Origin of the sequence: Mesorhizobium sp. ES1-3, assembly GCF_020164795.1 — a bacterium.
Taxonomy (GTDB): Bacteria; Pseudomonadota; Alphaproteobacteria; order Rhizobiales; family Rhizobiaceae; genus Mesorhizobium.
Genome location: NZ_JAIUGW010000003.1, coordinates 113,845 through 167,843 on the forward strand (window position 1 = coordinate 113,845; position 53,999 = coordinate 167,843).

At 62.8% G+C, this 53,999-nt stretch carries 62 protein-coding genes and 2 tRNA genes (2 of these 64 only partly in view); 28 read left to right on the forward strand and 36 right to left on the reverse strand.

Going from position 1 to position 53,999, the window contains the following annotated elements; genetic code table 11:
• On the reverse strand, nucleotides 1-660 hold the 5' portion of the coding sequence (locus LB536_RS05755; RefSeq protein ID WP_224590438.1) for an MFS transporter. Its footprint begins 528 nt before the window's first position; only the first 660 of its 1,188 coding nucleotides appear in the window; its start codon is at nucleotides 658-660; the stop codon falls past the left edge of the window.
• Nucleotides 661-785: 125 nt separating this feature from the next.
• Here LB536_RS05755 and LB536_RS05760 point away from each other — a divergent pair, with 125 nt between their 5' ends.
• Complete coding sequence (locus tag LB536_RS05760) at nucleotides 786-1,412, forward strand: TetR family transcriptional regulator (RefSeq protein ID WP_140755681.1); 627 nt, start codon at nucleotides 786-788, stop codon at nucleotides 1,410-1,412.
• A 17-nt stretch (nucleotides 1,413-1,429) separates the two neighbouring features.
• On the opposite strand, the gene LB536_RS05765 is transcribed toward LB536_RS05760, so the two are convergent.
• Nucleotides 1,430-2,281 (reverse strand): hypothetical protein, encoded by an 852-nt coding sequence (locus LB536_RS05765; RefSeq protein ID WP_224590439.1) that lies wholly within the window; start codon nucleotides 2,279-2,281, stop codon nucleotides 1,430-1,432.
• Nucleotides 2,282-2,352: 71 nt separating this feature from the next.
• Here LB536_RS05765 and LB536_RS05770 point away from each other — a divergent pair, with 71 nt between their 5' ends.
• The 6 genes from LB536_RS05770 to LB536_RS05795 all read left to right on the forward strand — a co-directional run bounded on the left by LB536_RS05770 (nucleotide 2,353) and on the right by LB536_RS05795 (nucleotide 8,889).
• The gene (locus tag LB536_RS05770) at nucleotides 2,353-3,147 is read left to right on the forward strand and encodes a class I SAM-dependent methyltransferase (RefSeq protein ID WP_140755685.1); all 795 of its coding nucleotides are present in this window, start codon (nucleotides 2,353-2,355) and stop codon (nucleotides 3,145-3,147) included.
• A gap of 232 nt (nucleotides 3,148-3,379) precedes the next feature.
• Nucleotides 3,380-3,676, forward strand: a complete 297-nt coding sequence (gene groES / locus LB536_RS05775) for a co-chaperone GroES (RefSeq protein WP_006203049.1) — start codon at nucleotides 3,380-3,382, stop codon at nucleotides 3,674-3,676.
• Between the two features lie 65 nt (nucleotides 3,677-3,741).
• Nucleotides 3,742-5,397, forward strand: coding sequence for a chaperonin GroEL (gene groL / locus LB536_RS05780; RefSeq protein ID WP_224590440.1), 1,656 nt, complete (start codon nucleotides 3,742-3,744; stop codon nucleotides 5,395-5,397).
• 356 nt (nucleotides 5,398-5,753) lie between these two features.
• Nucleotides 5,754-7,829: a pilus assembly protein TadG-related protein gene (locus LB536_RS05785; protein ID WP_263488856.1), complete on the forward strand. Its 2,076-nt coding sequence runs from the start codon at nucleotides 5,754-5,756 to the stop codon at nucleotides 7,827-7,829.
• 26 nt (nucleotides 7,830-7,855) lie between these two features.
• Nucleotides 7,856-8,437 carry a TadE/TadG family type IV pilus assembly protein gene (locus LB536_RS05790; protein ID WP_224590442.1) on the forward strand — a complete coding sequence of 194 codons (582 nt, stop codon included), beginning with the start codon at nucleotides 7,856-7,858 and terminating at the stop codon, nucleotides 8,435-8,437.
• A gap of 11 nt (nucleotides 8,438-8,448) precedes the next feature.
• Complete coding sequence (locus LB536_RS05795; RefSeq protein WP_224590443.1) at nucleotides 8,449-8,889, forward strand: TadE/TadG family type IV pilus assembly protein; 441 nt, start codon at nucleotides 8,449-8,451, stop codon at nucleotides 8,887-8,889.
• 12 nt (nucleotides 8,890-8,901) lie between these two features.
• Here the strand turns inward: LB536_RS05795 and LB536_RS05800 are convergent, their stop codons facing one another.
• Entirely contained in the window at nucleotides 8,902-9,510 is a 609-nt protein-coding gene (locus tag LB536_RS05800) for a TetR/AcrR family transcriptional regulator (RefSeq protein ID WP_140808943.1), read from the reverse strand.
• A 141-nt stretch (nucleotides 9,511-9,651) separates the two neighbouring features.
• On the opposite strand from LB536_RS05800, the gene LB536_RS05805 reads away from it, so the two are divergent.
• Nucleotides 9,652-10,038 carry a nuclear transport factor 2 family protein gene (locus LB536_RS05805; RefSeq protein ID WP_224590444.1) on the forward strand — a complete coding sequence of 129 codons (387 nt, stop codon included), beginning with the start codon at nucleotides 9,652-9,654 and terminating at the stop codon, nucleotides 10,036-10,038.
• A 112-nt stretch (nucleotides 10,039-10,150) separates the two neighbouring features.
• Here LB536_RS05805 and LB536_RS05810 read toward each other — a convergent pair whose 3' ends face one another.
• The 7 genes from LB536_RS05810 to LB536_RS05840 form a co-directional block, all read right to left on the reverse strand.
• Nucleotides 10,151-10,762 (reverse strand): LysE family translocator, encoded by a 612-nt coding sequence (locus LB536_RS05810; protein ID WP_023766446.1) that lies wholly within the window; start codon nucleotides 10,760-10,762, stop codon nucleotides 10,151-10,153.
• Nucleotides 10,763-10,956: 194 nt separating this feature from the next.
• A complete protein-coding gene (locus LB536_RS05815; protein ID WP_224590626.1) occupies nucleotides 10,957-11,286 on the reverse strand; it encodes a YkgJ family cysteine cluster protein in 330 nt (109 codons plus the stop codon).
• A 52-nt stretch (nucleotides 11,287-11,338) separates the two neighbouring features.
• Entirely contained in the window at nucleotides 11,339-11,497 is a 159-nt protein-coding gene (locus tag LB536_RS05820; RefSeq protein WP_140755699.1) for a hypothetical protein, read from the reverse strand.
• A gap of 1 nt (nucleotide 11,498) precedes the next feature.
• Complete coding sequence (locus LB536_RS05825; protein WP_224590445.1) at nucleotides 11,499-11,906, reverse strand: hypothetical protein; 408 nt, start codon at nucleotides 11,904-11,906, stop codon at nucleotides 11,499-11,501.
• Nucleotides 11,906-12,133: a hypothetical protein gene (locus LB536_RS05830; RefSeq protein ID WP_140808934.1), complete on the reverse strand. Its 228-nt coding sequence runs from the start codon at nucleotides 12,131-12,133 to the stop codon at nucleotides 11,906-11,908. The genes LB536_RS05825 and LB536_RS05830 overlap by 1 nt, the downstream gene beginning before the upstream one ends.
• Before the next feature lie 342 nt (nucleotides 12,134-12,475).
• Entirely contained in the window at nucleotides 12,476-12,685 is a 210-nt protein-coding gene (locus tag LB536_RS05835) for a cold-shock protein (RefSeq protein WP_010915421.1), read from the reverse strand.
• A gap of 434 nt (nucleotides 12,686-13,119) precedes the next feature.
• Nucleotides 13,120-13,788 (reverse strand): glutathione S-transferase family protein, encoded by a 669-nt coding sequence (locus LB536_RS05840; protein ID WP_224590446.1) that lies wholly within the window; start codon nucleotides 13,786-13,788, stop codon nucleotides 13,120-13,122.
• 152 nt (nucleotides 13,789-13,940) lie between these two features.
• Here LB536_RS05840 and LB536_RS05845 point away from each other — a divergent pair, with 152 nt between their 5' ends.
• Nucleotides 13,941-14,129: a CsbD family protein gene (locus LB536_RS05845; RefSeq protein WP_224590447.1), complete on the forward strand. Its 189-nt coding sequence runs from the start codon at nucleotides 13,941-13,943 to the stop codon at nucleotides 14,127-14,129.
• Between the two features lie 34 nt (nucleotides 14,130-14,163).
• Here LB536_RS05845 and LB536_RS05850 read toward each other — a convergent pair whose 3' ends face one another.
• On the reverse strand, nucleotides 14,164-15,297 hold the full coding sequence (locus tag LB536_RS05850) for a metallophosphoesterase (RefSeq protein WP_224590448.1): 1,134 nt from the start codon (nucleotides 15,295-15,297) through the stop codon (nucleotides 14,164-14,166).
• 112 nt (nucleotides 15,298-15,409) lie between these two features.
• Between LB536_RS05850 and LB536_RS05855 the strand changes: the two genes are divergently transcribed.
• Entirely contained in the window at nucleotides 15,410-16,045 is a 636-nt protein-coding gene (locus LB536_RS05855) for a hypothetical protein (RefSeq protein ID WP_224590449.1), read from the forward strand.
• A 56-nt stretch (nucleotides 16,046-16,101) separates the two neighbouring features.
• On the opposite strand, the gene LB536_RS05860 is transcribed toward LB536_RS05855, so the two are convergent.
• Complete coding sequence (locus tag LB536_RS05860) at nucleotides 16,102-16,734, reverse strand: TetR/AcrR family transcriptional regulator (protein WP_224590627.1); 633 nt, start codon at nucleotides 16,732-16,734, stop codon at nucleotides 16,102-16,104.
• 148 nt (nucleotides 16,735-16,882) lie between these two features.
• Here LB536_RS05860 and LB536_RS05865 point away from each other — a divergent pair, with 148 nt between their 5' ends.
• Complete coding sequence (locus LB536_RS05865; RefSeq protein WP_224590450.1) at nucleotides 16,883-17,650, forward strand: NIPSNAP family protein; 768 nt, start codon at nucleotides 16,883-16,885, stop codon at nucleotides 17,648-17,650.
• On the opposite strand, the gene LB536_RS05870 is transcribed toward LB536_RS05865, so the two are convergent.
• The gene (locus LB536_RS05870; protein WP_263488863.1) at nucleotides 17,651-18,277 is read right to left on the reverse strand and encodes an alpha/beta fold hydrolase; all 627 of its coding nucleotides are present in this window, start codon (nucleotides 18,275-18,277) and stop codon (nucleotides 17,651-17,653) included. It abuts the gene before it with no gap.
• On the opposite strand from LB536_RS05870, the gene LB536_RS05875 reads away from it, so the two are divergent.
• The 4 genes from LB536_RS05875 (at nucleotide 18,276) to LB536_RS05890 (ending at nucleotide 21,285) form a co-directional block, all read left to right on the forward strand.
• Nucleotides 18,276-18,467 (forward strand): TetR family transcriptional regulator C-terminal domain-containing protein, encoded by a 192-nt coding sequence (locus LB536_RS05875; protein WP_224590452.1) that lies wholly within the window; start codon nucleotides 18,276-18,278, stop codon nucleotides 18,465-18,467. The genes LB536_RS05870 and LB536_RS05875 overlap by 2 nt on opposite strands.
• A gap of 246 nt (nucleotides 18,468-18,713) precedes the next feature.
• A complete protein-coding gene (fumC, locus tag LB536_RS05880; protein ID WP_224590453.1) occupies nucleotides 18,714-20,111 on the forward strand; it encodes a class II fumarate hydratase in 1,398 nt (465 codons plus the stop codon).
• A 221-nt stretch (nucleotides 20,112-20,332) separates the two neighbouring features.
• The gene (locus LB536_RS05885; RefSeq protein ID WP_127277320.1) at nucleotides 20,333-20,755 is read left to right on the forward strand and encodes a DoxX family protein; all 423 of its coding nucleotides are present in this window, start codon (nucleotides 20,333-20,335) and stop codon (nucleotides 20,753-20,755) included.
• 122 nt (nucleotides 20,756-20,877) lie between these two features.
• Nucleotides 20,878-21,285 (forward strand): DoxX family protein, encoded by a 408-nt coding sequence (locus LB536_RS05890; protein ID WP_140755715.1) that lies wholly within the window; start codon nucleotides 20,878-20,880, stop codon nucleotides 21,283-21,285.
• 10 nt (nucleotides 21,286-21,295) lie between these two features.
• Here the strand turns inward: LB536_RS05890 and LB536_RS05895 are convergent, their stop codons facing one another.
• From LB536_RS05895 to LB536_RS05905, 3 genes are read right to left on the reverse strand one after another with little or no spacing between them, the layout of a single operon-like run.
• A complete protein-coding gene (locus LB536_RS05895; protein ID WP_224590454.1) occupies nucleotides 21,296-21,913 on the reverse strand; it encodes a hypothetical protein in 618 nt (205 codons plus the stop codon).
• Between the two features lie 56 nt (nucleotides 21,914-21,969).
• On the reverse strand, nucleotides 21,970-23,505 hold the full coding sequence (ppx, locus tag LB536_RS05900; RefSeq protein ID WP_140808920.1) for an exopolyphosphatase: 1,536 nt from the start codon (nucleotides 23,503-23,505) through the stop codon (nucleotides 21,970-21,972).
• Entirely contained in the window at nucleotides 23,505-25,697 is a 2,193-nt protein-coding gene (locus LB536_RS05905) for an RNA degradosome polyphosphate kinase (RefSeq protein WP_224590455.1), read from the reverse strand. Before LB536_RS05905 ends, ppx begins: the two co-directional genes overlap by 1 nt.
• A gap of 167 nt (nucleotides 25,698-25,864) precedes the next feature.
• On the opposite strand from LB536_RS05905, the gene LB536_RS05910 reads away from it, so the two are divergent.
• Both LB536_RS05910 and LB536_RS05915 read left to right on the forward strand, forming a co-directional pair.
• Entirely contained in the window at nucleotides 25,865-26,110 is a 246-nt protein-coding gene (locus tag LB536_RS05910; protein WP_140755724.1) for a zinc-finger domain-containing protein, read from the forward strand.
• 10 nt (nucleotides 26,111-26,120) lie between these two features.
• Nucleotides 26,121-27,347: an FAD-dependent monooxygenase gene (locus tag LB536_RS05915; protein WP_224590456.1), complete on the forward strand. Its 1,227-nt coding sequence runs from the start codon at nucleotides 26,121-26,123 to the stop codon at nucleotides 27,345-27,347.
• A gap of 19 nt (nucleotides 27,348-27,366) precedes the next feature.
• On the opposite strand, the gene LB536_RS05920 is transcribed toward LB536_RS05915, so the two are convergent.
• From LB536_RS05920 to LB536_RS05940, 5 genes are all read right to left on the reverse strand, one after another.
• The gene (locus LB536_RS05920) at nucleotides 27,367-28,032 is read right to left on the reverse strand and encodes a TIGR02117 family protein (protein WP_140755728.1); all 666 of its coding nucleotides are present in this window, start codon (nucleotides 28,030-28,032) and stop codon (nucleotides 27,367-27,369) included.
• A gap of 116 nt (nucleotides 28,033-28,148) precedes the next feature.
• The gene (locus LB536_RS05925) at nucleotides 28,149-28,898 is read right to left on the reverse strand and encodes an amino acid ABC transporter ATP-binding protein (RefSeq protein ID WP_032919731.1); all 750 of its coding nucleotides are present in this window, start codon (nucleotides 28,896-28,898) and stop codon (nucleotides 28,149-28,151) included.
• Between the two features lie 79 nt (nucleotides 28,899-28,977).
• Complete coding sequence (locus LB536_RS05930; RefSeq protein WP_224590457.1) at nucleotides 28,978-30,135, reverse strand: amino acid ABC transporter permease; 1,158 nt, start codon at nucleotides 30,133-30,135, stop codon at nucleotides 28,978-28,980.
• 4 nt (nucleotides 30,136-30,139) lie between these two features.
• Nucleotides 30,140-31,327, reverse strand: coding sequence for an amino acid ABC transporter permease (locus tag LB536_RS05935; RefSeq protein ID WP_224590458.1), 1,188 nt, complete (start codon nucleotides 31,325-31,327; stop codon nucleotides 30,140-30,142).
• Nucleotides 31,328-31,389: 62 nt separating this feature from the next.
• A complete protein-coding gene (locus LB536_RS05940) occupies nucleotides 31,390-32,418 on the reverse strand; it encodes an amino acid ABC transporter substrate-binding protein (RefSeq protein WP_140755736.1) in 1,029 nt (342 codons plus the stop codon).
• Between the two features lie 525 nt (nucleotides 32,419-32,943).
• Here LB536_RS05940 and LB536_RS05945 point away from each other — a divergent pair.
• Nucleotides 32,944-34,131: a cystathionine beta-lyase gene (locus LB536_RS05945; protein ID WP_140808912.1), complete on the forward strand. Its 1,188-nt coding sequence runs from the start codon at nucleotides 32,944-32,946 to the stop codon at nucleotides 34,129-34,131.
• Nucleotides 34,132-34,337: 206 nt separating this feature from the next.
• Complete coding sequence (locus LB536_RS05950; RefSeq protein ID WP_224590459.1) at nucleotides 34,338-35,414, forward strand: HPP family protein; 1,077 nt, start codon at nucleotides 34,338-34,340, stop codon at nucleotides 35,412-35,414.
• Nucleotides 35,415-35,585: 171 nt separating this feature from the next.
• Here LB536_RS05950 and LB536_RS05955 read toward each other — a convergent pair whose 3' ends face one another.
• The 6 genes from LB536_RS05955 to LB536_RS05980 all read right to left on the reverse strand — a co-directional run bounded on the left by LB536_RS05955 (nucleotide 35,586) and on the right by LB536_RS05980 (nucleotide 40,075).
• A complete protein-coding gene (locus LB536_RS05955; protein ID WP_224590460.1) occupies nucleotides 35,586-36,812 on the reverse strand; it encodes an anion transporter in 1,227 nt (408 codons plus the stop codon).
• Nucleotides 36,813-36,954: 142 nt separating this feature from the next.
• Nucleotides 36,955-37,917, reverse strand: coding sequence for a glycosyltransferase family 4 protein (locus LB536_RS05960; RefSeq protein WP_224590461.1), 963 nt, complete (start codon nucleotides 37,915-37,917; stop codon nucleotides 36,955-36,957).
• A gap of 248 nt (nucleotides 37,918-38,165) precedes the next feature.
• The gene (locus LB536_RS05965) at nucleotides 38,166-38,954 is read right to left on the reverse strand and encodes a GGDEF domain-containing protein (RefSeq protein ID WP_224590462.1); all 789 of its coding nucleotides are present in this window, start codon (nucleotides 38,952-38,954) and stop codon (nucleotides 38,166-38,168) included.
• 198 nt (nucleotides 38,955-39,152) lie between these two features.
• Nucleotides 39,153-39,374, reverse strand: coding sequence for a hypothetical protein (locus tag LB536_RS05970; RefSeq protein ID WP_224590463.1), 222 nt, complete (start codon nucleotides 39,372-39,374; stop codon nucleotides 39,153-39,155).
• 271 nt (nucleotides 39,375-39,645) lie between these two features.
• Nucleotides 39,646-39,722: transfer RNA gene (locus tag LB536_RS05975), tRNA-Arg, on the reverse strand.
• 47 nt (nucleotides 39,723-39,769) lie between these two features.
• Complete coding sequence (locus LB536_RS05980; protein WP_015318428.1) at nucleotides 39,770-40,075, reverse strand: ETC complex I subunit; 306 nt, start codon at nucleotides 40,073-40,075, stop codon at nucleotides 39,770-39,772.
• A gap of 124 nt (nucleotides 40,076-40,199) precedes the next feature.
• Between LB536_RS05980 and LB536_RS05985 the strand changes: the two genes are divergently transcribed.
• Both LB536_RS05985 and LB536_RS05990 read left to right on the forward strand, forming a co-directional pair.
• Nucleotides 40,200-40,276 (forward strand) — tRNA-Pro (locus LB536_RS05985).
• Nucleotides 40,277-40,397: 121 nt separating this feature from the next.
• A complete protein-coding gene (locus tag LB536_RS05990) occupies nucleotides 40,398-40,679 on the forward strand; it encodes a hypothetical protein (RefSeq protein ID WP_140761893.1) in 282 nt (93 codons plus the stop codon).
• Nucleotides 40,680-40,912: 233 nt separating this feature from the next.
• Here the strand turns inward: LB536_RS05990 and hdaA are convergent, their stop codons facing one another.
• From hdaA to LB536_RS06005, 3 genes are all read right to left on the reverse strand, one after another.
• A complete protein-coding gene (gene hdaA / locus LB536_RS05995; RefSeq protein ID WP_224590628.1) occupies nucleotides 40,913-41,617 on the reverse strand; it encodes a DnaA regulatory inactivator HdaA in 705 nt (234 codons plus the stop codon).
• Between the two features lies 1 nt (nucleotide 41,618).
• Nucleotides 41,619-42,794, reverse strand: a complete 1,176-nt coding sequence (locus LB536_RS06000) for an AI-2E family transporter (RefSeq protein WP_224590629.1) — start codon at nucleotides 42,792-42,794, stop codon at nucleotides 41,619-41,621.
• Nucleotides 42,795-42,873: 79 nt separating this feature from the next.
• On the reverse strand, nucleotides 42,874-43,428 hold the full coding sequence (locus tag LB536_RS06005; protein WP_140761896.1) for a CDP-alcohol phosphatidyltransferase family protein: 555 nt from the start codon (nucleotides 43,426-43,428) through the stop codon (nucleotides 42,874-42,876).
• Nucleotides 43,429-43,637: 209 nt separating this feature from the next.
• On the opposite strand from LB536_RS06005, the gene purM reads away from it, so the two are divergent.
• The 5 genes from purM to LB536_RS06030 all read left to right on the forward strand — a co-directional run bounded on the left by purM (nucleotide 43,638) and on the right by LB536_RS06030 (nucleotide 46,939).
• On the forward strand, nucleotides 43,638-44,747 hold the full coding sequence (purM, locus tag LB536_RS06010; RefSeq protein WP_224590464.1) for a phosphoribosylformylglycinamidine cyclo-ligase: 1,110 nt from the start codon (nucleotides 43,638-43,640) through the stop codon (nucleotides 44,745-44,747).
• Nucleotides 44,744-45,457 (forward strand): phosphoribosylglycinamide formyltransferase, encoded by a 714-nt coding sequence (gene purN / locus LB536_RS06015; RefSeq protein WP_224590465.1) that lies wholly within the window; start codon nucleotides 44,744-44,746, stop codon nucleotides 45,455-45,457. The genes purM and purN overlap by 4 nt, the downstream gene beginning before the upstream one ends.
• 52 nt (nucleotides 45,458-45,509) lie before the next feature.
• Nucleotides 45,510-45,770 carry a type II toxin-antitoxin system ParD family antitoxin gene (locus LB536_RS06020; RefSeq protein WP_224590466.1) on the forward strand — a complete coding sequence of 87 codons (261 nt, stop codon included), beginning with the start codon at nucleotides 45,510-45,512 and terminating at the stop codon, nucleotides 45,768-45,770.
• 27 nt (nucleotides 45,771-45,797) lie between these two features.
• Complete coding sequence (locus tag LB536_RS06025) at nucleotides 45,798-46,082, forward strand: type II toxin-antitoxin system RelE/ParE family toxin (RefSeq protein WP_224590467.1); 285 nt, start codon at nucleotides 45,798-45,800, stop codon at nucleotides 46,080-46,082.
• A gap of 347 nt (nucleotides 46,083-46,429) precedes the next feature.
• Nucleotides 46,430-46,939: a SixA phosphatase family protein gene (locus LB536_RS06030; RefSeq protein WP_224590468.1), complete on the forward strand. Its 510-nt coding sequence runs from the start codon at nucleotides 46,430-46,432 to the stop codon at nucleotides 46,937-46,939.
• A gap of 152 nt (nucleotides 46,940-47,091) precedes the next feature.
• On the opposite strand, the gene LB536_RS06035 is transcribed toward LB536_RS06030, so the two are convergent.
• Nucleotides 47,092-47,334, reverse strand: coding sequence for a DUF680 domain-containing protein (locus LB536_RS06035; RefSeq protein ID WP_224590469.1), 243 nt, complete (start codon nucleotides 47,332-47,334; stop codon nucleotides 47,092-47,094).
• A gap of 216 nt (nucleotides 47,335-47,550) precedes the next feature.
• Complete coding sequence (locus LB536_RS06040; protein WP_140761921.1) at nucleotides 47,551-47,778, reverse strand: DUF680 domain-containing protein; 228 nt, start codon at nucleotides 47,776-47,778, stop codon at nucleotides 47,551-47,553.
• Between the two features lie 482 nt (nucleotides 47,779-48,260).
• On the opposite strand from LB536_RS06040, the gene LB536_RS06045 reads away from it, so the two are divergent.
• Together LB536_RS06045 and LB536_RS06050 are read left to right on the forward strand one after the other, a co-directional pair.
• A complete protein-coding gene (locus LB536_RS06045; RefSeq protein WP_140761924.1) occupies nucleotides 48,261-48,938 on the forward strand; it encodes a response regulator in 678 nt (225 codons plus the stop codon).
• Between the two features lie 12 nt (nucleotides 48,939-48,950).
• Complete coding sequence (locus LB536_RS06050; protein ID WP_224590470.1) at nucleotides 48,951-50,309, forward strand: sensor histidine kinase; 1,359 nt, start codon at nucleotides 48,951-48,953, stop codon at nucleotides 50,307-50,309.
• A 137-nt stretch (nucleotides 50,310-50,446) separates the two neighbouring features.
• Here the strand turns inward: LB536_RS06050 and LB536_RS06055 are convergent, their stop codons facing one another.
• From LB536_RS06055 to dapB, 4 genes are all read right to left on the reverse strand, one after another.
• On the reverse strand, nucleotides 50,447-51,325 hold the full coding sequence (locus tag LB536_RS06055; RefSeq protein WP_140761930.1) for an ABC transporter permease: 879 nt from the start codon (nucleotides 51,323-51,325) through the stop codon (nucleotides 50,447-50,449).
• A gap of 11 nt (nucleotides 51,326-51,336) precedes the next feature.
• Nucleotides 51,337-52,146, reverse strand: a complete 810-nt coding sequence (locus tag LB536_RS06060) for an ABC transporter ATP-binding protein (protein ID WP_140761933.1) — start codon at nucleotides 52,144-52,146, stop codon at nucleotides 51,337-51,339.
• A gap of 109 nt (nucleotides 52,147-52,255) precedes the next feature.
• On the reverse strand, nucleotides 52,256-53,281 hold the full coding sequence (locus LB536_RS06065; RefSeq protein ID WP_140761935.1) for an ABC transporter substrate-binding protein: 1,026 nt from the start codon (nucleotides 53,279-53,281) through the stop codon (nucleotides 52,256-52,258).
• Between the two features lie 160 nt (nucleotides 53,282-53,441).
• Nucleotides 53,442-53,999, reverse strand: the 3' portion of a protein-coding gene (gene dapB, locus LB536_RS06070) for a 4-hydroxy-tetrahydrodipicolinate reductase (RefSeq protein ID WP_224590471.1). It continues 225 nt past the right edge of the window; the window shows 558 of its 783 coding nt (coding positions 226-783); its start codon lies off the right edge, out of view — the gene reads right to left on this strand; the stop codon is at nucleotides 53,442-53,444.

Genomic DNA, 53,999 nt, shown 5'->3' on the forward strand with positions numbered 1-53,999 from the left:
CAACAGCGCGGTGATCGAAGGAACCGTCAGCACATTGGCGAGGTTTTCTTGCTTCGGCAGGTCGGCATAATCGGCGGGGACAGCGAAGGCGACCACCAGCGACACCACGCAGACGACGGCAAGAACGAGGAAGCCCCCCGCCGATCCGGCGGCGGGGATGACATAGAGCGCCAGCAGCAGCGCAAGGGCGCATTGCGCCAGCGTCTGCATGGTGACGAAATAGCCGCCGATGCGTTCGGCGCGCCGCGAGCGGGCGATCAGTTCGGTGGCGATCGCGACGAGGCCGCCTTCGGCAAGGCCGGCCAGCGCGCGCGCCGCCATCAGCGTGCTGGCGCCGGCGGCATAGGCGGTCCACACATTGGCCAGCGCCAGCAGCAGCAGGAGGACCGCGCTTTTCCAGCGCATCCTGTGGGCGGAGAGCAGCATCGCAACGATCGCCGAGCCGATCGCGATGGCGATCATCTCGGCGGTGGCGACCAGTGCCAGTTCGTCGCCGCTGACATGGCCCTCGGTGTAGAGCGCGCCGAGCAGGACGGGCTGCAGACCGAGAATGAGCAGGCCGACCGACCCGATCCACAAGGCCGAGGCAAGCTGCCCGCCGGTCGGGTTGCCAACCAGCCAGTCGCCATCGCCCTGAAGACTGGTGCTTGTCGAAGTCAAAGGCGCCCTCCCAACGTCCTTGCCGCGCGGCAGAAATGCTGACACTCTGTCAGCATTTCAGAAACTGATACTTGATCATATTTCATGTCAACCGGAATTTGAGAACCCGTGCGAAAGATCGGTGCATGACGCAAGCAAGTCGAACGGCCACCGAGCCGAGGCGCAGACCCAAGCAGGAGCGCAGCCGCGAGCGCATCGACGCTATCCTGTCGACCACCATGCGGCTGATCGGCGAGAAGGGCATCGACGCCGTCACCATGAAGGAGGTCGGCATGCTGGCGGGCGGACCGATCGCCACCGTCTACCATTACTTCCCCAACAAGTCGGCGATCCTGGCAATGCTCTATGAGCGGTTTTCCGAGGTCAGCCGGGCGCGATTGGCGGCGATTATCGCCGATGTCAGAGAAGCCAGGGACATCATCGCCGCGGCCGACCGGCTGCTTGACGACTATTTCGGCCGTGTCGCCGGCGATCCGGCCATCCAGGATCTGCAGAACGCCATCCAGGCCGACAAGGCACTCAAGAATCTCGACATCGCCGAAACCCGGCATCAAGCCAAGATGTTCTGCGACCATGTCATCGCCTTGCTCGAGCCGGACAAGCACGAGCAGTTCGAACGCATGGTTGTGCTGATCTTCCAGCTCGCCGGCGGCGTCGTGCGCCTGGCGCTTGCGCAGAGCGACGCGGAAAGCCGCCGGACCATCGAGGATTACCGCTCGATCATCCACACCCAGTTGCGGTTGTTCCTCTGACCAATGCCGGCTCGAGACTATCTCGCCCGGCGGATGAGGCCTTCGAAACCGTCGGCCAGATTGGCGTTGCCGGCGGCGAGAAAGGCGGAAAGATTGCGGGCACCGCCTGGTGTCTTATTGGCGTCAAGCAGCACCGCCCTGCCCTCATGCATGACAAAATCGAACTTGCCATAGTCAAAGCCAAGCTCGCGCCTTAGCGCACGAAGCTCCTCGGGAACCGGAACCGGCTCACGACGGATCGTGTCGTCGCCTTTGACCAGGCTTTGCGAAGAAACATGGCGGGTGCAGCGCTCGCGCTCCCCGCAAAATATCCAGAAGCGGGCGCCAAAGCCGTCCGGTTCCGGCTCGGGAATGAATTTTTCGACGACGAGATCCCCGCGGTCGAACACCGCAGGCGCAACATCCGAAAGGGAAGTACAGACGCGGTAGCCCTCGATAAGCTCGGCACCGGGAAATGGCTCCGGCTTTCCGGCACGTCGCGATCGCCGGTTAAGCGACTGTTCCCGCATTCCCAGATTGTTGAGATTGCTCTTGACGATGACCGGACCTGGCCAGTCGTCGTCCCTGCCGATGACGGCGCCGCTGATTAGGCGCTTGGAGATGTCGGCTGCCCCGATGTTCAGGCAGAACGGAAAAGCGCGCGCGTATTCGACATATTCGGGCGGCGTCACGGTCGCATCGACATGCAGCACCGCTATGTCTGCTTCGGGCTTCGCCGACGTTCCTGAGAGTATGCGGACGGAATGGCCGCGCCGCTTCAGTTCTTCCAGCAGATCAAAGAGCATGTAGGGACTGTCGCGGCGCAACAGCGGGCCACGCCGGCGTTCGAACCTGTCGAACTCATGCGTAATAACCGCGATGCGTGTCATGTGCCCCCCGCACTTGGTTTCATTAGCGTCTTCGATTATGCGTCTGAACACAATGCTGGTTGGGGCCAGGGATGACCGACCATTGGAATGCCATTCGACGGCACTGGGAGTTGCTCGGGCCACCGCTGCGGCCGCCTGCCGAAGCTGTGGAAACCTACCAGCGCGAACTCTACCTTTCGGAGGCACATGTCGTTCTGCTCGGCGTGACGCCGGAACTCGCCGGGCTCGGCGCGACCATGATGGCCGTCGATGAATCCTCCGACATGATCGCCGGAATCTGGCCAGGTGATACAGCGTCGCGAAAGGCCATCAACTGCGACTGGCTCGACCTACCGGTTTCGCGCGCAAGCGTCGATGCGGTGATCGGCGACGGCTGCCTGTCGGCGCTAGGCTTTTCAGCCGTGCGCGAGGCGCTGTTCGCGGCGATTGCCAGCGTGCTGCATTCTGACGGGCGCGCGGGCCTGCGTCTCTTTGCCCGTCCCGAGACACCGGACGATCCGGCAGCGGTGCAAGCGCTTGCGCTTTCTGGCGGTGTCTCCACTTTCCACGAGCTCAAATGGCGCGTCGCCATGGCCGCGACGGGCCCCGCTCCCGACCATGCAATTCCAGTAAAGACGATCGCGGAAAGGTTCGATGCACTGTTCCCTGATCGCCAGGAACTCTCGGCGCGTACGGGCTGGGAATTGCCGGTCATCGCCACTATCGATGTCTATCGGAACTCGCCGGCCATCTACAGTTTTGCGCCGCCCATGGCACTCATCAGCGAGGCGGAAGCGTTCTTCAGTAACGTCCGCATTGTTCCAACCGGCAGCTACGGGCTCGCCGAGCGATGCCCGCTTTTGGTACTGCGGTCGCCGAGGCGCTGAACGACCTAGCGAAATTCTTTCGCTTTTGCGGCCAGTAACCGCCACATTCTCCGCGACGATGCAGCGCATGAAAATTTCCTACGACCGCCTCCTGTGGCGCGCCTTGACTCTCGCAGGTCGTCGGCCTATTTCAGCGCCACGTTAGCACTCGCCATTGGTGAGTGCTAACTATGTGTCCGGCGCCGCCGGACGGAGGAACTGTTTCTCACCGTTCTCATTCGAGGAAGAAAAAATGGCAAAGTCGAAGTTCCGCCCGCTTCATGACCGCGTGGTCGTTCGCCGGGTCGAATCCGAATCCAAGACCGCCGGCGGGATCATCATCCCCGACACGGCAAAGGAAAAGCCGCAGGAAGGCGAGATCATCGCCGTCGGCTCGGGTGCCCGCGACGAAGCTGGCAAGCTGGTCCCGCTGGACGTCAAGGCCGGCGACCGCATCCTGTTCGGCAAGTGGTCGGGCACCGAAGTCAAGCTCAATGGCGAAGACCTTCTGATCATGAAGGAATCCGACATCATGGGCATCATCGGCTGATCATCGGCCTCACCTTCAATTTGAATTTTTCAGGCTCTATCCGAGCCCCTGCCAGGAGCTAAAACATGGCTGCCAAAGACGTAAAATTCTCCCGTGACGCCCGCGAGCGCATGCTGCGCGGCGTCAACATCCTCGCCGACGCGGTGAAGGTCACGCTCGGTCCCAAGGGCCGCAACGTCGTCATCGACAAGTCGTTCGGCGCCCCGCGCATCACCAAGGACGGCGTCACCGTCGCCAAGGAAATCGAGCTTGAAGACAAGTTTGAGAACATGGGCGCGCAGATGGTCCGCGAAGTTGCTTCGAAGACCAACGACATCGCCGGCGACGGCACCACGACCGCGACCGTTCTGGCGCAGTCGATCGTCCAGGAAGGCCACAAGTCGGTTGCCGCCGGCATGAACCCGATGGACCTGAAGCGCGGCATCGATCTGGCCGTCACCGAGGTGGTCGCCGCTCTCGGCAAGGCCGCCAAGAAGATCAAGACCTCCGAGGAAGTCGCCCAGGTCGGCACGATCTCGGCCAATGGCGACGAGTCGGTCGGCAAGATGATCGCGGAAGCGATGCAGAAGGTCGGCAATGAAGGCGTCATCACGGTCGAGGAAGCCAAGACCGCCGAGACCGAACTCGAAGTCGTCGAAGGCATGCAGTTCGACCGCGGCTACCTCTCGCCCTACTTCGTGACCAACGCCGACAAGATGGTTGCCGAACTGGAGGACGTCTACATCCTCCTGCACGAGAAGAAGCTCTCCAACCTGCAGGCCATGCTGCCGGTCCTCGAAGCAGTCGTGCAGACCTCGAAGCCGCTGCTCATCATCTCGGAAGACGTCGAAGGCGAGGCCCTGGCCACGCTGGTCGTCAACAAGCTGCGTGGCGGCCTGAAGATCGCCGCCGTCAAGGCGCCGGGCTTCGGTGATCGCCGCAAGGCCATGCTGGAAGACATCGCCATCCTGACCGGTGGCCAGGTCATCTCGGAAGACCTCGGCATCAAGCTCGAGAACGTCGGCCTCAACATGCTCGGCCGCGCCAAGAAGGTGTCGATCTCCAAGGAGAACACCACCATCGTCGACGGCGCGGGCAAGAAGGCAGAGATCCAGGGCCGCGTCGCCCAGATCAAGCAGCAGATCGAGGAGACCACCTCGGACTACGACAAGGAGAAGCTGCAGGAACGTCTGGCGAAGCTCGCCGGCGGCGTTGCCGTGATCCGCGTCGGCGGTGCGACGGAAGTCGAAGTCAAGGAAAAGAAGGACCGCGTCGATGACGCCCTCAACGCGACCCGCGCGGCCGTGGAAGAAGGCATCGTTGCAGGCGGTGGCGTTGCCCTGCTGCGCGCTTCGGCCAACATCAAGGCTGCCGGCGCCAATGCCGACCAGGCTGCCGGCATCAACATCGTTCGTCGTGCGCTGCAGGCTCCGGCCCGCCAGATCGCGGCCAACGCCGGTGCGGAAGCATCGATCGTTGCCGGCAAGATCCTCGAGAACAAGGGCGCGACCTTCGGCTACAACGCCCAGACCGGCGAATATGGCGACATGATCGTCATGGGTATCGTCGATCCGGTCAAGGTCGTGCGCACGGCCCTCCAGGACGCGGCCTCGGTCGCCGGCCTGCTCGTCACCACCGAAGCCATGATCGCCGAAGCTCCGAAGAAGGACTCGGCTGGCGGCGGCATGCCTGGCGGCATGGGCGGCGGCGGCATGGGCGGCATGGGCGGCATGGACTTCTAAGAAGTCCATAAAGCACGCCCATCAACTCACATTGCTCAAGCCCGCAAGCGGGCTTGAGTGGCGGTATGGACTTCTAATCCAGCCATCCTCGCAATATTATCGAAAGGGCGGCCGAAAGGTCGCCCTTTTTCGTTGTCTCGATTCGAAGGCTTGAGCGCCTAGCGATCCGCCCTTGATCGGCAACGCTGCCGTGCCGCTCCAACCAACTGCCTAAACTTTGTGCAATTCTTCAATTAAATCAGCACTTTGATCAAACGCCCCTGATCATTGTGCGATTTGTCGGACAAGAATTTTTAAGACATTCACGCCTACTAATCGGCACAGTTGAGCTCCTCGCGCGTGCAGGGTCTTCATCGATGCAAATACTCCGCCGGTTTGTGCGTAACCGTGATGGCAACGTCCTCATTATGTCAGCGCTGCTCTTGCCGGTGCTCATCGGCATGGCGGCGCTCGTCACGGAATATGGCGGCGCGCTGGTCGAGCGGGCCGGCAACCAGCGCACGGCAGACCTTGCAGCCTATGCCGGCGCTCTCGCCTACAATGCGACGAAATCGACCGACCTGATGACGGCGGCCGCGGTCAATGTCGCCACGCTCAACGGCGTCCCGGCCGCCGATGTCCAGGCGGCGCTGGTCACCTCTCCCAAGACTTCGGGCATGAATGCCGTCTCGGTGTCGATCCGCACCCAGAAACAACTGCTTCTGGCGCGCGTGCTCAACGACCGCCAGCAATTGCAGATCTATGCCAATGCCGTCGCCGAACTCGGCGCCCCGGCGCAGACCCCCGGCTGCATGCTGGCGCTGGACGGCACCCAGACCGGCATCACGCTCTCGGGTGGCACCAAGATCACCGCTCCCAAATGCACGGTGTCGTCGAATAACACCGTGACCGTTCCCTGCGGCACGTCCATCTCGGCGATCGGCGTGAACTACAACTCGGCGGCGCCGCCCAGCCAGCCTTGCAACGGCATCACCGGCCCGAACGGCACGGCCGCGGTAATCGCCAAGAAATCGACGCCCGATCCGCTGGCCGGCAATACCGCCATTGCCGCGGCGGTAGCGCGTTTCAGCACGGTCGCGGCGATGTCGACGACGACGGCGCCGGCAGCGCCGACCAACAGCACCGGCAACAACATCGACTTCGCCTGGAACCAGGGCTCCACCCAAGGCCAGGCGACCGCGCTCGGCTGCACGGCAAGCTGGGCATCCCCGACGTCGACCTGGACGCTGAATTGCGGCAGCACGACCACGGTCAATATCGGCACAATCACCATTGGCGGCGGCATCAACCTCAACTTCGCCACCAGCGGCGCGGCAACCACCGTCTACAACATCGCCGGCGATCTCACGACCAGCGCCACCACCAATTTCGGGCCGGGCACCTACAACTTCGCCAAGACGCTGACCACGGCGGGAACGACCACATTCGGCGCCGGCACCTACAATATCGGCAAGCAGGTCACCACCGCGGGAACCACCACTTTCGGCGCCGGCAATTTCAACTTCACCAAGGGGCTGACGACCGGCGGCGGCGCCACCACGACCTTCGGCGCCGGCACCTTCAAGTTCGGCATCAGCGACAACACCTGCGGCGGCATCGCGCGCGTCAGCCTCTGCAACACCAGCAAACTCACCTTCGGCGGGCCGAGCACGTTCGAATTGCCCGGCGGGCTCAACAACACCGGCGGCGCCGTCATCACCTTCGGCTCCGGCACCTCGAATAGCTACAAGATCGGGCCCGGCGGCAACGGCGACGCTATCACGCTCGGCGGCGGCTCCACGACCATCATGGCCGACGCCACCAGCTCGGGCGTGTTCCAGGTCATCGGCAATGTGAACGGCGGCGGCGGTGGCAGTTGCTTTGTCGTGCCGGCCACGGCGCAGCACGACATCGAAGGCAATTTCATCGCCTCGGGCGCCGTCCTGCTCGGTGCCGGCGTCTATACGATCGACGGCTATTTCGCGCTTGGCGGAAGCGGTGGCGGCAGCGCCAGTTGCGGCGGCTCGACGATCAGCGTCAGCGGCGTCAACGTGACGCTGGTGCTGTCGGGCAAGGCCAAATCGAGCTCGGGAAGCTGCAACGGCTATGTCTTCTGCGTGGCGGCCGGCTACAGCAATATCGTGCTGACCGCGCCGCAGACCGGCGCCACGGCGAAGCTCGCCGTTATCGGCCCGACATCGACTTCGGTCACCGCGGGCGCCACCTTCGCCGAGGGCGGCTCCAATGCACAGATCTCCGGCGCCTTCTATTTCCCTTACGGCCCGATCATCATGAATGGTGGGTCCAGTGTTCTGGGCTCGCCATCCGATTCCAGCAAATGCCTGCAGATGATCGGCTCGCTGATCACGCTCTCAGGCGGCACGGCCGCGGCGTCGGAATGCATCGCCGCTTCCAGCTCCAGCGCCAGCAACAAAGTGAGTCTTGTCCAGTGACGATCCTGAGAGGTTTCAAAACTGTCATGGCGCACGCGTCGCGGCGGTCCGCGTTCGCCCGCTTCCTCACCCGAGAGACAGCCGGCGCTTCGGCGGTCGAGTTCGCCCTGATCAGTCCCGTGCTGATCCTGATTTTGGCTGGAATGGTGGACATCGGCGCCTCGCTGAAGGCGAAGTTCGATCTGAGCTCGGCGGTGTCGGCAGGTTCCAACTACGCGCTGCTCGGCGCCGACAAGGTCAATTCGACCGGCGGCGGCACGCTTGCCGCCAATATCACAGCGGTGGTGGCGGGCGGTCTCGGCAGCGCCGGCGGCCATGTCCAGGTCGTCATCAATAATGGCGCTGCCATCGCCTACGACACCAGCGCCGCAACCGCGGTCCAGAGCGGCACGGCATCCGGCGCCGACCTCTGCTACTGTCCAACCGGCTCCGCCGGCAACGTCACCTGGGGCTCATCGGTGACCTGCGGCTCGACCTGCCCGGCCGGCGGCATTGCCGGCAAGTTCGTGACGATCAGCGCCAGCCGGCCTTTCTCGCCTCTGTTCGGCGGCGTCGGCGTCGTCAAGAGCGGCACAATCACTGTCCAGGCCATGATGCAGCCGAAATGAGACCCCTTGTCTTGAAGCGCCTGACCGCGTTCATCCGCGACAGGAGCGGCGCCAACGCCGTCGAATTCGCGCTGCTGTCGGTGCCGCTGCTGCTGGTGCTGTTCGGCACGGTGGAGTTCGGCCGCATGTTCTGGACGCAACATGTGCTGCAGGATACGGCCACCGCAGGTGCGCGTTGCGTGGGCGTGCTGCAGAGCCACTGCACGCAGAATGGCGTTTACAGCGCAGCCAACACCATAAGCTACATCAGCAGCATGGCTGCCAGCGACGGCCTCGAGCTGGCCGGAACCGACATCAGCATCGACAACAACACGACCTGCTCGGGTCTCACGGGATTCACGACGGTGCGGATCTCCTACACATTCTCGACCGTGCTGCCATCCTTCCTGACCGCTTTGGCCAACGGCCCAGTGCTCGGCGCCACGGCGTGTTTCCCCAACCAAGGCGCATAATCCCGGACAGTCTCAGACGACTGCTTCGGCATGTTTTGCGCTCTTGCCAGCCAGCACGGCCTGTTCGACCAGTGCCGCAACCTCGTCGGCCACCACCTTCAGCGGCGCGCGATCCCGGGTGGCGCGAGCGATCACCATCAGCCCCTCCAGTGACGATTCGACCAGCAGCGCCAGAGCGTGCGCGCGGCGCTCGGGCACTCCCGCCAGCATGAAAGCCTCGCGCAGCAGCCCGATCCACTGTTCGAAGGCAGAGCGGCAGATCTCCGCCAGATCTGGCACGTCGTTCGGCGCATCGAGCACGACCGGCGCGACCGGGCAGCCGAGCGAGAATTCATTCTCTTCCAGCATGTGTCCCACCGACTGATAGATGTGATGGACGGCGACCGCAGGATCGCGTTCGGCGGCCAAAGCCGCGCCCAGCCGCTCGGTCACGTGGGCCACGCTGGCGCGCGTCACCTCAATGACCAGTTGGTCCTTGCCGCCCGGGAAATGGAAATAGAGCGAGCCGCGCGGCGCGGCGCTGGCACTCAAAATGTCGCTGAGCGAAGTGCCGTGATAGCCGCGCCGCCGCAAAAGCAGCGCCGTCGCCTCGATCATCCGCGTGCGTGTGTCCGTCGCCATGTCAACCCCTGTCAGGAGTGCGCATTATAGGGCTTGTCCAAAATATGACAATCGGTCTACATAACATGTAAATCGGTCTACATATTTGGAGGCGTCGGCCGGGCGTCGCCGCGGTACCACTAAAACGAAGGAGAAAATCCAGTGACCCAGGAATTGATCATCGACATCGCCACGGCCAACCGCTCCGGCGAAACCGCTGAAATCATGCGGCGCTACAATGACGTGTTCCAGCATCACGACCCCTCGGCACTCGACGAATTGGTGGCGCAGGACTGCGTGATCGAGAACACCACACCGGCGCCGGAGGGCGCGCGCCGAGCCGGTAAGGCTGCCTGCGTCGAGTTGTGGTCGGCGATCGCCACCGCACCCGGCACGCACTTCGACATCGAGGAGACTTTCGTGGCCGGCGACCGCGCCACGATCCGTTGGCGCTACTGGATGGCCGACGGCAATTCTCTGCGCGGCGTCAATCTGATGCGCGTCGCGGGCGGGCGGATCGTCGAGGCGATGGGTTACGTCAAGGGCTAATGCATGTCGCCCGGAAGTGTCCTCGGTTCCGGGACAACGACATGCATGAAATGAGAAGCTTACAGCAGGTCGGGCGAACCCTATTCGCCGCGACATGCTGTAGGCCGCGCGATCACCTGTCCGCCAGCGCCAACTTGGCGCCGAGCATGACGAAGGCGCCGGCAAACGTCCGACGCATCCAGGTCAGCACCATCGGCCGCGACACGACGTGGCTGCGGATCGAGGCCGCGAAGATGCCGTAGCCGACGAAGACCACGAAGGTCAAAAGCATGAACACCGAGCTGAGCTCCAGCATCTTCGACAGTGCATTCGGTTCGGTGGTGCTGACGAATTGCGGCAGGAAGGCGAAGAAGAAGATCGACAGTTTCGGATTGAGGACGTTGACGAGGATGCCGGTGGCGATCACCTTGCCGGCCGAGCGCGGCGCGACATTGTCCTCGACGCTCAGGCCGCCCTTCTCCTTCAGCGTGTTCCAGGCCATGTAGAGCAGGTAGGCGACGCCGAGATATTTCAGGGTCTCGAAGGCGACCGCACTGGTGTGCAGCAGCGCCGCAAGGCCGGTGATGGCGGCCGCCATGTGCGGTATGATGCCGAGCGTGCAGCCGAAGGCTGCGATGATCGAGGCACGTGCACCGCGCGAAAGCCCGGCGCTCAGCGTGTAGAGGACGCCGGTGCCCGGCGAAGCCACGACAATCAGCGACGTCAACAGAAATTCGATGCTCAAGATGATTTCCTCCGGCACCCTGCCTGACGCAGCCTAGCCAGCAAGCGGGGTGCGCACAAGCGACAGACACTCGCCACTACAGCATGTCGCGGCGAATAGGATTCGCCCGACCTGCTGTAAGCTTCTGATTTTATGCATGTCGTTATCCCGGAACCGAGGACACTTCCGGGCGACATGCATTGGGACTCCGCCTGTTAAGAGGTAGAAAATCCGAGCGCCCGGCGTGCCATCAGGCACTCGTCATCGCCAGGCATGCAGGCGCGGCAGACATCCGGGCGCAGTTCATAGATGGTGCAAGCGGTCGACTTGCCGACTTCGCCTGATAGGGCCGAACAGCGCACGCCGTCACAGCGCATGCCCGACAGGTCGGCCGCCACGAATTTCTCCGGGATGCGATCGAGCTGCGTGTCGTCCTCGGTGGAGAAGCGCGGCCACTCGGCCGAATAGGAACAGCAGGCGCCGCAGCTCTGGCAATCGAAGACAGCAGCGATGTCCGACGACGGCAGGCTGGTCGTGGCTGCCACGGCAAACGGCCCCGAAGCGGCAAGGTTGCGATCGGCATCCCGAGGCAAGGTGCTACTTCTTCTTGCCCGTCTTGCCCTTCGGCGCGTCGACCGGCGACTTGAACAGATCCGTCGCTGTCTCGGCTGCCTTCGGCGCGGCAGCCGGCTTGGCCGGCTTTGCGGCGGAAGCCGGTGCTGCCGGCTGGTCCTTTGCAGAGAATTTTATGGCCATGTCAGTCCTCGTCGGCGAAACGCGATGACGGTGCGCGCGGATTGCGCAAGCGGCCGATCAACGCCGAAACCGCCGTGATGTTCATTTCCTCGGGCGACCAGTTCCTGGCTTCCGCGATGTGATGCGGCGCCAGCTCACGATGCGTGCTGCCGCTATAGGCAGCATCCTGATAGGTGACCCGCTCATGGGTCTTGGCGTCTTCGCGGACATATTCGATGAGGTAGTTCGGGCACTCGGCCCGGCCGCGCACGCCGACGCGCACCTGGGCATCGCCATGGGCGCGCTTGCACCGTTCGAGTTTTTCCAGCACGCGTCGGACATATTCGACCGGCTTGTCCAGGGTTTCGACCATGTCGGCGATGGTCGCATCGGCGGCGATCGGCGTTGGCGGTACGCGCTTGGTGGCCATCAGCGTTTTCCGGCGCGTTTCGGCAGCGCCGCGAGTGCTGCGGCCGCCACCATCTCGTCGGCCTCCTTCTCCAGCCGCAGCTCGCGCAAGCGCGCGGTCTTGGCTTCCCGCGCCTGGCTGACGGCATCGCGCTCGGAAATGATGCGGTTGAGCGACATCGACTGGGTTTGCGTCTTGCTGAACAGCGACGCGGCCGGATCAACGGCTGTCTTCGGATGGGCGGTCAAAATCTTTCTCCTGTCAGGAGCCTGGTGCCGATAGGGCGAGACCGGGTCTTCGGTCGGGACCTTGCACAAAGCAATGCGGCAACGGATTCAAATTGCTGGAGCGTCCCTTAGCACGTTCAGCCCAATGCGCAGCGCATTTTCGGCGGCAACAAGCGTAAAATGAAAAAGGCCAGGCACCGCCTGACCTTCCCTGGGAGCGCCGCGCATCCAACTGGATGCACAAGCAAACTCTTGATGGGCGTCACAGGCGTTGGAAACTCAGGTTTCCGTGGCCATGCGCCCGAATTCGCCGTTCACCGGTGCCAGTACATCCGTGGTCACCGGGACGGCAGAATTCTTTCTTCAGGCCGCCTTCAACTGGTCGGCGGACATCTTGCCCGACTTGTTGTCGCGGACCATCTCGTAGCCGAGCTTCTGGCCCTCGACGATGTCGCGCATGCCGGCGCGTTCCACGGCCGAGATGTGGACAAAAACGTCGGCGGAGCCGTCGTCAGGCTGAATAAAACCAAAACCCTTGGTGGCATTGAACCACTTAACTGTGCCGGTGCTCATGACGAACCCTTTCCATGGCAAATATTCGTTCGCCGTCATGCGGATGCATAACGTCGTTGTCTCGATTTTTGATGTGGGAAGTTCGTCAAAGACGCGCTCGAAAGCGCGGATAACAAAAGTCAATCAAACAAATATCGACGAATTGCTTGTAGGGGTCTTTTGGCGGCTTGTCAAATTCGGATGACCCAAGCCGTGGATTCGCCAACCGCTGGCATCGCGGCGCACCGGATACCACGCCGCGTCGACTCGAAAAAAAATCGCAGGATCCCGGAACCATCCCTGCAAACGCGCATTTTCTCCATGTCATCAGCAGTTCATGAGAGCAATCGAAAGAAAGGCTGATGGCAAAGACGCCCCCCGCGAGCTAACAGGCGCGAGGGGCGTTCTATTTGACGAGAACCATGCGCCCCATTTTTCGGAATCACGCCCCCGCCCTATTCGTCGGGGCCTGGTTCCGGCCATGTCTCCCTTGCGGCTTCGGCACACCATTGGCGCATTGCCGGTGTTGCCAGGACCGCGTCGACATAGGCCCTGGTGTCGGGCGCCAGCTCCCCGCCATAGGTGTCGAAACGGGTGACGACGGGCGCATACATGGCATCGGCCGCGGTGAAATGGCCGAACAGGAACGGACCGCCCTTGCCGTGTTTGTCACGGCACTCGCGCCACAGCGCCTCGATGCGGGCACGCTGGGCCTCGCCCTCGGCGTCGAGCGGCTTGTGTCCCTTCGGCCGGCGCAAGTTCATCGGCCAGCCATAGCGGACTTCGCGAAACCCGGAATGCATCTCGGTCGCCGCCGAACGCGCCAGCGCCCGGGCGCCGATATCGGCCGGCCACAGCTTTTTCCCAGGAAAGAGATCGGCGAGATATTCAAGGATGGCAAGGGTTTCCCAGATGATCCTGCCATCGTGATTCAAGGGCTTGTGAACCAGGACGGGAACCTGACCGGTCGGCGACACTTTCGCCAGATTGGCAAAAGTCTCGGGCGTGCGCAGCCGCACCAAGACCTCCTCGAACGGTATCTCCAGCTGCCGCATCGCCACCCAAGGCCTGAGCGACCAGGACGAAAAGCACTTGTTGCCGATATAGAGCGTGAACTCCGACATCTGTCCCTCCTTGGCGGCCTTTCTCCTTGCGGAGTGCGCTTGCCGGACCCTAGCCTGCCGGCCGCCGAAAGGCACCTGTTTTGCCGACAGGCAGCGGCTGCTGGAACCGAAGCCGTGCCGGCTCGTTTGCCCAGGCGGACCAAACCCGGGAGATGCGCAAAATGGTGAACAAGGATCAGGTCGCCGGCGTCGCCAAGCAGGTGAAAGGCTCGATCAAGCAGGCGGCCGGCAAGGCGACCGGCAACAGACGGACGCAGGCCGAAGGCATGGCCGACAAAGCCATCGGAAAGGTGCAGAAGGCCTATGGCGACGTGAAAGACAAGGTCAAGAAAGCGCTTTGATCGCTGTGAAAAAGGCCGCGTCGAGCGGCCCTTTTCACGTCTTCAGCGACTTGCTGAAGGCGCTGGTGAAAATCACGTCGCCATGGTCGTCGCCGGCTTGCCCCAACACGACGTCCAGGCTGTCGTCGGTGACACGTGCCAGAGCGAAGCCGCCCATATAGGCGGCTTTCGGCTTGAAGAGGTCGAGGCCGTCGCGTTGATAGATCATCGGCACCTCATGCTGATGACCGTGGAAGACGGCAATGACGTTGTAGCCCTTCAGGGCCGCCAGCAATGCCTGACGGTCCGCATCGCTCCACCAATGCGACGCTCCCTTGCCACCCTCGTCGAATACTCTCTTGACGGGGTCCCATCGCTCCATCGAAAAACTGTCCCAGCCATAGTGCTGGAACAGGACGACCGGGCGGCCGTCCGCCGCATAGGTCGCCAGATCCTGCTTGAGCCAGGGCAGGCTGTTGTCGGCGCCATGGCCGGTATCGCCGGCGAAGCGATGGGTCTGCACCAGATGCAGGCCACCCCAGTCCCATGAATAGCAGTCGGTGTCGACGTCGTAGCTGGTGGCCGGCACGGGGGGCTTGAAGAACACCCCGGCGCGATGATTGACCTCGACATAATCGCGCATTTCGCGCCGATACCAGTCGACATGATGCGGCGGACCGTTCTGATCGAGATCATGATTACCGAGCCCGACATAAACCGGAACATGCACGCGGTCGGGACCCATGCCTTGCTGATAGCGCTGGCTGAACTGCAGAAGTTGGGTGCCTTCGCTGGGCTCGGTGATCTGGCCGCCGCCATCGTCGGTGATGTCACCGCCGACGACAAGGCCGAGTGGCGTGCCGATGCGGCTGCCGGCCGCCCGCAGGCCCGTGGCGATGCCGTCGATCTCGGCTGGCCAATCCTTGTCACCGATGGCATTCAACGCCGCGACGTTGCGCAGCAGCGCCGCGTCCGTCTTGCCTTCCCGCTGGCAATTGGGGCTCAAGCCGCTTGCCATGCGGCAGGCATGGACATCGGCGACGAACAGGAAGGTGGCGTCGACAGGCTGGATGCGCTGCCCGGTCTGACCGAGCGCCGGGCGTGAAAGCGCACCGGCCGCGGCGAGACCGGCGGCCTGCACCAGAAAACTGCGGCGCGAGAGCAATGGGGACGAAGGGCGATTCATCATCGGGGAATTTCAGCATGGCGAGCGGGCGGCAGTAAAGTTCAGATCACGCCATTGCGATCGTCGTATGGAAGGAGCCGCCCTATCGTCATCGACAGCACGACAGGCGTCTGCCATGTCTAGGGGCATCCAGATCAAGCTCTATGGCAAGGGGAAGGCCATGAAGACCCTATCGGCTGGCATATCAGCGATCCTGTTCACCGCCGGCGCCGCGCATGGTGGCCCGTGCGTCGACGCGAAATCGGCGAGGAATGGCTTTGTCCTGGCAAGGCCCGGTATCCAAAGCGAATTTCGGCCAGCGGCAGGCGGGATGATCTCCGTCACCAACACTTACGAGCAGCAATCACCGCAGAAGCAGTTCCTGTATGCCGGCCTGATCGAGGTTTTTCGCGATAGCGAGACCGGTCGGCTGGCAATGATCCCATTTTCCGATCTGCGAAAACTGTTTCCTCTCAAGGCGGGAGCTAAGAGCACGATCGAGTTCGTCGAACTGTCGCCGAGCAAGCAGCCGAAGGCCACCAAGACGCTGACGCTGGCCGTCAAGGGCAAGGAGACCTTCAGCCTGGGCGACTGCAAATACAATGTGCTCGCCGTCAAGGAAACCTTCAAGAACGGATTCGGAGAGACGCTCGACGCCTTCACCGCGCTCTATTCACCCGATCTGCAGGCTGCCCTCGCCCGGCGCTACGATGAAGGGACCAGCGCGGAATCGGTGAACGGTTACGAGACGATCAAGCCATTGGCGGAGTAGGAATCGGCTTTCCGCGCTCGTCGCGGCATCGGCGGCAAAGCGGGCTGTAGCCTGTCTCATATGCTGCCGAACCGTGGCAGCACCCTGCGACGTCGTCTCACCCTCGGATCGCCCTGCGATGATGCCGCTTGCGAGGCGCTCCGCTCGAATGCCACAAGGCAATCGCGCAACGGGCCGGCGTCCTGCGCTGTCTTGGCCATCGACATGGCGCCGGAATAGGCGGCGACCGCAACCACAGCAAAATGCCCGGGATCCGTCCCTTGCTCCCTGCCTTCCTGCTGGTCGGCCCTGACCTTGTCGGCGATCGCCTGGCGCCATGCCGCGAAGATGCCGGCAAGGGCAATCCGGAATTCGGGATCGGCGAGCGAGAGTTCGTGCGCGAGATTGTTGAGCGGGCAGCCGCGCACGAAACCTTGTCGTTCCAGTTCCGCCGCCACGGCTTCGAACACGGCCCGCACGCCCTCGCGCGCCGAAGCCGCCTGCCGGACCGGCGCGATCCACGTCTCCTCGACCGCCGCCGCCACGCGCTCGTCGATGACCGCGAGCGCCAGTGCCTTCTTGGTTGGGAAATGATGATGGAGCGCGCCACCGCTGACGCCGGCCGCCGCCATCAGGTCGCCTAGGCTGGAAGCATGGTAGCCGCGCGCCTGAAACGCGACTTCCGCGACATCGAGCACTTTCCTGCGCATGCCCTCGGGGTCGTTGATGCGTTTGCCGCGGGCTCGCCTTGGCCGGACGTCGATCTCTGCTGACATTGCTGAAGGATAGCATGTTGACAAAACAGGGCAACCGGTCTGTTTATAAACAGGATGATCAACCTGTTTTGGAGAACGCCGGATGAACCCGACCCCGAAGGCCGCGCCGAAGCCGGCGGCACTCGCCTCGCCGATCGTCGAATTGCGCCAGTACACGTTGAAACCCGGCCGGCGCGAAACGTTGATCGAGATCTTCGACACGGAGTTCATCGAAAGCCAGGAAGACGCGGGGATGACGATCATCGGCCAATTCCGTGACCTGGACCGCCCCGACATGTTCGTCTGGATGCGCGGTTTCGAGAGCATGGATGCACGCAAGGACGCCCTGAGCGCGTTCTATGACGGCCCTGTATGGGCGGCGCACCGCGATGCCGCGAACGCGACGATGATCGATTCCGACGATGTGTTGCTGCTGCGGCCGGCGTGGCTGGATGCCGGCTTCGATCTGTCAGGGTTGCGACGGCCAACGGCGGCCAAAAGCACAAGCGATCGGAATCGGTTGCCGGGTCTGGTTGAGATTTCGATTCATCATTTGCGGCCGGGCACCGAGGCCGACTTCGCCGGACGCGTCCGGGCGGAGATGGTTGCGCGGCTTGCCCAGAACGGCGCGCGTCTGCTCGGCGCCTTCGTGACGGAGCCGGCCGCAAACACGTTCCCTCGGCTTCCCGTGCGTGCCGGAGAAAACGTCTTCATCGCCGTTGCCGGCTTCCACGACGCCGACGCCCATGCCAGCCATCGCCTCGTGACTTTGCCGGCGTGGCGGGCGTTCGGCCAGGGCACGCAAGCCGTCAGCACGAAACCGGCCGAGACGTTGCGGCTGGTGCCCACGGCCCGATCGCTGTTGAGATGATCAGCGGCCGGTCAACATTCCCGCGATCGTCGAGGCGACAAAGGCCGGGTCTTCCCAATGCGGATTGTGACCGCAATCTTGCGCCCATACGAGGCGAGAGCCGGTCAGCACCTCGGCCAAGGCCTGCTGATGCGTCTCGCCGAAAAGCGGGTCGCACGCGCCGCCGATGATCAGCGCCCTGGCCCGCACGGCCCGTGCATCGGCAGTAAGGTCCGTGATGCGGACTTCCTCCAGAACGGCACGCCAGCGGGCCGCCGGCATGGCGGAAGCTTCCTTCGCCAGGCCGGAGAGAAAGGGCTGCGGTACCGAGGCCCCGCAAGCATGCCACCAGGCGTAGAACGGATCGGCCGGCGATATCGGGTCGCGCAAGGCCTGGATGCCGACCGGCAACGGATGGTCCGGCGTGAAGCCGGGCTTGAGCGTGCTGGCCAGCACGACCAAGCCGCCGATGAGGTCCGGCTGCCGCGCGGCCAATGCAATCGCCACCATGCCGCCCAGCGAATGGCCGACGACGACAGGCCGGTCCAGCCGCAGGTGCCGGATCAACCCGGCAATATCCCCGGCGAAATCCACGACGCGGCAGCCATCGCCCGCCCGCGAGGCGCCATGGCCGCGCAGATCCGGCATGAACCTGTTATCCGGCCTGCGCGGCCTCACCTCGCCCGGCGAGGCCGACGACATCGCGCTTGGCGTCACGGCCTTGATCGACGGACTTTGGCTTCGGCTCGGCCTGCAGCCAGGCAGCGTCTCACGCGAACAGGCGATCCGGCAGGTCAAGAACTATGTCGCCGCGCGGCTGAAGGCGCGCGCACTCTGACCATCACGCGCGGCTCCGATTTCGAGACGATGCTGCGCCAGACCAGCCGTCCCGCCGAACAGCCGGAACTGCCGTCGCTGTCGGAGCCGATGCCGGAGATGATCTGAGAATACGAAGCTGCCCATCCCCAACTGGGCGGGAGAGCATCTTCAACCGATTTGCACCTTCAGCGTCCGCAATCTCTGCTTGAAGCCGTTTATGCAACGCGATACGCCCTTGCGCAAATCGACAGACCGGAGATTTCCCATGAGCGCTGAAAAAACCAGAACCGAAACCGATACGTTCGGCCCCATCGAGGTCGCCGCCGACCGGTATTGGGGCGCGCAGGCGCAGCGGTCGCTGGGCAATTTCAAGATCGGTTGGGAAAAGCAGCCGGCTTCGATCGTGCGCGCGCTGGGGATCGTCAAGCGGGCGGCGGCGGAGGCCAATATGGAGCTCAAGCGGCTCGATCCGGCCATCGGCAAGGCGATCATCGAAGCCGCGCAGGAGGTCATCGACGGCAAGCTCAACGACCATTTCCCGCTGGTGGTCTGGCAGACCGGCTCCGGCACGCAGTCCAACATGAATGCCAACGAGGTGATCTCGAACCGCGCGATCGAAATGCTGGGCGGCGTCATGGGTTCGAAAAAGCCGGTGCACCCCAACGACCACGTCAATATGAGCCAGTCGTCGAACGATACCTATCCGACGGCCATGCACATCGCCTGCGCCGAGCGGATCATACATGACCTGATCCCAGCGCTGCACCACCTGCACAAGGCGCTCGCCGCCAAGAGCCGGGACTTCAATCACATCATCAAGATCGGCCGCACCCACACGCAGGATGCCACGCCGCTGACGCTGGGCCAGGAATTCTCCGGCTACGCGGCGCAGGTCGCCTCCTCGATCAAGCGTATCGAAATGACGCTGCCCGGTCTGCAGGAACTGGCGCAAGGCGGCACCGCAGTCGGCACCGGCCTCAACGCGCCGGTCGGTTTCGCCGAGCGAGTAGCCGATCGCATCGCGGCCATCACTGGCATTGCTTTCGTTACCGCGCCGAACAAGTTCGAGGCACTGGCGGCGCATGATTCCATGGTGTTCTCGCATGGCGCGATCAACGCGGCTGCCGCGGCACTCTTCAAGATCGCCAATGACATCCGCTTCCTTGGCTCCGGTCCGCGCTCGGGCCTCGGCGAATTGTCGCTGCCGGAAAACGAACCCGGCTCCTCGATCATGCCGGGCAAGGTCAACCCGACGCAGTGCGAGGCGATGACGCAGGTCTGCGTGCAGGTCTTCGGCAACAATGCGGCGCTGACCTTCGCCGGCAGCCAGGGCCATTTCGAGCTCAATGTCTACAATCCGCTGATGGCCTACAACTTCCTCCAGTCGGTGCAGTTGCTCGCCGACGCTTCGGTCTCCTTCACAGACAATTGCGTCGTCGGCATCGAAGCGCGAGAGGACAACATCAAGGCGGCCCTCGACCGTTCGCTGATGCTGGTGACGGCGCTTGCGCCCACCATCGGCTACGACAACGCGGCCAAGATCGCCAAGACCGCGCACAAGAAGGGCACGACATTGCGCGAGGAAGCGTTGGCAACCGGACTGGTCAGCGAGGCCGACTATGACCGCCTGGTGCGGCCGGAGGACATGACGCATCCGGGGTAAGCACTTCCAGGAACAGCGCAAAGCCGTTTTCCGTCCCACGGCTGATATTTTTCGGCGGGAGAATTTGCTCCCGTCGCCGCACTGTCCGATACGAATTTCGCGCGTCCTGCCCAATCACGGAAATGTATATTCTGTGAACAATGTGTCGCCGCATAGCTGACTTTGGTGAACAGTCGGCATCGTCTATCTGAGTGGTCATTCAACCCATTCGGAGAGCCACCATGTCCATCAACACTTCCGCCGCCGGCGCCGGTACCGCGTCCAACAGCTCTGTCACCATCCTGCTCGGCCGTATCCTGCTCGCAGTCATTTTCCTGCTTTCCGGATTCGGCAAGCTCACAGCCATTTCCGGCACGGCCGCCTACTTCGGTGGCCTCGGCCTGCCGGCGCCGACGGCGACGGCCGTCATCGTCGGACTGATCGAACTGCTTGGCGGCCTTGCCGTCCTTGTCGGTTTCCAGACCAGGATCGCAGCCTGGGTGCTCGCTATCTTCACTATCGCGACCGGGCTGGTCGCCCACACCGGCTGGGCCGACCAGATGCAGATGATCCAGTTCCTCAAGAACCTCGCAATCACAGGCGGCTTCCTGCTGCTGGCCTCCTCGGGTGCCGGCGCCTATTCGATCGACGCCAAGCGCGGCTGACGCTTCCCCTCCCAAGGACCCTAAAGAAGCGGCGCGGAATTTTCCGCGCCGCTTTTTCGTTTTGGGATCACAGGCGTAGATTGCAATGGTCGCCGGCGACTGTGCCGGCAAGGGAGGGTGCCATGGCTCGCAATGCATTGCTTATGGTTTCGCGGCTGCTGTTTGCCGTGCTGTTCGTGCCGTCCGGTTTCCAGGCGCTCGCCAACATTGGCGGCACCACCAGCTATTTCGCCGGCCTTGGTCTGCCGCTGCCGGCGCTCGCCGCCTGGTGCACCGGCCTTTTCGAGCTGATAGCGGGGCTGCTGATCCTCGTCGGCTTCCAGACGCGGATCGTGGCGCTGCTGCTGGCCGCCTTCTGCGTCGCGGCCGGCTATATCGGCCATTATGGCCAAGGTGCCGGCGATGCGACGCTCGCTTTCCTGCACCAGCAGATGCTGATGAAGGATATCGCGATATCGGGCGGTTTCCTGGCGCTCGCCATGGCCGGCGGGGGAGCATGGTCGGCCGATGGAAAGGGCGTCACAGGCTAGGAAAAGGCCGTCAGTCGACGAAGACGAAGTTAGCGAGGCGGCTCAGATTTATGGGCTGCGAGGCAAAGGCGCGATATCCCATCCGCCCGACCCCTATATAGAGACAAACCTGCTTTTTCTGCACCGCCATCGGCACCCATTCAGAGCCGAATTCGCTGCCGTTCCGGACGTAATTCCGAAGATTGCTGTCTATTGCAACGTAGATGTACCCGTCTGATTGGATCAATTCTCGTCTCTTCAGGTAGGGTAACAGGTCGGTCCGGCCGAAAACGGACCGGATCTCACCACCGATCGTCTGTGCTCTATCGGCGAGAACTTTATTGACACCAAAAGAACAGGGCTCAATAGTTGAGAACAAGCTGTCCCTACCCATAGAGTTCATGGCCATGAATACGTCATCGCTAGGCTTGAATACGAAGTAGTTAATCGTTTCTCCGTTCGGAGGCAGGCCAAACATTCGGTGAAAATTGAAAGGGCGTTTCGTAATATCGCCCCCCGGATAGGAACGATCGAATTCAAATGTCCCTTTGGACACGACGGACAGCGTGAAAAGCGTTTGCGCACTGGTTGACCCGAAGAGCGAGAGATACAGGGCCGAAAATATCACAACCAGCCGACCGACCTTCATGTCTCCACCCCAATCGTCGCACTTTTCCAGCTTACCCCAGGTAAAGTACTGCCAAGCTACTTTACAGAAACGCTCTGCCCGCCCTCGACCGCCAACTCCAGGCGGCGGTTGGTGATGCGCGCCAGTTGCGCCAACCGGCCGGCCGGGCGCTCGCCGTAGAGGTCGGAAAGCGAAGCCGGCAGCACCAGCGCCAGCGCGCCGTTGGGGCGGCTTTCCCATTTCAGCCTCGGCATGATGCCGGGCATCGCGGCCGTCAGCAGGTAGACGACGCGCATCATCGCCGCCAGCACGCGGGCGCGCTCCAACAGGCGGGGCGGCGCCAGCGCCTTGATTTCGGGCGCCACCAATTCATTGAAGACGCCGTCATGACGGTAGGCGTTGGTCAGCGCCAGGTAGGCGCGGCCGGGATGATCGACACCGATGAAGGACGCATGAGCGATGATGTTGAGCGATTGCTTGCCGCGATATTCCGGATGAGCGCGCCAGCCGATATCGGCGAGCAGGCAGGCGGCGTGGCGATAGCGCGCTTCGTCTTCCGTCTCGTCGATGCCGAACGCCTTGAAGGCCCTGCCGGTCCATTCGACCAGATCATGCGCATGATGGACCGAACGCGAACGCAAGAGCGCAAGCTCCTCGGCGGCCGAGATCAGCGGATCGGCCTTCTGCTCGGCCGCGTCGAGCAGCGAATAGAGAAAACCCTCGCGCACGCCTTGCGCCGAAACGACGATCCTGGACGGCTGCATCGCCGTCATGATTTCCTGCAGCACGAGAGCGCCGTATGGCAGCAGCGAGCGGCGGTTCTTGGAGACGCCCTCGATACCCCTCACCTTTTCGACCTCCCCCCTGGCCACCTGCTTGAGGAACGTTTGAGCACTTTCGGCCGATATCTCGTAGTTGTGCATGACGCCGAGCGGATAGTTGTTCATCTCCATGTGCAGTCTGGCGAGGTTTCGCCAGGTGCCGCCGACAGCGTAGAAAGTCCTGCCCTGCCCGCCCTTCAACAGCTTGGCCCGGGCCAATTCCTGGCGCGCGATCTTCTGCGCCTGGACGAGCGAGTTCTTCGCCATGTCCTGCAGGCGCAGGCCGCCAAGCGGCAGCGTGATGCCGTCGCCGATGGCCTCGCCATCGATGTCGATGAGCTCCAGGCTGCCGCCGCCAAGGTCGCCGGCAATGCCGTTGGCCGGATGGAAGCCGGAGATGACGCCCAGCGCGGAATAATGCGCTTCCTGGCGGCCGGAGAGCACGCGGATCTCGGTCTTCAGCACATCCTCGGCGCGATGGATGAAATCGGGACCGTTGATCGCCTCTCGGGCCGCGGCGGTTGCCAGCACGTACATGTGTTCGGCACCGGCCTGGTCGGAGAGCGCGCGGAAACGGCGAAACTCCTCCATCGAGCGCGCCACCCCTTCGGGGTCGAGCTTCCCCGTCGACACGATGCCGCGGCCGAGGCCCGCCAGCATCTTTTCGTTGAACAGCGTGGTCGGCGAACGCGCCAGCCCCTCATAGACGACAAGACGGATCGAGTTGGAGCCGATGTCGATGATGGACAGCGGTCGGCGGTCCTGCAGCCGGCCCTGGGATTTGGACAGCATCAGGTGGTGGCGTTCTTCTTGCGGCGCTTGAACTGCGCGATTCGCTTGGGCGCATGCGATTTCAGCGCGTCACCCCGTCCCGACAGGCTCGGATTGGTCATGAAATATTCCTGCGCGTTGAACGGTTCCTCACCCTCCTCCAGCACCACGCGCCGGGAGGTTCCATCAGCCAATACGTCGAAACTTTGCTGATTGTCCATGATGTTGCCCAGCATGATCTGGCCCAGAATCTGTTCATGCACAGTTGGATTGGTGATCGGCACCATGGTCTCGACGCGGCGGTCGAGATTGCGCGGCATCAGGTCCGCCGAGGAGATGTAGACAATCGCCTCGTCCGAGGGAAGGCCATGGCCGTTGCCGAAGCAATAGATGCGGCTGTGCTCGAGGAACCGGCCGACGATCGACTTGACCCTGATGTTCTCCGACAGGCCCGGCACCTGCGGCCGCAAACAGCATATGCCGCGCACGACAAGGTCGATTTCCACCCCGGCGCGGCTGGCGTCGTAGAGCGCATCGATGATGATGGGGTCGACGAGCGCGTTCATTTTCATCCAGATGCGCGCCGGCCGTCCCTCCAATGTGTGGGTGACCTCGTCTGAAATGTGCTGAAGGATGCGGTTCCTCAGCGTGAACGGCGATATCGCCAGCCGCATTTCGGCGGTCGGCTCGGCATAGCCGGTGATGAAATTGAACAGTTGGGCGACGTCACGGGCGATTGTCGGATCGGTGGTGAAGAAGGACAGGTCGGTGTAGATGCGCGCGGTGACCGGGTGGTAGTTGCCGGTGCCGAGATGGACGTAATTGCGCAGCTTGCCGTCCTCGCGCCGCACCACCAGCGACATCTTGGCGTGGGTCTTGAGTTCGAGGAAGCCGAACACGACCTGCACGCCGGCGCGTTCGAGATCGCGCGCCCAGCGGATGTTGGCCTCCTCGTCGAAACGCGCCTTGAGCTCGACCAGCGCCGTCACCGACTTGCCGGCCTCGGCCGCGTCGACAAGCGCACGCACGATCGGGCTGTCGTTGGAGGTGCGATAGAGCGTCTGCTTGATCGCCACCACTTCGGGGTCGGCCATTGCCTGGCGTAGGAACTGCACCACGACGTCGAACGACTCGTAGGGGTGATGGACGACGATGTCCTTCTCGCGGATGGCGGCAAAACAGTCGCCGCCATGCTCGCGGATGCGCTCGGGAAAGCGTGGGTTGTAGGGTATGAATTTCAGGTCGTCGCGGGGGACGGAGACGATCTCGGAGATCTGGCTGAGCGCCAGCGGCCCGGTGAGCACGCTGATGCGGCTCGACGAGACGCCAAGCTCGCCGGCGACGAAATCGCGCAATTCTCCAGGCATCAGCATGTCGAATTCGATGCGGATGACCGAACCGCGGCGGCGCCGCTTCAGCGCCGTTTCGAACAGCCGCACTAGGTCTTCCGATTCTTCCTCGACCTCGATATCGCTGTCGCGGATGATGCGGAACGTGCCGGAGCCCTTGACCTCGTAGCCGGGGAACAGCTTGCCGATGTAAAGGCCGACCGCCTCTTCCAGCGGAATGAAGCGGACATGGCGCTTGCGGTCCGGCAGGCGGATGAAGCGCTTCAGCGCCACCGGCAGGCGCAGCAGCGCGCTCATCTCTTCGCCATTCTTGCGGTGGCGAAGCTGCAGCGCCATCGAGAAGCCGAGATTGGGAATGAACGGGAACGGATGCGCCGGGTCGATCGACAGCGGAGTGAGCACCGGAAACACCTGCTCCTGGAAATGCTCTTCCAGCCAGGTCTTCTCGTCCTTGGTCAGCGCATCACGGGTGATGCTCTCGATGCCTTCCTTGTTGAGCAGCACCGTGAGTGCCGAAAGGCTCTTCTGCTGGTCCTCCTGCAGCCGCTCGACCTCACGCAGCAATTGTTCGAGCTGCTGTTCGGGGGTGCGTCCGTCCGGGCTTTTCAGCACGATGCCCTCGCGCACCTGACCGGCAAGGCCGGCGACGCGCACCATGAAAAATTCGTCGAGATTGGCGGCCGAGATCGACAGGAAACGGACGCGCTCCAGCAGCGGGTGATGGGTGTTCAGCGATTCTTCGAGAACGCGGCGATTGAACTGCAGCCAGGAGAACTCGCGGTTGACGAAACGGTCCGGATTGCCTTCCGGGCTCGCTGCCGTGACGTTGTTGAATTCGCTCTGTACCGGCTTCAGTTCGTTCATGATTCCTGCTCTTCCGCCCGCCTCGGCCGGTTAACCGGCTTAACTTATCCTGTGGCAGGCTTTTGCGACAGTTCTCTGACAGGCTTTTGCGACAGTTTGATTTCATCGAACTTGCAAACAGGCTTGATATGATCCAGATGCAGAGAGACTGCGTTAAGGAGACGACGATGGCAGGCGGTTCCATTCCCCATTTCCAGAACGATGCGGGCCATCCGGCAATCGACATCGGGGTCAAGGAATTCATGTGCACGGGCGCCAACCCGCCTTTTGATCATCCGCATGTGTTTCTCGACATGGGCGACGACAATGAGAAAGTCTGCCCCTATTGCTCGACCCTCTACCGCTATTCGCCGAAGCTGAAGGCAACGGAAACGCAGCCGGCGGGCTGCCTCTACATCGACCAGGCCGCCTGACCTCCCGACCATGAGCGAGACGCGGTCCCGGCAGGTCGTGATTGCCGGGGCTGGAATCGCCGGGCTGACGGCGGCGATTGCCTTCGCCGAGCGCGGCTACCCCGTAAAAGTGTTCGAACAGGCCAAGCGCATCGAAGCGGCGGGCGCCGGCATCCAGCTCTCTCCAAACGCGACGCGCATTCTGCGCCAGCTTGGGGTTCTCGACACGCTTCTTGCCAATGCCGTCAAGCCGGAAGCCGTGGTGCTGAAGGACGCCGCGAGCCTGCGCCAACTGGCACGCGTGCCGCTTGGCGGCGCCGGTGAGGAACGCTGGGGCGCGCCCTATCTCGTGGCGCACCGGGCGGATCTGCAAGACGCCCTGATGGCGCGCGTCGCGCAAATGCCCGACATCCAGCTCACCACCGGCGCGCAGGTCAGCAGCGTGGCCTCCGGTTCAGTCGGTATCACCATGACAGACGGGGTCGGTCGCAAGATCATCGATACCGAAGGATCTCTGCTGGTCGGTGCCGATGGCGTCTGGTCAGCGGTGCGCAGGTTTGGCGTAACGTCCGCCCAAAGCAGGTTTTCGGGCGAATTGGCATGGCGCACCACGATCTCGGCCGACAGCGCTGCCGGCAATGCGTTTGCGGCAATCGGTGCGGCCAATTGCGTCACCACCTTCCTTCATCCCGGCTTCCACATGGTCGCTTACCCCGTCAGCAAGGGGGACGCGTTCAACCTTGTCGCTTTCACCAAAGGCGAGCGCATTGCCGAAGGCTGGTCAGGCCATGCCGATCCCAGCATCCTCGCCAGCGCCATGCGTGGCACGGCCGCAGGCCTTGCAAGACTGGTGGAATTGGCTGGCCCATGGCTGACCTGGCCACTCCATACAGTCGAACGGAAGCAGCCCTGGACCGTGCCACCCGGCATCGCGCTGATCGGCGACGCCGCACATGCGATGACCCCGTTCGCGGCACAAGGCGCTGCCATGGCGATAGAGGATGCCGCGACGCTGGCCACTTTGATCGCCGACTTCCCCGGCGGGCTGACGCAAAGCCTCACCATCTGGGAGAACCTGAGACGACCGCGCATCGAAAAGGTGCTGAAACGCGGCGCGCTCAACCGCCTCGCCTGGCACGCCGGGGGACCGGTGGCATTGGCGCGCAATCTGTTTCTGGCGACACGGCCGGGAGAGAAACTCGCGGCGGACTTGGACTGGCTTTATGGGTGGCGGCAGCAGCAGATCATCCGTCGCTGAAAGGAGCCCGCGGCAAAAGCTAATTGTACAGCCGCATCGACAACCCAAGCGACGCCGGCAGCGGGTTCCACCAGCCGGTGCGCAGGCCGGCGGTGCGCAGTGCCGCCGCCGTCCAGGTGTTGCAGCCCATCAGCGCGTTGAAACGGCCATTGGCCTCATAAAAGCGGTCGAAATTGGAGTAGGCGGCATTGTCGATGACGATCGGGCCGCTCGGTCCCTGCTGAAAACTCGCTTCGATGAAGTCGAGCAATGCGGCAAAATGGTCCTTGTCCACGTCGAAGCCGGCGACATCGGGATGCGGCTCGGAGATATCGCCGGCCACGTCGACATGCATCACCGAAGCGTCGAGTGTCAGAGCCTTGAATACGGGCAGCGCCTTCACTTGCGACCATGTCGGCGTTTCAAGGTAGAAGGCCCGCCCACCCCAGCCGAAGACAAGGTAGTGCACTTCGGGTGCGTCCGAAGGCAAGCCGGCATAGGCCAGGAAACGGAAGCGCCGGCGCACCTCATCGTCCACCGGAATGGCGATGTCGGTGTGGATCGCGTTCTTTAGTACCAATATGCGCCGCGTGCCCTCACCCGCGGCGGCCGCCGGCCAGAGCGGCCGCGGCACCAGCGTGCCGAGCGCCACGGCGAGCACCACTGCTGCAACCAGCATGACCAGGAAACGCAGGAGTTTTTTCATCGGTGCGGCTTCGCGGTTTCGTCGCGGCTCAATGAAGGCGACCATTATCCGATCGGCCAGACGCAAAAAACCCGGCCGTGGCACGGCCGGGCTTTCTCGAATCGGCGCCAGTCCGCTCAGTGCAGGATCTGCGACAGGAACAGTTTCGTGCGCTCATGGCGCGGATGATCGAAGAACTCAGCCGGCGTGTTCTGCTCGACGATCTGGCCCTGATCCATGAAGATCACCCGGTTGGCAACTTTCCGCGCAAAGCCCATCTCGTGGGTGACGCACAGCATGGTCATGCCTTCCTCGGCGAGGCCCACCATGGTCTCCAGCACTTCCTTGATCATTTCGGGATCGAGTGCCGAGGTCGGCTCGTCGAACAGCATGATGCGCGGGTTCATGCACAGCGAGCGGGCGATAGCCACGCGCTGCTGCTGACCGCCGGAAAGCTGGCCCGGATATTTGTTGGCCTGCTCGGGGATCTTGACGCGCTTGAGGAAATGCATGGCGATTTCCTCGGCCTGTTTTTTCGGCGTCTTGCGCACCCAGATCGGCGCCAGCGTGCAGTTCTCCAAGATGGTCAGATGCGGGAACAGGTTGAAGTGCTGGAACACCATGCCGACCTCGCGGCGCACCTCGTCGATCTTCTTCAGATCGTTGGTCAGTTCCTTGCCGTCGACGATGATCTTGCCCTTCTGGTGCTCCTCCAGCCGGTTGATGCAGCGTATCATCGTCGACTTGCCCGACCCCGAAGGGCCGCAGATGACAATGCGTTCGCCGCGCATCACCTTCAGATTGATGTCCTTGAGCACATGGAACTCGCCATACCATTTGTGCATGGCGACGATGTCGATGGCGACATCGGTGGTGGAAATATGCATCTTGGCGGCGTCGACCTTGATCTCTTCCGCGCCGACGGCGTTTTCGGTGGCCATGGCTGGGGTCCCCTTGCTTTTTTGTTTAGCGTTTGTAGCCGGTGTCGAGCCGGCGTTCCGTGTACATTGAATAGCGCGACATGCCGAAGCAGAACATCCAGAAGATGAAGGCCGCGAAGACCAGGCCGGATTTCGCGGTCTGCGCCGTCGCCCAATTGGCATCGGAGAAGTTCTGCTTGACGATGCCGAGCAGGTCGAACATCGAGATGATGAGAACCAGGCTGGTGTCCTTGAACATGCCGATGAAAGTGTTGACGATGCCGGGGATGACCAGCTTCAGCGCCTGCGGCAGCACGATCAGCCCCATCTTCTGCCAGTAGCCGAGGCCGAGCGAATCGGCGCCTTCATACTGGCCCTTCGGGATCGCCTGAAGGCCGCCGCGCACGACTTCGGCCATGTAGGCGGCCGCGAAAAGCGACACGCCGATGAGCGCCCTCAGATACTTGTCGAAGGTGACGCCGGCCGGCAGGAACAGCGGCAGCATGACGCTGACGAAAAACAGGACGGTAATCAGAGGTATGCCGCGTACGGCTTCGATGAAGATGATGCACAGCATCTTGACGATCGGCATCTTGGAGCGCCGCCCGAGCGCCAGCACGGTGCCCAGCGGCAATGACACGGCGATACCGACGAAGGACAGGCTCAGCGTGATCAGCAGACCGCCCCAGCGGGAGGTTTCGACATGCGGCAGGCCGAACATGCCGCCAACCAGAAGGAAGAAGGCAACGATCGGCAGCATCAGGAAGAGCAGGATCGCGTTCAGCCCCTTGCGCGGTACACGCGGTATCAGCATCGGCACCAGCAGTGCCGCGAACAGGATGGCGACCAGTATCGGCCGCCAGCGCTCCTCAATCGGATAGGTGCCGAACATGAACTGACCGAATTTGGCATTGACGAAAGCCCAGCAGGCGCCGCTCCAGCCGTCGGGCTGAATGCCGCCTTGCGCGACGGTCGCGCAGACCGTGCGGTCCGGCCCGGTCCACTGGGCGGAGAGGAAGGCCCAGTTGATGACCTGCGGCAGAATCATTGCCACGATGACAACGCCGAGGATCGTCAGGATGGTGTCCCCGGTGGTCGCGATCAGATTCTTGCGCACCCAGGCGACCGGCCCTCGTTCGCTCGTCGGCGCCCGCTCGGCCAACGCCATCTCGGTGCGCACCCAGGACAGATCGTGTTCCTGCATGGCCTTACCTTTCCACCAGCGCCATTCTGGCGTTGACCACGTTCATGACCGCCGAGGTCACCAGGCTGAGTATGAGGTAGGCGACCATCATGATCAGCACGCCCTCGACCGCCTGTCCGGTCTGGTTCAGAACCGTGCCGGCGGTCGCTGTCAGGTCCGGATAGCCTATTGCGATCGCCAGCGACGAGTTCTTGGTCAGGTTGAGATATTGGCTGGTCAGCGGGGGGATGACGATGCGCATGGCCTGCGGCACCACGACCAGCCGCAGGATTGACCCGGACCGTAGGCCAAGTGCGGCGGCCGCCTCGGTCTGGCCCTTGCTGACGCCCCTGATGCCGGCACGCACGATCTCGGCGATAAAGGCCGCCGTATAACAGGACAGAGCCAGATAGAGCGAAAGGAATTCCGGCTTGACCTGAAAACCGCCGGTCAGGTTGAACGTCGATTGTTTCGGAAAATCGAAGGTCACCGGAAAGCCGCTGAGCGCATAAGCGAGCAGTGGCAGGCCGACGATCAATCCCACGGAGGTCCAGAACACCGGAAATTGCTGGCCGGTCGTCAACTGCCGTTGACGTGCCCTGTGGGCAACGAACCACGCCATGGCGAGCGCGACGACGAGCGCAACCAGGATCAGCCAGGAGCCGTCGCCCCAGATCGCGCTCGGAAAATAGAAGCCGCGCTGGTTGAGGAAGGAGCCGAAGGGCAGATGATAGGAGTCGCGCGGTGCAGGCAGCACGGCGAGCACGCCCGAATACCAGAAGAAGATGACCAGCAGCGGCGGGATATTGCGGAAGATCTCGACATAGACCGTGCAGATCTTCTGGATAAGCCAGTTCTGCGACAGCCGGCCAATCCCAACGACAAAGCCGATGATGGTGGCGGTGATGATGCCGGCGACCGCGACGATGATGGTGTTGATGAGGCCGACGATGATCGCGCGGCCATATGTCGAGTCCGACGTGTAGGCAATGGGCGTCTGGCTGATGTCAAAGCCCGCGCGACCCTTCAGGAAGGCGAAGCCGGACGCAATGTGCAGGCGCTGCAGATTATCGATGACGTTGTTTACGACCCACCAGATGGAGCCGAACAGAAGGATAACCACAAGCGTCTGAAACAAGAGGCTGCGTATTCTCGGGTCATTGATGAAAGAGCCGCGGTTCGGCTCTTCGCTCAGAATTTCCTGCGAAGCCATGGACCATCCCCTGGAAAGAGAAACCGGGAGGCAAACGATTTGCCTCCCGGATCACGTTTCGATCAGCGGATCGGCGGACCATATTGCAGGCCGCCCTTGGTCCACAGCGCGTTGATGCCTCGCGCGATCTTGAGCGGGCTGCCGGAGCCGACATTGCGCTCGAACATTTCGCCGTAGTTGCCGACGGCCTTGATGATATTGACGACCCAGTCGTTGGAGAGGCCAAGATCAGACCCGTACTTGCCGTCGGGCTCGGTGCCCAGCATGCGCTGGATGTTCGGGTCGTTCGAGGTCTTCATCTCGTCGACGTTCGCCTGGGTGACGCCGGCCTCCTCGGCGTTGAGCAGCGCGAAGTACGTCCACCGTACGACATGGGCCCACTGGTCATCGCCCTGGCGCACGGCCGGGCCGAGCGGCTCCTTGGAGATGATCTCGGGCAGCACGACATGATCAGCTGGCGAAGCCAGCGTCAGGCGGATGCCGTAGAGGCCGGACTGGTCGGTGGTGTAGACGTCGCAACGGCCGGAGTCATAGGCTGCGTTCACTTCTTCGAGCTTCTCGAAGACGACGGGGTTGTACTCCATCTTGTTCTTCTTGAAGTAGTCGGCGAGGTTGAGCTCGGTCGTCGTGCCGCTCTGCACGCAGACGGCGGCGCCTGAAAGCTGCAGTGCGGAGTTCACGCCCGGCAGCTTCTTGGCGTTGATCATGAAGCCCTGGCCGTCATAGTAGGTGACGCCGACGAAATCCAAGCCGAGCGCGCTGTCGCGGTTACTGGTCCAGGTGGTGTTGCGCGACAGGAGATCGATCTCGCCGGACTGCAGCGCGGTGAAGCGCTCCTTGGCGCTGAGCGGCGTAAACTTGACCTTGGAGCCGTCGCCGAAGACCGCGGCCGCCACGGCGCGGCAGAAATCCGCGTCCAAGCCTTTCCAGTCGCCCTTGTCGTCCGGCGCGGAGAAGCCGGCCAGACCGGTCGAGACGCCGCACTGGATGAAGCCCTTCGCCTTGACGGTGTCTAGCGTGCCGGCCGACGCGGCCGACGCCATCAATCCGAGCGTGGCGGCGCCAAGAATGCCGATAGCAATATGTTTCATGACCCACAGACCCTTTTCTGTTTTTTCAGGCAAACCCTGATCTTTTTTCCCTTGTGAACGCAGCTCCCAGCCCGGCCCATTCCCGAAACCCCGCATCGCAAACCGACGCACCGCCTCCCATTCACGAATAGCATCGAAGGCGATAATTCCCGTGAGGTCAAGGAAAATGACCGAATTCCAACGGGTTTGAAAATCGATTGCCTGAAATGCCTGAATTGCAGACAGACGCGCCCGCGATTTAGTCAGAAGCGCGAATTAATTCGGCGAAGCTCATTTGACGCAGATGTGAGCCGGCGCCGCGAATCCATGCCAGTTACAATAGCTGGCTACAGTAGTTGGCCGGCGGCGAGAGAGCTTCCGACAAGTACTGCCGCATGCCATGGCCAGATGCAGGATCAACGCCGGCGATGTCTTCCGGACGCGGAAATTGGCATATCCGAAGTCCATTCCTGGCGGACAGGGGGCTGTTGCACGGCCCACGACGCCGCACTATGGCTAGCGCCTTATCAAACAAGGCGACCAAGAATGGCGAAAGACGGCAGCGAGCAGGGTTCCGGCAAGATGGGCATCAACACGCGGCTTGCCCATTCGGGCAACAACCCGCACGACTATTTCGGCTTCGTCAATCCGCCCGTGGTGCATGCCTCGACCGTGCTGTTCCCCAATGCCGCCGCGATGGCCGCACGCAACCAGAAATACACCTACGGCACGCGCGGCACACCGACGACCGATGCCCTTGCACAGGCGATCGATGCGCTGGAAGGATCCGCCGGCACGATCGTGGTGCCATCGGGCCTGGCGGCGGTGACCATTCCGCTGCTCGCCTTCGTTTCGGCGGGCGATCATCTGCTGATCGTCGATTCCGTCTATCACCCCACGAGAAACTTCGCCGACACGATGCTGAAGCGGTTGGGCGTCGAGGTCGAGTATTATGCGCCCAATGTCGGCGCCGGCATCGCGGCGTTGATCAAGCCGAACACCAAAGTGGTGTTCACCGAATCGCCGGCCTCCAACACGTTCGAGGTGCAGGATATTCCGGCGATCGCCAAGGCCGCGCATGCGGCCGGCGCCATCGTGATGATGGACAACACCTGGGCGACGCCGCTCTATTTCCGGCCGCTCGACCATGGCGTCGACATCTCGATCCACGCGGCGACGAAATATCCGGCCGGACATTCGGACGTGCTGCTCGGCACGGTTTCGGCCACTGAGGCCTGCTGGAAGCAGCTCTACGAGAGCTTTTGCACGCTTGGCTGCTGTGCGGGACCCGACGATGTCTATCAGGTGCTGCGCGGCCTGCGCACCATGGGCGTGCGGCTCGAGCATCATCAGCGCAGCGCACTTGCCATCGCCTCGTGGCTCGAAGGCCAGAAGGGCGTGGCGCGCGTGCTCCACCCTGCCCTTCCCAGCCATCCGGATCACGATCTCTGGAAACGCGACTTCTGCGGTTCGAGCGGCATCTTTTCCATCGTGCTTGCCGGCGGCGACCAGAAGGAGCAGCACGCTTTCCTGGACGCCCTGCAGATCTTCGGTCTCGGCTACTCCTGGGGCGGCTATGAGAGCCTTGCGGTACCGGTCTGGCTTGGCGACCGAGTTGTCGCGAAAGGCCCTTATGAAGGTCCGTTGATCCGCTTGCAGATCGGCCTCGAGGATGTCGACGACTTGAAGGCCGACATCCTGCGCGGGCTTGCGGCGGCGGCGCGCACGGGATGACGTCAAACAGAGTCGGCAAAGGGCCGCAGGCCCTTGACGCTGATGACAAAGCGCGAGCCGCTGCCAGCACCCCGGCGAAAGCCGGCACGCAATATTATTCTCCGGCGTCATGACTTTACGGATTTGTTTGACTTTCAAATCGGCGAATTCGGCTGCATTGCGTGTCGCACGCATTCTCGACAGACCCATTCCTCGCAAAGTTCCCCATGACCTTTCGTCTTTTCGTCCCCATCCTCGCCGGCGCGACGCTGCGTGAACGCATCCTGGCCTGTATCGGCGCCACGATCGGCATCGCGCTGACCGGCGTGATCAGCGGGCTGGCGATGGGCGGCGGCCCGCATGTGGCCCTGCTGGTGGCGCCGATGGGCGCATCCGCGGTGCTTCTGTTTGCCGTACCCGCGAGCCCGTTGGCGCAGCCATGGTCGATCATCGGCGGCAATTCCATATCGGCGCTGGTCGGTGTGACCGTCGCACATTTCGTCCATGATCCGGTGATGGCCTCGGGCCTCGCGGTGGCGTTGGCCATCGCCGCGATGTCGTTCACGCGCTGCCTGCATCCGCCGGGGGGCGCCGCCGCGCTGACGGCTGTACTCGGTGGGCCGGCCGTCATCAGCGCGGGCTTCCTGTTCCCGTTCGTGCCGGTGGCCTTGAATTCGACCATACTGGTGGCGCTGGGCTTGCTTTTCCACAAGCTGGCGCGGCGCAATTACCCGCATGTCGCCGCACCGGCCGCCAACAGCCATGGTACCGCCGATCCACCGGCTCAGCAGCGCGCCGGTTTCCGGCCCGAGGATATCGATGCGGCGCTGACGGCGCTCGACGAGACCTTCGATGTCGACCGCGACGACCTCGAACGACTGCTGCGACAGGTCGAATTGCAGGCCATGGTGCGGTCGCACCGGACGCTGCTGTGCGAGGACATCATGTCGCGCGACGTGGTCTCGGTGCCCGAGCAAGCCACCGCCGACGAGGCACGCCGGCAACTGCTCGATCACAATATCCGCACCTTGCCGGTTGTCGATGCGGATGCCCGGCTGGTTGGCGCCGTCGGCTTGCGCGAACTGACGAAAGCCGTCGATACGGTGAAGGGCGTGATGGCAAAAGCCGGCACCGCCTCGCCCGCGACGCCGGCGATGAGCCTGCTTCCGGCGCTGACCGACGGCCGCAGCCATGCCGTGGTCATCGTCGACGGCGAGCGGCGCATTCTCGGCCTGATCACACAGACCGACCTGCTGGCGGCAGTCGCACGCATACAGACGGCAGGCAAGGAATTGGCGGCTTAACTATTCGTGGCGTGCTGTGACAGACGGTTCCTTTCGGGGCATGTTGAACCATCGTAGTCCCAACCATATCAAAGCAGCCAGGCGGGCTGGCGCGAGGCTTGGGCTGCGTGATGCCGGAATGGAGAACCGCTTGGTCCGGTTGCTTTCAGGGCGCAAGCCGCTGCGTTCGTCCTAGAGGCCCAACGCCAGCCAGGCAGTGCCGACCACGAGCGTGATCAGCGTCAGCGGCAGACCGACCTTGAAGAAGGCGCCGAAAGACAACTGTGTGCCCGCGGCCTTGGATTGTTCGGCGACGATCAGGTTGGCGACCGAGCCGAGCAAGGTGAAGTTGCCGGCGAGCGTGGAACTCATGGCCACCACCAGCCAGGCGCGCTCGGGGTTCTCCAGGCCGGATATGAATGGCCTGAGCGCCAGCACGGCCGGAACATTGCTCATGACGTTGGACAACACGGCGGTGAAACCCGACAGCCTCCAGACATCGTCGAGCCCGATGTTCTTGGCCGAGGCGATGATATCTGATGTCAGCAGCGTCCTTTCGGCACCGGCAACAACCACGAACAGACCGGCGAACATGAACAGCAGCGGTCCGTCGATCTCGCGGTAGATGCGCGATGGCTTGATGCCGCGGGTGAGCAGCAGAATGGCGCCGCCGATCAATGCTGCCTTGGCAACGGGAACACCCGCGAAGAAAGCAATGGCCAGCCCGATACAGACGACCACCGCCTTCAGCACCTGGCCGCGATGCATGCGGCCGCGCGCGACATGCGGCGTCAACTCGGCGGTGCGGGTGAATTCGGCCCCGTAGACGATGCGCACAATGATGATGACCGCGACGAGGCCAAACAGGGCGACCGGCGCGAGCGCCGCCGAAAAGGCCGGATAGGAAATCCCCGACAGCGCGCCGATGACCATGTTCTGGGGATTGCCGGTGATGGTGGCGACGCTGCCGCAGTTCGAAGCGGTGGCGGTGGCGATCAGATAGGGGATCGGGTCGCGGTTGATGACGCGGGTGACGTGGACGACGATCGGCGCCATGACCAGGCAGATGGCGTCGTTGACCAGGAAGGCCGACAGCACGCCGGTCAAGAGCGTCACCATCACCAGGAGCATGAACGGCGCATGTGCATGCTCGATGGCGATTGCGCCGAGACCGCGAAAGGCACCCGACACCTTCAAATGCGCCACCACGATCATCATGCCGAGCAGAAGCGTGATGGTGTCGAAATTGATGGCGCGATAGGCGTCTTCCATGCTGAGTGCGCCAATGGCGATCATCGCCGCGCCGCCAAGCAGCGCAATGCCTGCCCGGTCGAGACGCAAGCCAGGTATGCGCCCGATGGCTACTCCGGCATAGGTGAGGACCAGGATCAGCAGTGCCGCCGCGCCCATCAATGTCATCGGTAGAAGCCCTGCCCGATCTGTCTGCGCACCGATGACGGCCGCCCCGCGATTCACGTGATGTAAGTTTTAGCGCGATGTCGGGATTGATGCCAAACGGCTACGTGGATTGTCCGAGAGTATCTGAAGGCAGATGGCGCCGCTAACGCCGATAGAAATCCAACCGCTGTTGCAGCGCCTGCGGCGAAAACAGTTGCTCGACGGTTTGCCGCGCCTTGCGGCCGACAGTCGCCCGCAGCGCCGGATCGGCTTCAAGCTCGGCCAGTATGCGTGCCGCCTGTTGCGTCGTTTCGAACAGGAAGCCGTTTTCACCATGCCTGATATGGTCGGCATAGCCGCCATGCGAATGGCATACGACGGGCAAACCGCAGGCCATCGCCTCGAATACCACGCGGCCGAACGTCTCCACATGCGAGCCGGTGCGATAGTAGAAGACGTCGAGCGTCGGCAGAAACTGTTCGGCGGCAAATTCACCCTGCGGCAGGAGTTCGAGTTGCGGATGCGGTGCGAGGCCGCCCTTGAGCGGCATGCCGCCTTGGATCCGCACCGCTACGCCATCGGCAAGCAATGCCTCATAGAGTTCCACATCGTCGGCGTGATGCTTGTCCGCCGTGTCGCGGCTCAGCCGTCCTACCGTGAACGGACCGTTTGGCCTTGCCGGCCGTGGCGAGAAGCACTCGATATCGATCGGCGAGGCATGGACGACGCCTTCGACCTGCAGCATGCGCCTCTGAAAGTCCGAGATCAGCACCAGTTCGGCACCGGGCCAACCCAGCAAGCGCGGCCTGCGCGTCGTCAGCGCGATGATCTTGGGATGAAAGGTGTTGAAGACATAGATCAGCCGGCGCGGCCGCGGGATCAGATAAGGCCATATCTTGTTGCGCCAATGCGCACCAAGAAAGACATAGGTGCCGCCATCCGGCACGTTGCGTGTTGCCGTCGAGACGCGGCGTATCGGAAACTCGCGCATCAGGTCTTCGGATACGCGTGACGAGGTTGCCCAGAGGCACACCTGCGAGTCGGCGCTCAACAGCCGGTACAAGTCCAGGGTTTCGCGCTCACTGCCGCCAAACGGGTTCTGAAAGCCGTTGAATAAATGGATCATGATCGCGGTGCTTACTGGGCTCTACCCCGGGGCGTTTCGCCATTGAGGTGCTTACTGGGATCTACCCCTGGGCGTTTCGCCATTCAATTGCCTGCATCCAAGGGCCGTGCCGTACCCGCGAACCGCACGATCGAGGGACTTAAGAGGCAGGACTATTTTTGGCGACGTTCCATACTTGCCCGGAGGAAGCATACAGACAAGCAAGCGTCAAGGAAGCGGTCAGTGTCCGCTCGCTGCCGAGGCTGCCGTCAGTGCACGGTGGCGATGCTGGGTGGGGACACCAGGGAGGCTTCCGACGGATCGAAGCTGACCTGATCGCGTCCATTCGATTTCGCGGCATAAAGCCGCCTGTCGGCGGCGGCGAATATTGCCTCGTAGGTCGTCGGCCCGCTGAAGCTGGTGCCGCCGATGCTGACGGAAAGCGGGCAAGAGCGGCCCCCAGGGGAAAAGTCCATTTCGCGTATCCGTCGGCGGATCCCCTCGGCAACCAGCCAGGATTGCGAGGGGTCGACACCGGGAAGAAACACGCCGAACTCCTCGCCGCCGATCCGGCCGACGATATCGCCGCCGCGCAGTTGGCCCTTGATCGCCTGCGCGATCAGTTTGAGCGCCTGGTCGCCGCAATCATGGCCGAGGCGGTCGTTGATCGACTTGAAGTGGTCGGCATCGATGATCAGCAGCGCGCCGGAACGGGTCTCGTCCCGCTTGCGGGTCTGCTCGAGATAGGCCTCGACCAGCATCGAGAAGGCGCCGCGGTTCAGCACCGCCGTCAGGCTGTCCGTCGCGGCGATGACGCTGAGGTCGCGCTGGGCTATCGCCAGTTGGCGGATCTTCCACATCAGGAAAAACAGGAACGAGCCACCCAGCACCAAAGGCAGCAGAAGGTCGGTCAGCTGCGCGCGCCAGACCGCCTCGGGCGAAAGATAGGGGAAATTGAACGAATCGACGAAAAACGCCACGGCAATGCAGAATGCCGTGCCGGCGGCGGTGACGGCGATCACCCTGCCCCAGCTGGTCGGCGACAGGTCCAGCTTCATCCCTTCCACTCCGTTAGCCGTCCCTACTATGACGTGCCAACGCAAACAAAATGATAAGACTTTCCTTTCAATTCGAGATCGGATGACTGGGAGACAAGATGACGTAGCCGAGAGCGGGGCACGAACGCCCAATAGGCGGCCGTGCCCCGGTTGTGGCAAATTTACTCACCGCATTTCGGTGCGGGAGAATTTCCGAAGTCAGCGGCTGGGCGCCGGCCCAACCCGTTCGGCGACGAAGGACGCCGCGATCAGGTCGTCGGCATCCAGTTGCAAGGAACCGTCGCCAGTTCCCATGATGGCGGCGACCTTATGGAAAATTTTCATCTCTTGGCCAGAAATTTCGGCATCGTGCATTCGCGCCCTGAGTTCGGCGATACGCCGCCCCAAGGCAGGGGACGTTCCAATCTCACGTTTCGACATAACCTGGTTTCTCCTCCCCCAACCCGCGCTTGTGTTGCCCCACCCCGCCGGTCCCCATCGCATTATATGAGGACCCGCGAATACAAGCCCCCGAACGCATGGTTTTGGCCGAAGTTCCAACCGGGCAGATCACGAAATAATTCCAGGGCCGCCGCGCGAACGGACCTGAGGCTCCCGTTCCAGGCTTTCGCCGCACGGCGTTGCGACACTGGCAGCCGAGGGTGAGGAATGGCTGACCCGTGAGGTCATGCGGCGTAAGCCATTGAAATTATGGCGATCCCGACAGGATTCGAACCTGTGACCATCGGCTTAGAAGGCCGGTGCTCTATCCAGCTGAGCTACGGGACCGCTGGCCGGCCAACGGGCCGGCTGAAATACTTGGCACTGGCCGCCGATCAATGCGTCCAGGGTGTCCTGCGGTCATAGCGGAAATTCTCCGCATAGGAAATCTGGCGGCGCTTGGTCTCTTTCGGTTCCTCGACACGGAAGGCAAGCCCTTCCTTTTCGGCGTAGGCGACCGCTTCTTCGCGCGTGTCGAAGGTAAGCCTGATCTGGCTTCTCATGTCTCCCGACGTGGTGTAGCCCATCAGCGGGTCGATCTTCTTGCGCATCTCAGGATCGAATTCCAGCACCCAATGGCCGGTCTTGGCCTTGCCGGACTGCATCGCGGTTTTGGCTGGGCTGAAAATGCGCGCGGACATGGCCACCTCTTTGTTGTGCAAGGCGGCATCGCCGCCTCTAGGCCGTCATTACTGCGCATTGGCACCGGCGGCAAGGTTTTTGCACTTGCCATGTAACACCGAAATGAATAGGCAACAGACCGTTCGGAGTGTAGCGCAGGCTGGTAGCGCATCTGGTTTGGGACCAGAGGGTCGGGAGTTCGAATCTCTCCACTCCGACCATTTCTCTTCAAAGTGCGATACCGATGGCACCGAAGGGCTTAGGCCCGCACCGGGGTTTCACCATTTCCGGCTCGCTTCCCTCGCCATTGCCGGCTTAAACTCCGGCAAACGGGGGTTTGCGGTGTTTGGGATCGATGCATGGGTATCGCTGTTCGGGCCGGCCTATTTTGCCTATGCGGGCGTGGCGATTCCGTTCATGGCGGCGTGGGCAATCGCCTGTGCGGCGCTGGCGATGTGGAACAATCGAGAGAGCCGCAGGCAAGCCAAGCTGGTTCCGGGCATGGCCGCTTCCCGTTCCTGGCCTGCCAGCATCGGGATGTTCGTGCTGGTCGCGGCCTGTTATATCGCGGCGCATTCCGCCGTCTACCTGTTGGTCCGGCATTTCGTCAGAATGTGGCTGTGATTGGCCGCAAGCTCATTGGCTGACAGTGCCATTTCCCGGCGAGCGGTATTCAAGGAAGGCAAGCTCGCCGGGCGAGAACCCCAACCGCCTCATCCCGGCGAGCCTACAACCTGATTTGGAACGCAATCAGGACCGGGGTCAGCCGGCAAGCTCACGCAGCAAGACCGGTGCCAGTCTTGTTTCCCAAAACGGGACTCGGGTCGAGACGGAGAAGCGCTGGAACACTGAAGCCATCAAATCTCGAATTCGCCCTGCCCCTCGTCCATGGCGCTCACGACCTCGGCGGCCAGCGCCCTTGTGATCGGCATCTTGCGCTCCAGCGCGGTGCGATCCAGGCGCTCCACCACACGCATCGCGGTTGCCAGCGAACGCTCGATGCGCCGCACCAGATACTGCACGACATGCGGCTCGACCTCAACCTGCCGGTCGGCGAACAGCTTGGTGATGACGCCGGCGAGCAAGAGATCGTCGGGCTCGTGGATCTCGACGGTTGCCGCCGCCTTCAGCCGCGAGGCAAGATCGGGCAGCTTGACGCCCCAGGCCGACGGAAAGCGCCGCGCCGTCAAAAGCAGCGTCGAGCCGGCGCCGCGCACGGCATTGATCAAATGAAACAGGCCTTGCTCATCGACCACGCCGTTATCGATATCGTCGATCAGCGCCGGCCGCGCGCCGAGATTGGCGATGGTGTCACCCATGCGCCCGGCGTCGACGGCCAGCGCATTGGCGCGGGCACGCCAGATCGAGGCCAGATGCGTTTTGCCCGAACCAGCCGGGCCCGCGAGCACCACCACTGGTGCTGGCCAATCCGGCCAGCGGTCGACCAGCGCGGCCGCCTGGTTGTTGGTGCCGGAGACGACCAGCTCGTCGCGCGAGTAACCGGTGCCGTGGCCGAGATCGAGCGGCAGTTGGCGCGGCGGATCTGTTCGCTGGGCGGTCACGTCAGCGACGCGGTTGCGTGCGATGGCCGCCACCGCGATCGGCCGGCAATGGCGGCGCTGATTCTGTTGCATGGCCCTTGTAGAGCGGCGATTCCAGATAGCGGGCGATGGCAAACCGCACCAGGACGGCCACCGCCGCGGATGCCGGAACGGCAATCAAAAGCCCGACAAAACCGAACAGCGCGCCGAAGGCGAACAGCGCGAACATGAGCCACACCGGATGCAGACCGACGCTTTTGCCGACCAGCCTGGGCTGCAGGATGTTGCCTTCGATGAACTGGCCGATGAAGAAGACCACGGCAACGGCGACGATCATCGTCCAGTCCGGCCAGAACTGGACGAAGGCAACGCCGACGGCCAGCACCAGCCCGGTCAATGAGCCGACATAGGGGATGAAGGAGATCAGCCCGGCGAACAGTCCGATGAGGATGGCGAAGTTCAGCCCCGTCAGCGTCAGGCCGGTGGCATACATGGCGGCCAGCACAAGGCAGAGCGTGCCCTGCCCGCGCACGAAGCCGGCGGTCGCGGTGTTGATATCGCGCGCGATGGCGCGCACCGTCGCCACGTTGTCGCGCGGCACCCAGCTGTCGATGACCGCCACCATGCGATCCCAGTCGAGCAGCATGTAGAAGGCAACCACGGGCGTCACCACGAACAGGCTGATCACCGAGACCAGCGCCACGCCCGAACTCCAGATCGAGGTGAAAACCGTGGTGAGCAGGCCGAAGCCCGAGGTCAGCAGCGAGTTCAACCCGTCGCGCAGACCATTGGCGTTGACGCCGAATTTCTGTTCCAGCCATTTCGGATCAAAGGAGGTGATCAGGCCTTGCAGCCGGGTCAGGTATTCCGGCAGCTTGCCGGCGAAATCGGCCATCTGCGTCGCCAGCACCGGAATGAGGATGACGAAGGCCAGCACCAGCACGATCAGGAAGGCGACGAGGATGACCACCGTCGCCATGAAGCGGCTGAGGCCGAGCCGCTGCAGCCGGTCGGCGACCGGATCGAGAAAATAGGCAAGCACCATGCCGGCGACGAAGGGCAGCAGGATGGCGCTGAAGACATAAAGAAAAAGCGCCAGGATCGCGGCACCCGCCAGCCAGAAGAAGATCTGCCGTCGGAACGTGGCCGACGCCTCGGCCTCCGCCGCTGTCTCGCCGGCCGGCACGACCACTACCATCTGGTCGTCGACGGTCTTGTCCCGCGCCATCGTTTTGCGGGCGGCCGGCTTGCGGGCAGCCTTGCTGTCGTTGGGCTTGTCAGCCCGGTTTACCGCCTTCGCCATAGCCGCTCATATGCCTCAGCCAAGCCACGAGATAGGCCGCGGCCGAAGCCACGGTCAAGACCCAGGACAGCAATATGAGGTTGGGCCGCAGAGGGTCGAGATGGACGGCAAAGGCGAGTTCACCCAGCACAACCGCCGCCAGCACGATCTGTATGGCAGTATTGGCCTTCGACACCAGAAACGGTTTTATCTCGACCGGATGGCCGATCACCGTGGACAACAGGACCGCGCACACGATCAGCGCGTCGCGCGACACCATGGTGACGACCAGCCACAGCGGCAATTGCCCGATGAAGCCCATGACGATGAACACTGAAACCAAAAGCAGCTTGTCGGCGATCGGATCGAGATAGGCGCCGAACTTGGACTGCTGGTTGAAGCGGCGCGCGATGAAACCGTCGACGCCGTCGGAAACGCCGGCAACGACGAAGCCGGCAAAAGCCCATTCCCAACGCGCCTGCAACATGGCCAATACCACGGCAGGCACCAGCACAAAGCGCAGGATGGTGATCAGGTTGGGGATGGTCAACGCATTGTCCCGCCGTATTATGCCTCGAGATAGATGAGGGAGATGGAAGGCCGAGGCAAGGGAGAAGCAGGATGGGCCAGCAGCAGACGCAGCGTGCGATGCCCCGGCTATCCACGCTTTTGTCAACCAAACGGCGCCCGGTTCGGCCGTTATCCTTGCGGACCGAAACCGTTCATGCGAAGAGCCCGCAAACGAGCAGGAACATTGCGATGAGCAAGCGCGAAACCGGCCAGCATAAAACGGGCCAGAACAAAACGGCCAAGCGCAGAAACGGGCTCACCTATGCCGAGGCCGGCGTCGACATCGATGCCGGCAATCTCATGGTGGAGAAGATCAAGCCGCTGGTGCGCGCGACGCGCCGGCCAGGCGCGGATGGCGAGATCGGCGGCTTCGGCGGCCTGTTCGATCTCAAGGCGGCCGGTTTCACCGATCCGGTGCTGGTCGCCGCCAATGACGGCGTCGGTACCAAACTCAAGATCGCCATCGAAGCGGGAAAACACGACACTATCGGCATCGACCTCGTCGCCATGTGCGTCAACGACATCGTCGTGCAGGGCGCGGAGCCGTTGTTCTTCCTCGACTATTTCGCCACCGGCAAACTCGATCCCGACCAGGGCGCCGCGATCGTCGGCGGCATCGCGCAGGGTTGCCGGCAGGCCGGCTGCGCGCTGATCGGCGGCGAGACCGCCGAAATGCCCGGCATGTATCACGGCAAGGACTTTGACCTTGCCGGCTTTGCGGTGGGCGCGGCCGAACGCGGGCAGCTTTTGCCGACCGACGACATCGTCGAGGGCGACGTGCTGCTCGGCCTTGCCTCCTCCGGCGTTCATTCCAACGGTTTTTCCCTGGTGCGCCGCATCGTTGCCGCCAGCGGCCTGGCGTGGAGCGATCCGGCGCCGTTCAACGACGAGGCAACGCTGGCCGAGGCGCTGCTCGAGCCGACCCGCATCTATGTGAAATCGCTCCTCAAGGCGATCCGCAACACGCATGGCATCAAGGCGCTGGCGCACATCACCGGCGGCGGCTTCCCGGAAAACATCCCGCGCGTGCTGCCCAAGGATTTCTCGGCCGAGCTCGATCTCGAAGCCATCGACGTGCCGCCCGTGTTCTCCTGGCTGGCCAAGACCGGCGGCGTGGCGCCGGAAGAGATGATGCGCACCTTCAACTGCGGCATCGGCATGATTTTGGCTGTCGCTTCGGGCCAGGCGGCGCAGGTCGCCGCAGTGCTGCAGGAGGCCGGCGAGACGGTGACGCCGATCGGCCGCATCGTGCCGCGCCGCGACGCCGGCGTCATCTATCGTGGCTCGATCGGCCTATGAGCGCGCGGAGGAAACGCACAGTCGTTCTGATTTCGGGGCGCGGCTCCAACATGACCGCGCTGATCGCGGCGGCCAGCGACCCGGCCTTCCCGGCCGAGATCGTCGGCGTCATCTCCGACAAGGCGGACGCCGCCGGCCTCGTCATCGCCAGGGCACGCGGCATCGCCACACAGGTCATTTCCCGCGCCAACCACGGCAGCAAGCAGGCGCATGACGCGGCGATCGACGCGGCACTCGCGGCCTTCAACGCCGAGATCGTGGCGCTGGCCGGCTATATGCGCATCCTGACCCCCGGCTTTGTCCAGAAATGGCAGGGCCGCATGATCAACATCCACCCTGCCCTGCTGCCGGCCTTCAAAGGCCTCGATACCCATGCCCGCGCGCTGGCCGCCGGCATCCGCATCCATGGCTGCACGGTGCATTTCGTGACATCCGAGATGGATGACGGCCCGATTATCGCCCAGGCGGCAGTGCCGGTGATGGTCGGCGACAATGCCGATACGCTGGCCGCCCGGGTGCTGAAGGCCGAGCATCGGCTCTATCCGCTGGCGCTGGGGCTGGTGGCCGAAGGCAAGGCGCGCATGGAGGCGAGCCGCGCCGTGCTTGCCCACTTCGCCGACGATGCCGACAACGGCACCTCGGTGGTGATGGCGCCCGACCCGCTGCGTGAGGAAGCCGATCTCGAGCATCTGGCGCGGATCACGCCCTAACCTTGAGGTTGGTAGCAAATATTGCTACTTTCCAATCAAGGAGACAGGTTCAATGACGACAGTCGAGAAAGTCAGCGTAGCGCTTTCTCCTGAATTGCTGGAGATGGTCAAAGATGCCGTCGGCAGCGGTCGCTATGGATCGGCAAGTGAAGTGATCCGCGAGGCGCTCCGCGAGTGGCGCCTGCGCGAGCCGCTTCGCGAAGCCGAAGTGGAGCGATTGCGCAAGGCTTGGACGGAGGGGCTGGAGAGCGGTCCATTTTCTGCTTTTGATGTCGAGGACATCAAGCGGAAGGCCCGCGGCCGGCTCGTTTAAGCCGCCAAGAAATAGCCTGTGGCAAGAATGCCGATCATCCGCAGCCCGGCGGCGGAAAATGATCTTGTCGATATCTGGCTTGCCATCGCCGAGGGCAGCCCGCGTGCCGCAGACCATTTTCTGGATGCTATTGCCGAGCGCATCCTGGAGCTTGCTGCCTTTCCCGAATCTGGACCTCGCAGACCCGACATCGGCGTCGACGCCAGAGCATTGACCATTGGCAACTATCTAATCCTCTATCGCCCATCCGGAGGACAGATCGAAATCGTGCGCATCGTGCATGGTGCGCGCGACGTCTCGACGCTGCTTTAGGATCGAAGCCGTGAATGTCTTTGACAGCGCAATCCGACAAAAGGCGATCTTGCCGGTGTATTCGAGTACGAGACCGAAGGGCCACAAAACGCCACGGCCTATTTCTATCTGGGCGAAATCAAGGGCCAGGCGTTTGGACCGATCGTCGCCAGCATTCATATTCACTCAGGCGCGTGGGCGATCACCGAGGCAGATGTCGCCGTTAGGTGGGATCGGAACGAGCAATTTGTAGACCTGTTCATCTTCGGTACCTTGGCGGCGGCCTTTGATGCTACCACGGGCGCGAGGTATGGTGGGGACATGGCAAGGATTTCAATGCCGACATTTCCTAGTCCTGAGCAATGCCAATGAAACAGCTGCTCCTCTTACGCCACGCCAAATCGAGTTGGGACGATCCTGACCTCGATGATTTCGACCGGCCGCTCGATGAACGTGGGTTGACGGCAGCCCGATTGATCGGCCACGAGCTTGCCGCGCGCGGGTGGCTGGCGGACCTGGCATTGGTGTCGCCGGCGATGCGTGCCCGCGATACGTGGCGGCTGGTCGCCGCGGAACTGCCCGTGCATCCCCGGGTCGCGTTCGCCGAGGCGCTCTACGATGCTTCAGCGGCGGATATTCTAAGCGAGATACGCAAAGCAGACCCGTCGAGCGGCTGCCTGGTGGTTCTCGGCCACAATCCAGGGCTTGAGGACCTGGCAAAACAGCTTGCCGGACCGGGATCGGAGGCGAAGGCGCGCAAGAGGCTCGAGGAAAAGTTTCCGACAGCGGCTCTCGCGCGCTTCGTCCTTGAAGATGACTGGTCCGGCCTGACGTCCGCGCGGCTGACACATTGCCTGCGGCCGAAGGATCTGAGCTAGAAATCCGATATCTAGAGCGGTTCAGTGTTTGTTGGAATCGCCGAACCGCTCTAACCCTTTGTTTTCACGCAATTCCGGACGGAAAACCGCTACGCACTTTTCCTGGAATTGCTCTAGCGGGTACGGCAGGTCAGACCTGTCGCACCCTGACATCAGTTGCCCCAGATGCCCTGGCCGGGCTCCGGCCAGTCGGTTGCGGACTTCATCTTGGTGTCGGCGACCTTGTGGCCGGTCATATTCGTCTTGTTGTCGACGGCGCCGGTGACGGCGTGATCCACGCCGGCGACCGGGGCGACCGGCTGGTCGGCATTGTCGGAGCCATAGTGGTCGCTGCCGGCGAACGCACCTCCGGTTGCGATGAGGATAGCGGCGGCAGCGAGAGCAAGTCTGTTCATTTCAATCTCCTGGTTCATCCGTTGGGCGGCGTCTTGGGAGGACGGTTCCGCTGAGGAGAGGACCAGAAGCAGCCTGGGTTTATTCCTGAACGTGAGATTTTTTAGCCGCCGGCGGCGAAGATCGGCTGATATGACCAACGCCTTGGGCTCATCCAAAAAAACAAGAGCGGCGGGCCAGGCCCACCGCTCTTTGTCGTCACGCGATGCTCGAAGGGATTAGCGGCCCCAGATGCCCTGGCCCGACTGAGCCGGAACCTTGGCATTGGCGTCAGCCTGCGCCTTGTCCGTCTTCAGGATCGAACCGGTGCGGAGGGTGTCGACGTTGGAGGTCGACTGGGTGGCAACCGGCTGGTTGGCGTTGTTGGAGCCGTAGTTGTCGCTGCCGGCAAAAGCCGTGCCCGTGGCAACGAGGATAGCAGCAGCGGTAAGAGCGATCTTGGTCATTTATTTACTCCAGAATTTCTTTGTTCTGTCCGTCTAGTGGCGTGCCCTTGGGAGGATTTCGCGTCGCTCGGACCACCCCCAGATGGGAAAGGCCTTCTGGGATTACCAGTCGCACCGGCTTTGCAGTATTTCGTCATATTATGGACAATGCTATATTGCATTGCAGCATTTCACATCTGATTTATCAAACGTTTTCAGCCTATTAGCGTTGATCCCTCAGATGCAAACGTCGGCAGATCGGGGACTATTGTTCACCGATTGCGGTACAATCCGTCAACTAGAACCGAACCGTTCGGTTCGATTTATACCCTAAAACGGGCATCTGAGCCGGCGAAAAACCATCGCCGGCCGCGGCCAAGCCGCATTTGCCTTGTGTTGCAATCGATACTCATTTCGGGTCCCATTGGCGAACGGGATCGACGATCGAGCCCGAGTCGGCCCGTTGAGACCGAGAGCGGGCGGATGCTGGAACGGCAATAGACATGCGATTGCTGCTTGTGGAGGACAATCGCGAACTGGCGGACTGGCTGGGCAAGACCTTGCGCCAGGCGAACTACGTCGTCGACATCGTCCATGACGGCGAGGATGTCGAGCATGCGCTTGCCGCCGGCGACCACGCGCTTGTCATTCTCGATCTTGCGCTGCCTCGCATGGGCGGACTGGAAGTGCTGCGCATGCTGCGAACGCGTGGCAACCGGGTGCCGGTGATCGTACTGACCGCCAATGCCAGCCTCGATGGCCGGGTTAAAGGCCTCAACGAAGGCGCCGACGACTATCTGGCGAAGCCCTTCCAGATTGAAGAGCTCGAAGCACGCATCCGCGTCCAACTGCGCCGCGCCAATGACCGGAAGGCCCCCGTCGTTGCCTGCGGCGACCTCGTCTTCGACACCAACACCAGGCTGTTCTCGCTGAGCGGCGAGACACTCGCATTGACGCCGCGCGAACATGCCGTGCTCGAACAATTGATGATCAAGGCGGGACGCACGGTGAGCAAGGCCGCCTTGTCCGCGGCGATCTATGATTTCGAGACCGATGCCGATCCAAGCGCCATCGAGATCTATGTGCATCGTGTGCGCAAGAAGCTTGAAGGCTCGCGCGTCCAGATCACAACTTTGCGTGGTCTCGGCTATCTCTTGCGCCACGATGATCTGGCGTCATGAGGATTTGGCGCCATGAGGACTAACAGCCTGCGCCTGCAATTGCTGGCCTGGGTCGTGCTCCCCCTCGCCGGGCTTGCGACCATCAATCTGTGGACCAGCCAGCGCAACGCTCTGGCGACCGCCGATTTGGTCACCGACCGCATGCTGGTCGGATCGGCACGGATGATCGCCGAGCAGGTCACAATGACCGACGGAGTGATCAACGCCACGGTGCCGCCGGCAGCGCTCGAGATGTTCGACACCGGCGACCGCGACAGGGTCTACTACGGTGTCGAAGCCGCGGGGGGACGGCTGTTGACCGGCTATCCCGGGCTGCCCAACACGCCCGGACACCCCAGTATGGAAGCGACCTATCGCGACCAGGCGCTGCGGCTGCTGACCTTTACGCACGCGGTGGTCGGCGCCGGCGAAGACTCGCCGATATCGGTCACCGTCGGCGTCACGCTTTTCGGTCACGACGCGATGGTGCGGCGTCTCTGGTTCAGCGCCTTTACCCAGCAACTGGCGCTGGTGGCGATTGCCGGCGTCTTCGTGCTGCTCGGCCTTCGGCGAGGGTTGGCGCCACTCATCAGGCTGCGCGACGCGGTGCGTTCCCCGAAACGCAGCGAACTCGATCCCATCGAAGTCGCCGGTGCGCAGAGTGAAATCCGACCGCTGGTCGATGCACTCAACGCCTATATGGAACGGGTGCGGGCGCAGATGGCGGCGCAGCGCCGTTTCATCGCCAATGCCGCGCATCAACTGCGCACGCCGCTGGCGCTGTTGTCGACGCAAGCGAGCTACGCGCTACGCGAAACCGCTGTCGATGCACGCCGCGAAGCGCTTGTCGCCCTGCAGGCAAGCTCCGCCCGGTTGGCGCGGCTGGCCGAGCAGCTCCTGACCTTGTCGCGCGCTGAACCAGGCAGCCGGCGACCGCGCGCCGACCGCATCGACCTGACGCAAGCCGCACGCCAAGTGCTGGAAACCCATGCGCCGAGGGCCATCGATCGCAACATCGATCTCGGTCTCGATGAGACTGGCGCCGTACCGGTCATCGGCGACGGTACGATGCTGCGGGAGATGATCGTCAACCTCGTCGACAACGCGCTGCGCTACACACCGGCAGGCGGCACCGTCACCGTCAAGATCGCCGCCGCTGATGGCGAGGCCGTGCTGACGGTCACCGACGACGGGCCAGGCATACCCGCCGACGAGCGCGACCATGTCTTCGAGCGCTTCTACCGGCTGGCCGGCGCGACCGACGAAGGCAGCGGCCTCGGACTCGCCATCGTGCGCGAGGTGGTGGAAAATGCCAGCGGCCGCGTCACCCTTGCCGATAGCGCGGCCGGCGGCCTGATGGTCGAGGTGCGCCTGCCATTGGCTGGCGGCTAGAGCATGATGCCGAAAAGTGTCAAGCGGTTTTCGGACGACATCATGCTCTATCTCTTTGATTTAGAGACGGATTCAGATGTCAGGTCGATTCGACCTGACATCGTCCGGCTCTAAGGGTCCCGCCCGGTCCGATCTGCTCACTGCGTCTCGTGCAACGGCTGCGGACGCCATTTCGCCAGACGGTTCTCGACCATCGTCATCAGATATTCCGCTCCCAGCGCCACCACCATGATGATGACGATCGCGGCATACATGCCTGCGGCATCGAAGGAACCCTTGGCGATGTTGATCAAGAGCCCGATACCGTAACGTGAGCCGACGAACTCGCCGACGATGGCGCCGATGATGGCGAAGCCGAAGCTGACATGCAGGCTGGCGAAGATCCAGCTCATCGCCGACGGCACGATCACCGAGCGGGTCAGCTGCCAGTCGGAAGCGCCGAGGATACGGGCATTGGCGATCATCGCCCGGTCGGCCTCGCGCACGCCCTGGAAGGCGTTGTGGAAGACGACGAAGAACACCATGATGAAGGCCAGCGCCACTTTCGAAGCGAGGCCAAGGCCGAGGATCATGATGAAGATCGGTGCCAGCACCACGCGAGGGATGGAGTTGATCACCTTGATGTAGATGGAAAAGATGTCGGCGGCCATGCGGTTGCGGCCAAGCGCGACGCCGATGAGGATGCCGGCAACCGAGCCTGTGACGAAGCCGAGGACGGACTCCTCCATCGTGACATAGAGATGGTACCAGAGCGGCCCTTCGGACGTGCCTTCCGTCATCCACTCATAGAGCCTCTGCGCGATCGCGCTTGGCGTGGCGTAGAAGAACGGATCGATCCAGGCCTTGCGCCCGGCGATTTCCCAGGCGGCGAGGAAGACGATGAGGATGGCATACCGCCAGAAGATCACCGTGCGGCGGCGATGCTGCGCGGCCTTGGCGGCTGCGGCTTCTATTTCGGCGTCCGAGGTTCCCGGCCTGAAGCCTCCTGCCCTGATGTCGATGGCGGCATCGGTCATTGTATCCTCCCTCACGCGGCAGCGCGGGCATAGCTGGTCTCGACCTCTTCCTTGAGATCGGCCCAGATGGTGCGCGAATAGTCGATGAAGCTTTGCTCGTAACGGATGTCGGCGACGACGCGCGGGCGCGGCAGGTCGATCGTGTAGACCGACTTCACAGTCGCCGGCCCGGCGGTCAGCACGTAGACTTTGTCGGCCAGTGCTATTGCTTCCTCAAGGTCGTGGGTAACGAAAACGACCGAGGCCTTGGCTTCGGACCAAAGACGCAGCAGCTCCTCGTGCATGAGAACACGCGTCTGCACGTCGAGCGCGGAAAACGGCTCGTCCATCAGCAGAATCTCGGGGCCATTGATGAAGGTCTGCGCCAGTGCCACGCGCTTGCGCATGCCGCCGGAGAGCTGGTGCGGATAGTGATGTTCGAAGCGCGCCAGGCCGACGCGCGCAAGCCAGTCGCGCGCCGCCGCCATCGCTTCTGCCTTGGCCCTGCCACGGAAGAGCGGCCCGGCCATGACGTTCTCGATCACCGTGCGCCATGGAAACAGCGCGTCGCTTTGAAAGACGAAGCCGATGCGGGAATCGATGCCCTTGACGGGCGCGCCCATGACCCGGACCTCGCCCGCGCTTGGGCTCGCCAATCCGGTGACGAGGTTGAGGGTGGTGGACTTTCCGCAGCCGGTCGGGCCGACGACGGCGACGAATTCGCCCCGCTCTACGGTCATGGTGAATTCACGGATCGCGGTCAGCGACTTGCCGGTTGGTGACAGGAAGCGGCGGCTGACATTGATCAGCTCGATTGCCGGTGCGCTTTTTTCTTGTGCCATGCTGGGCTAACTCCGGGTTCGAACGAAGAACCGCCATCGGCCAGGGCCGCTGGACATGGAAAACCAGACGATTGCCGGCACGATGCGGTGCATCGCGCCGGCAGACGGGTTACTTCGCGTTCTTGACGAATTCCGTCGTGTAGGTTTTCGACAGATCGATCTGCTTGCCTTGCAGTTCCTTCTTGAAGGCCGACAGCACAGTCAGCACCGTCTCGGGGCCGCCCTCGGGCATTGTGCCGTCGGCGGTGAACATCGCCTTGCCGGCATCGAGGGCCTTCACATAACCTTCCTTGTCGCCGACGTAGTAGTCCTTCGGCATCTTGTCGGCGATTTCAGCGCCGCTATGGGTATTGATGAATTTCTGCGTCTTGACGAAAGCATTGGCCAGCTTCTGCACCACATCCTTGTGGGCCTCGACCCAATCTGTCTGCATGTAGAGAGAGGCGGCCGGGTACGTGCCGCCGAGCGCGGCTTTGGTGCCTTCTATCGTACGCATGTCGATAAGGACTTTGGCTTCACCCGTCTTGAGCAGCCGGGTGATGGTCGGTTCGGTCGTCATACCCGCCTGGATCTTGTCCTGTTGCATCGCGGCGATGAACGTATCGCCGGCGCCGACGGGGATCGAGGTGAATTCACCCAGCTTCAAGCCGTTCTTCACGGCAAGGTATTCCGTCAGGAAGTTTGTCGAGGAGCCGAGACCAGTGACACCAAGGTTCATGCCCTTGAAATCGGCCGGCGACTTGATTTCGGGATGCTTCGTCGAAACCAGTTCGACCTCGCCGGGCGCCTGGCTGAACTGGACAATGGACTCGACGAATTTGCCTTTGGCCTGCAGGTCGATGCAATGATCGTAGAAGCCGACAACGCCTTGCACGGCGCCGGCCAGCATTTCGTTTTCGGCGTCGACGCCGGCCGGTTCGTTCAGCAACTCGACGTCGAGGCCCTCGTCCTTGAAATAGCCCAGGGCTTCGGTGAGCTTGGCGGGCAGATAGATCTGCTTTTCATAGCCACCCACCATGATGGAAATCTTTTCGTCGGCCGCCGATGCCACCGTGGCGCCTGTGGCGCCCGTGGCGGTGATGGCAAGCGTCAAGGCGGCGGTGCGCAAGGCACGCTTCGAGATGAAACCGGTCACAAAACTTCCTCCATTTAGGCGACGCGCTGTGAAGCCGCGCCGCATTCCTCCCTCGCCGACCGTCGTGGGCCGGACATGCGGTGACACCGCAAAACTGTCATGACATGCCCAAGCTTTCAGCTGGCTTTCAGCCGCGAGGCAAAAAAATCGGTTCGCAGCGTCACGGCCGAGCGCTCTGCCCCAGCACATCGCCCATGTCGTATTCGCCGGGGGCACGGCCTGCCACCCAGAGTGCTGCGGCGATGGCGCCACGCGCGAACATGATGCGGTCGCCAGCCGCATGCGACACGGTGACGGTCTCGCCCTCGGCGCAGAAGCTGACGCTGTGCTCGCCGACGATGCTGCCGCCGCGCGCCACCGCGAAGCCGATCTCGCCAGCCGGCCGCGCGCCGGTGACGCCATCACGGACGCGCCTGGCAACCGTGTCCAGTTCGACGCCGCGTCCACCGGCAACGGCTTGCCCCAGCATCAGCGCCGTGCCCGACGGCGCATCGACCTTGTGGCGATGATGCGCCTCGAAAATCTCGGCATCCCAGTCTTGCGGGCCGAGTGCCCGCGCCGCCTGCCCGACCAGTCCGACCAGCATGTTGAGCCCAAGCGAGAAGCTGCCGGACCGCACGATGGCGACGGTCTCAGTGGCGGCCGCGATGGCGGCCAACTCGGCGGCATCGAAACCCGTCGAGCCAATCACCAGCGCTGGACCGCCGCGCTCGGCACA

Excerpts from the sequence above, each read along its gene's own strand:
- LB536_RS05760 (WP_140755681.1), top strand. The coding sequence starts at position 786 with ATGACGCAAGCAAGTCGAACGGCCACCGAGCCGAGGCGCAGACCCAAG.
- LB536_RS05765 (WP_224590439.1), bottom strand. The coding sequence starts at position 2,281 with ATGACACGCATCGCGGTTATTACGCATGAGTTCGACAGGTTCGAACGC.
- LB536_RS05770 (WP_140755685.1), top strand. The coding sequence starts at position 2,353 with ATGACCGACCATTGGAATGCCATTCGACGGCACTGGGAGTTGCTCGGG.
- groES (WP_006203049.1), top strand. The coding sequence starts at position 3,380 with ATGGCAAAGTCGAAGTTCCGCCCGCTTCATGACCGCGTGGTCGTTCGC.
- groL (WP_224590440.1), top strand. The coding sequence starts at position 3,742 with ATGGCTGCCAAAGACGTAAAATTCTCCCGTGACGCCCGCGAGCGCATG.
- LB536_RS05785 (WP_263488856.1), top strand. The coding sequence starts at position 5,754 with ATGCAAATACTCCGCCGGTTTGTGCGTAACCGTGATGGCAACGTCCTC.
- LB536_RS05790 (WP_224590442.1), top strand. The coding sequence starts at position 7,856 with ATGGCGCACGCGTCGCGGCGGTCCGCGTTCGCCCGCTTCCTCACCCGA.
- LB536_RS05800 (WP_140808943.1), bottom strand. The coding sequence starts at position 9,510 with ATGGCGACGGACACACGCACGCGGATGATCGAGGCGACGGCGCTGCTT.
- LB536_RS05820 (WP_140755699.1), bottom strand. The coding sequence starts at position 11,497 with ATGGCCATAAAATTCTCTGCAAAGGACCAGCCGGCAGCACCGGCTTCC.
- LB536_RS05825 (WP_224590445.1), bottom strand. The coding sequence starts at position 11,906 with ATGGCCACCAAGCGCGTACCGCCAACGCCGATCGCCGCCGATGCGACC.
- LB536_RS05835 (WP_010915421.1), bottom strand. The coding sequence starts at position 12,685 with ATGAGCACCGGCACAGTTAAGTGGTTCAATGCCACCAAGGGTTTTGGT.
- LB536_RS05840 (WP_224590446.1), bottom strand. The coding sequence starts at position 13,788 with ATGTCGGAGTTCACGCTCTATATCGGCAACAAGTGCTTTTCGTCCTGG.
- LB536_RS05845 (WP_224590447.1), top strand. The coding sequence starts at position 13,941 with ATGCGCAAAATGGTGAACAAGGATCAGGTCGCCGGCGTCGCCAAGCAG.
- LB536_RS05850 (WP_224590448.1), bottom strand. The coding sequence starts at position 15,297 with ATGATGAATCGCCCTTCGTCCCCATTGCTCTCGCGCCGCAGTTTTCTG.
- LB536_RS05855 (WP_224590449.1), top strand. The coding sequence starts at position 15,410 with ATGTCTAGGGGCATCCAGATCAAGCTCTATGGCAAGGGGAAGGCCATG.
- LB536_RS05860 (WP_224590627.1), bottom strand. The coding sequence starts at position 16,734 with ATGCGCAGGAAAGTGCTCGATGTCGCGGAAGTCGCGTTTCAGGCGCGC.
- LB536_RS05865 (WP_224590450.1), top strand. The coding sequence starts at position 16,883 with ATGAACCCGACCCCGAAGGCCGCGCCGAAGCCGGCGGCACTCGCCTCG.
- LB536_RS05875 (WP_224590452.1), top strand. The coding sequence starts at position 18,276 with ATGAACCTGTTATCCGGCCTGCGCGGCCTCACCTCGCCCGGCGAGGCC.
- LB536_RS05870 (WP_263488863.1), bottom strand. The coding sequence starts at position 18,277 with ATGCCGGATCTGCGCGGCCATGGCGCCTCGCGGGCGGGCGATGGCTGC.
- fumC (WP_224590453.1), top strand. The coding sequence starts at position 18,714 with ATGAGCGCTGAAAAAACCAGAACCGAAACCGATACGTTCGGCCCCATC.
- LB536_RS05885 (WP_127277320.1), top strand. The coding sequence starts at position 20,333 with ATGTCCATCAACACTTCCGCCGCCGGCGCCGGTACCGCGTCCAACAGC.
- LB536_RS05890 (WP_140755715.1), top strand. The coding sequence starts at position 20,878 with ATGGCTCGCAATGCATTGCTTATGGTTTCGCGGCTGCTGTTTGCCGTG.
- LB536_RS05895 (WP_224590454.1), bottom strand. The coding sequence starts at position 21,913 with ATGAAGGTCGGTCGGCTGGTTGTGATATTTTCGGCCCTGTATCTCTCG.
- ppx (WP_140808920.1), bottom strand. The coding sequence starts at position 23,505 with ATGCTGTCCAAATCCCAGGGCCGGCTGCAGGACCGCCGACCGCTGTCC.
- LB536_RS05905 (WP_224590455.1), bottom strand. The coding sequence starts at position 25,697 with ATGAACGAACTGAAGCCGGTACAGAGCGAATTCAACAACGTCACGGCA.
- LB536_RS05910 (WP_140755724.1), top strand. The coding sequence starts at position 25,865 with ATGGCAGGCGGTTCCATTCCCCATTTCCAGAACGATGCGGGCCATCCG.
- LB536_RS05915 (WP_224590456.1), top strand. The coding sequence starts at position 26,121 with ATGAGCGAGACGCGGTCCCGGCAGGTCGTGATTGCCGGGGCTGGAATC.
- LB536_RS05920 (WP_140755728.1), bottom strand. The coding sequence starts at position 28,032 with ATGAAAAAACTCCTGCGTTTCCTGGTCATGCTGGTTGCAGCAGTGGTG.
- LB536_RS05925 (WP_032919731.1), bottom strand. The coding sequence starts at position 28,898 with ATGCATATTTCCACCACCGATGTCGCCATCGACATCGTCGCCATGCAC.
- LB536_RS05930 (WP_224590457.1), bottom strand. The coding sequence starts at position 30,135 with ATGCAGGAACACGATCTGTCCTGGGTGCGCACCGAGATGGCGTTGGCC.
- LB536_RS05935 (WP_224590458.1), bottom strand. The coding sequence starts at position 31,327 with ATGGCTTCGCAGGAAATTCTGAGCGAAGAGCCGAACCGCGGCTCTTTC.
- LB536_RS05940 (WP_140755736.1), bottom strand. The coding sequence starts at position 32,418 with ATGAAACATATTGCTATCGGCATTCTTGGCGCCGCCACGCTCGGATTG.
- LB536_RS05945 (WP_140808912.1), top strand. The coding sequence starts at position 32,944 with ATGGCGAAAGACGGCAGCGAGCAGGGTTCCGGCAAGATGGGCATCAAC.
- LB536_RS05950 (WP_224590459.1), top strand. The coding sequence starts at position 34,338 with ATGACCTTTCGTCTTTTCGTCCCCATCCTCGCCGGCGCGACGCTGCGT.
- LB536_RS05955 (WP_224590460.1), bottom strand. The coding sequence starts at position 36,812 with ATGACATTGATGGGCGCGGCGGCACTGCTGATCCTGGTCCTCACCTAT.
- LB536_RS05960 (WP_224590461.1), bottom strand. The coding sequence starts at position 37,917 with ATGATCCATTTATTCAACGGCTTTCAGAACCCGTTTGGCGGCAGTGAG.
- LB536_RS05965 (WP_224590462.1), bottom strand. The coding sequence starts at position 38,954 with ATGAAGCTGGACCTGTCGCCGACCAGCTGGGGCAGGGTGATCGCCGTC.
- LB536_RS05970 (WP_224590463.1), bottom strand. The coding sequence starts at position 39,374 with ATGTCGAAACGTGAGATTGGAACGTCCCCTGCCTTGGGGCGGCGTATC.
- LB536_RS05980 (WP_015318428.1), bottom strand. The coding sequence starts at position 40,075 with ATGTCCGCGCGCATTTTCAGCCCAGCCAAAACCGCGATGCAGTCCGGC.
- LB536_RS06000 (WP_224590629.1), bottom strand. The coding sequence starts at position 42,794 with ATGGTAGTGGTCGTGCCGGCCGGCGAGACAGCGGCGGAGGCCGAGGCG.
- purM (WP_224590464.1), top strand. The coding sequence starts at position 43,638 with ATGAGCAAGCGCGAAACCGGCCAGCATAAAACGGGCCAGAACAAAACG.
- purN (WP_224590465.1), top strand. The coding sequence starts at position 44,744 with ATGAGCGCGCGGAGGAAACGCACAGTCGTTCTGATTTCGGGGCGCGGC.
- LB536_RS06020 (WP_224590466.1), top strand. The coding sequence starts at position 45,510 with ATGACGACAGTCGAGAAAGTCAGCGTAGCGCTTTCTCCTGAATTGCTG.
- LB536_RS06025 (WP_224590467.1), top strand. The coding sequence starts at position 45,798 with ATGCCGATCATCCGCAGCCCGGCGGCGGAAAATGATCTTGTCGATATC.
- LB536_RS06030 (WP_224590468.1), top strand. The coding sequence starts at position 46,430 with ATGAAACAGCTGCTCCTCTTACGCCACGCCAAATCGAGTTGGGACGAT.
- LB536_RS06035 (WP_224590469.1), bottom strand. The coding sequence starts at position 47,334 with ATGAACAGACTTGCTCTCGCTGCCGCCGCTATCCTCATCGCAACCGGA.
- LB536_RS06040 (WP_140761921.1), bottom strand. The coding sequence starts at position 47,778 with ATGACCAAGATCGCTCTTACCGCTGCTGCTATCCTCGTTGCCACGGGC.
- LB536_RS06045 (WP_140761924.1), top strand. The coding sequence starts at position 48,261 with ATGCGATTGCTGCTTGTGGAGGACAATCGCGAACTGGCGGACTGGCTG.
- LB536_RS06050 (WP_224590470.1), top strand. The coding sequence starts at position 48,951 with ATGAGGACTAACAGCCTGCGCCTGCAATTGCTGGCCTGGGTCGTGCTC.
- LB536_RS06055 (WP_140761930.1), bottom strand. The coding sequence starts at position 51,325 with ATGACCGATGCCGCCATCGACATCAGGGCAGGAGGCTTCAGGCCGGGA.
- LB536_RS06060 (WP_140761933.1), bottom strand. The coding sequence starts at position 52,146 with ATGGCACAAGAAAAAAGCGCACCGGCAATCGAGCTGATCAATGTCAGC.